The sequence below is a fragment of the Pseudoalteromonas sp. DL2-H2.2 genome (genome assembly GCF_021532535.1).
GTDB lineage: Bacteria > Pseudomonadota > Gammaproteobacteria > Enterobacterales > Alteromonadaceae > Pseudoalteromonas > Pseudoalteromonas rubra_A.
Genome location: NZ_JAKGBD010000001.1, coordinates 115,344 through 173,014, shown reverse-complemented (window position 1 = coordinate 173,014; position 57,671 = coordinate 115,344). Strand labels below are relative to the sequence as shown.

Sequence of the window (57,671 nt, the reverse complement as noted above, 5' to 3'; positions counted from 1 at the left end):
GTCTGGTTGAGCTGCCGCATTGCCGCATCCACTATCGGGTACCCCGTTTTTCCTTCGCACCATGCTTTAAACTGTGCCTCGTCCTCGCGCCAACGAACGTCATTGTACTTTTCATTGAAATTAAACCCTTTACACAACTTTGGATAGGCGCAAATTAGGTGACGGTAGAATTCGCGCCAAATCAACTCGTTGACCCAGCTAAACGCCGGTGCACTGGTCATTTGTAACAGCTCAGGAAAATGCAGCTGAATTTCAGCAAGTAATTGCTTAACCGAGACTATCCCCAACGCCAGGTACGGACTGAGCCCGGAGGTGCCCTTCACGAGCGGAAAATCACGGTTCTCTTTATACTCTGCCATTTTGTCCTGAATAAATGTCTGAACGACTTTAACCAGCGTTTCATCATCGACCGGCCATTTTTCGGAGCATGCGTCACCCTGAAGCTGCTCAGGTGCTTGCCACTGTTGCGACGAAAGGTCCAGCTCCGGCCAGCCCGGCAGATAAAAGTGTTGTTGCTCATACTGTTTAAGCCAGGCCTTTTTAAATGGCGTAAACACTTTATACATTTCGTTACTGGCCGTTGTTACACTGCCCGGTGGTGCAATTAAATCTCCGTCGAATAGTTTCAGCTGTACGCCGGCTTCCTGGCATGCGAGATCTCTGTCCTGCTCATTGACCTCGTATTCCCTATTGGCGTAAACCTGTTGCACTCCATTCTCTTGACAGAATTGGGCGAGTAGCGCTGGCACCTTAGTAAAGTCACCAGCATCTAGTACATGTAGTCGGATCCCCAGCTCGGCCAGCTTATGGCCCAACCAGACAACCCGGCGCTTCAGTAAATCCACCTGCACAGGCGCAGTATTGTGCTGTTGCCATTGTTGCTCACACAATATAAAGAGCGCATCACGTGCCCCATTTTCAACCGCTTCGATAAGCGCTTCGTTGCCATAGGCCCTTAAATCGCGGCGAAACCAGAATAACGCAGACATTAAATTGCATACCTCAGCTTAAGTTCGTTCGGATAAGGATAGAAATAGACTTGCTGCATAAGATAGTCATTTGGATGCATGATCAGATGATGGCGCAACAAGGTTAATGGCACCTGCAACGGCACCTGACCAACCCGGTAGTCGTCAATCGCCCTGCACAGTTCCTGCTTTTCGACTTTGCCCAGCACTTTTTTGAAGTAGCCCTGCAAATGCGATAGCGTGTTAGCTTGGTCTTTGCGTCTGGCTGGACGCGACAAGGCAGCCATCAGGCCACTGATATAATTCGCTCTGAGCTCCCCCAGTGGTGTTCCTTTGCCCTCAGCGAGCAACCTGCCCAGATCGCGATACGCCTGATAGTTATGACTCATCAGCAAGTACTTGTGACGAGCATGAAAACTTGTCAGCTCGTGTAACCCAGGTTGAGTGGCGACTAGCTCCTGCCAGCTTTTATAGACATAAACACGCATCACAAAATTTTCTCTCAGATGCATATCATTCAGACGGCCATTTTCTTCACACGGCAGCAAAGGGTTGCGTGCCATGATCTGCTCTGCAAATATGCCCACCCCTTCGGAGGTATTGCCGGTCTCGGCTTCGTTGTAGATTTTTACCCGCTCCATGCCACAGCTGGGACTTTTCGCACAAAAAATATAGCCTGATAACTGCTCACCATGCTCGTCTGATACTTTCTTGCCGTATTCGGCAAGATCAGGCGCGTAATCTTCATCACTGTGCGCCGGCCCAACCTTAATGACATCCTCGACCCTGACCTGACGAATGGTTTTTCTGGGAATGGGCAAGCCTATTGCCACCTCAGGACAAAAACGCACGTATTCCACGTAGTCGGCCAGTTCGTCCATACAAAAGTTGCTGCGCTTATGCCCCGAATCAAAGCGCACTTTGTCACCAGCAAGACAGGCACTGATACCTATTTTAATGGGGGAATTGAAATTAAAAGCTTGCTCTATCATTGCTCTCTCCATAACTTAAAAATGACGGATAGATTTAGCACCACTGGTACTGGCGCAAGGCAATCTTGCCACCCTGTACCTGCACCCCTTCCGAGCGTAATAATTCACTTTGCTGTCTGAACTTATCACTCTGAGGTGGAAAAGAAATTTTTCCCTGACTATTAATTACTCTGTGCCACGGCAGACTTGAGCCTGCCGGCAAGTGCTTTAATAAATAACCAACGGCTCGCGCGTGTTTAGGGGCACCGGCAAGCCCGGCAATTTGCCCATAAGTGGCGACGCTTCCCTCGGGGATTGCACCAATCAGGGTAAATACCCGTACTCTAAACTCTTCTTTAGTTTCCGTTTGCAAACTGCGCTCCTAATGCTGTGAATTGTTGCCACAAATGTCGCGCTACCGGGCCGTAATGACTCTGATGACGTCGAAAAGCGTGAATGGCCGCCGTGAACTCATGTTGACGGTCGATGATCTCAATGCGCTCCAGCTCTCCGCTTTCAAGCTCCTGACGACAGGTATTAAGACTGGTCAGTGCAAACCCGACGCCCTGTGATAAGAATAGCTTAATGGTGCTGACGTCATCCAATTTCATGACATGGAGTCCACGGGAATAGGCCAAACGTTCGCTGTCAAAGTCGAAGCCACTCTCAACCATGGCCAAACAAGGATATAAGCTCAATTCATCATAGTACATGCGCTTTGGCAACAGACCACGCTTAGCAACAACGCCCAGTTTGGTTTCTCCGATGGCGATGGACTCCAGCTCACCGGTGGCGTGAAACAAATCAAACCAGGGCCCTATCCCTAAGTCGGCGGCACCGGCGTTTACCTGCTCCAACGCGACAAAGCGCCGACCGCTGGAAATCACCAATTCAGTCGAAGGAAATTGCTTAAAGGTGCTACTAATCTGCGTGTTATACGTTTCCTGGTGGCACATAGGTTCATAGCAAATGCGAAATTTTGCCTCATTACCCTGAGAAAACTCATCCGCCAAAATTTTTAGGTGATTATGCTGTTCCAGCAGCTTCTGAGCATGCTGATGAAAGCGCTTTCCCTGCTCGGTCAGACGAATACGATAATCCTCGCGCGTCACCAGCGCAAAACCCAATTCATCAGACAGCCTTTTTAAGGCTTGCGTGACCGCCGGTTGTGACTTATATAATCGTTTTGCCGCTGCGCTCAGGCTTTGTGCATTTGCCACAGCATCGAGTACCTGAATATCTGCCAACTTCATAAATAAAATTTATTTTATACCAAAGTTTTAATAATTTTTATTTTATGCCTAAATTCATTATCCTGCACTAAATTTTAGTCTGAGGGAGTAATTTTGGTGAATAAACTCGCACTCTTTTTTCCAGCTTTGTTGTTATTGTCAGCTTGTCAGGACGCTGTGCAGCAAACCACGACAAGCCAGGTCACACGTCCAGTAAAACTGCATACCGTTGCTGATCCACAGGCCGGCCAATTACGCAGCTTTCCAGCCGAAGTCGTCGCAAACCAGGGATCTTACCTTGCCTTTCGGGTCAACGGCGAACTGATGGAGTTTCCGGTGCTGGCCGGTCAGGAAGTGAAAAAGGGTCAACTACTGGCAAAACTCGACCCGGAAGACTTCGAGCTTCAGTATCAGCAGCGCAAAGCCCAATTCGAACTGGCGGTGGCTCAGCTTAACCGGATCGAATCTTTGTATGAAAAGTCGATTACCAGTAAAGCCGAATATGATCAGGCGCTGGCAAACAAGCAAGTTGCCGAGTCTGCATTTAAAATCGCTCAGACCAATCTTGAAAACAGTGAACTCAGAGCCCCTTTCGACGGCACCATTGCCAAGGTGTTTGTGAAGAACTTTGAGAACATTGTCGCCAAACAGAATATTTTACGCCTGGAGACGCGCGACCGTATGGACGTGGTCATTCAGGTGCCGGAAAAACTGGTTGCCCGGGTAAATAAAGATCTCGACTATCATCCGACCGTGATATTTGATGGCTATACCGATAAGTCTTATCTTTTGAACATCAAAGAGTGGGATACCCAGGCCGATCCGGTTACGCTTACCTACAAAGTGGTTTTCTCTCTGCCAATTCCGCAAGACTTTAACTTGCTGGCCGGTATGACTGGCCATGTCTATGTCGACCCGAGTAAGATCACGAATCAAAGTACTTCTGCTATCATTGTGCCTAATGAAGCCGTCTTCTCAGAACAAACTCAGGAGGCTGCGGGCAACCACTATGTGTGGGTTTATAACCCGGACACTCAGTTGGTTTCAAAACGCGCGGTTCAACCGGGTCAGCTACGCCAGCAAGGCTTTGAGATCCAAAGCGGCCTTAAGCCTGGCGATATCATCGTTTCTGCCGGTGTTCATCACCTAAAAGAGGGCCTGAAGGTACGCCCATGGACTAAAGAGCGAGGCCTGTAATAATGAGTCTTGCCAAATGGTCGATTGAAAATAAAGTGATCAGTGCGATGTTCGCTCTGCTGCTGTTTTTGGCGGGCACTGTGTCGTACTTTGGACTTGGGCAACTGGAAGACCCTGAATTTACGCTCAAAAAAGCCATGGTGATCACAGTCTATCCGGGCGCTTCTCCGCAACAGGTTGAAGAGGAAGTTACCTATCCCATTGAAAACGCCATCCAGAGTCTGCCGTACGTAGATTATGTAACGTCTATTTCTTCACCCGGTCAGTCGCAGATCACCGTAGAGATGAAAAGCACCTACCGCAAAGAAGATCTAAAACAGATCTGGGATGAACTCAGACGCAAAATAAACGACCTGAAACCCAATTTGCCACCCGGCGTCTATGCGCCAAAGGTAATGGATGACTTCGCCGACGTATATGGTGTCTTATATGCCGTAACCGGTGATGGCTATTCCTATGAAGAACTTAAGGAATACGTTGATTACCTCAAACGTGAGCTGGTACTGGTCGATGGCGTCAGTAAGGTCACTATAGCCGGGGAGCAACAGGCTCAGGTCACCGTTGAAATCTCCAGTCAAAAGTTGTCGCAGCTGGGCATATCTCATAACCGCATTTTCTCGCTGCTGCAAACCCAGAACAGTGTTTCCAATGCTGGTAAAATCCGTGTCGGTGACGAATCGATCCGAATTCACCCTACTGGCGAGTTTAATCAGGTTTCTGAACTGGAAGACTTGCTGATCTCAAAGCCCGGTGCCAAAGAGCTGATCTATCTTGGCGATGTAGCCACGGTAAAGCGTGAATATGCTGAGATCCCAACACATATTACGCGTTTTAATCGTGATCAGTCTTTATTACTCGGTATCTCATTTAGCTCAGGCGTTAATGTGGTAGAAGTCGGTAAGGCGATAGACAGCCACCTGGCGTCATTGGAGTATCAGCGCCCGCTGGGCATGTCTGTTCACACGGTGTACAACCAGCCTAAGGAAGTCGAAAAGTCTGTTGACGGGTTTATTGTCAGCCTGCTCGAGGCCGTGGCTATCGTGATCATCGTACTGCTGATCTTTATGGGTGTAAAAAGCGGTATTCTTATCGGTGGTATCTTGTTGCTCACCGTGCTCGGTACCTTCATTTTTATGAAAATGTTCGCTATCGACTTGCAGCGAATTTCCCTGGGTGCGCTGATCATTGCACTGGGTATGCTGGTCGACAACGCCATTGTTGTTACTGAAGGGATCCTGATCAACCTCAAGCGCGGACAAAGCAAAGTCAAAGCTGCAGTGAATATTGTAGAACAAACCAAATGGCCCCTGTTAGGCGCGACCGTGATTGGCATTACCGCCTTTGCGCCAATTGGCCTGAGTTCGGATGCCAGTGGTGAGTTTGCCGGGTCTTTATTCTGGGTATTGCTGATCTCTTTGCTGCTCAGCTGGGTTACCGCCATTACCCTGACACCCTACTTTGCTAACATGTTGTTCAAAGAAGAGATCCAGCAAGGCAAAGAAACTGACGACCCCTATCAGGGCATTATTTTTACTGCGTACAAGGCCCTGCTCAGCCTGTGTCTGAGATTCCGCTGGGCCACCATCATCGCCATGCTGGCATTGCTGGGATGCGCATTGGTTGGGTTCAAATCTGTGAAGCAATCTTTCTTCCCTGCGTCCAATACACCGATGTTTTATGTCGACTACTGGCATTATCAGGGCGCAGACATTCGCAGCACCGCAGAGAACCTGGAGAAGCTGGAGGCCTTTTTACAAGCAGACGAGCTGGTTGAAGAGATAACCACCACTATAGGGCAAGGTGCACCGCGTTTTATGCTCACATATAGTCCGGAAAAACAGTATGCCTCTTATGGCCAGCTGATCATTCGAGTTAGCGACCGGGATGCGGTGGCCACTATGATTGCGAAAGTACGGGACTTTGCTGCGCACAACGAGCTGGATGGCAAACTCAAAGTGAAGCGCATGGAAATTGGTCCATCTACCGACGCCAAAATTGAAGCTCGCTTCTCTGGTCCAGATCCGGTCGTACTGCGACAGCTGGCAGATCAGGCCAAAAATATTCTGGCACAGGACTCGGGCGCGTTTAATATTCGCGATAACTGGCGTCAGCGCGCCAAAGTACTGGAGCCGGTTTTTAACGAGCAAAAGGCACGCCGACTTGGGATCAGCAAATCCGACCTCGACCAGTTATTACTGACCAGCGTGTCGGGTAACAAAGTGGGTTTGTATCGAGATGGCACCAAGATGCTGCCTATCGTAGCCAAAGCACCGGAAGTTGAACGACGCAGCGTTGAAAACCTGGTTGATCTGCAAATATTTAGCCCTGTGCTCAATGTGTATGTGCCACTTGGCCAGATCCTCGATGACGTTGAGGTAGTCTGGGAAGACAGCCTTATTATGCGTCGCGACCGAAAACGCACCATTACTGTGATGGCAGATCATGACGTGATCGGCAACGAAACTCCGGCCAAACTGTTTAACCGGGTACGCGCCGATATCGAAGCAATCGAGCTGCCGCAGGGCTATGAAATGCAGTGGGGTGGCGAATTTGAGTCGTCCAGTAAAGCACAAAAAGCCATTTTTGGCTCGTTACCGCTGGGCTACTTGTCGATGTTTATGATCACTGTATTGCTGTTTAACTCGGTCCGTAAGCCACTGGTTATCTGGAGTACAGTACCACTTGCCATCATTGGCGTAACCGCAGGTCTGGTCGTTTTCCAGGCAGCGTTTAGCTTTATGGCACTGCTTGGGTTATTAAGCCTATCGGGCATGTTGATTAAAAATGGAATTGTTCTTATGGATCAAATTAACCTGGAGCTGGATAGTGGCAAAGACCCCTACCAGGCAGTATTCGATTCCGGGGTAAGCCGTGTGCGACCTGTGTCTATGGCGGCCGTGACCACAATTTTGGGCATGATCCCGTTGCTGTTCGATGTATTTTTCAAATCCATGGCCGTGACAATCATGTTTGGCCTCGGTTTTGCCACCGTGCTGACACTGATAGTGCTGCCGGTGATATATTGTCTGTTCTTTAAAGTAACAGCACCCAAATAGCAAAAAGGGCCGCATTGAGCGGCCCTTTTTCGTTACAAAGTTATTTTTTCAAAGACAAGGTCCCTTTCACTCTGCCCTTAGGTTTAGCGCCCGAACGGTTTTGTGGCTTACCCCGTTGCGCAGTTTTATCAGCACCTGGTTTAGTGCCCCGCGCACGCTTGTGCTCATGTTCGCTCCTTTTTCCGGAACGTCTGTCGGTTAAATCCGCTTCTGTTTGTCGCGGCTTTGCCGTCTGGCGCTGCGGGCGTTTTCGCTGATCCACTGAAGCTTCTTCGGTTTTAGATGACCCTTCAATAGACGCATTAATCTCTGCCATTTCAGATTCACTGAGGTGACGCCACTGTCCGGGTCGTAAACCATTGAGGTTAACATTCATGATCCGCACACGCTTAAGTGTTTGTACTTCATAATCAAAGTACTCACACATACGTCGGATCTGACGATTGAGACCCTGGGTAAGGATAATAGTGAATTGCTTCGCAGCGGTTTTCTTCACAAAGCATTTTTTGGTCACAGTGCCGAGGATTGGCACGCCCGAGCGCATCCCGTTAATAAATGCATCAGTAACAGGCTTGTCGACGGTAACTACGTATTCTTTTTCGTGATTATTGCCAGCACGCAGTATCTTGTTTACGATATCGCCTTCATTGGTCAGAAATATCAGCCCTTCTGAGGGCCTGTCGAGCCGCCCAATAGGAAAGATGCGTTCGGGATACTGAATCGCACTGACGATGTTGCTCTTTATTTTTCGCTCGGTCGTACAGGTTACGCCAACCGGCTTGTTATAAGCGATATAAACGCGCTTTGGCTTGGCTTTGAGCGGCTTATTATCAACCAGGATAGTATCAGCATCGCTCACTTTGAGACCCATTTCGGCAACTTCTCCGTTGACTGAGACGCGGCCATCGCTGATCAGAGTGTCTGCTTCTCTGCGGCTACAAAATCCGGTTTCGCTGATGTATTTGTTTAATCGCTTAAGTTCATTCATAAAGGGGCACTTATCTGTTCCTGTGCATATAATCAAAGGCCCGATCCCCGGCACTCTGGCTTAAGTGCGGTGTGCTTATCTATCAGGCAAGTTACAGGGGGCGCATGGTAACAAACTTTCTGCGCCAGTAGAAATGTTTCATCGTCGCCTGTGGGGCTTAAGAGCGCCTGATTCTCGCAGCGCCAAACCTGTGGAGTTAACCTAGGGATTGTCTTTGGCTAAAAATGCTGGTGACACCAGGTATTTCGCCTGTTTGTTTTTAAGCAGGCTGAATTGACTAAAGTCCACCCCAGTCCAGTCGGTTTTGTCGGCCAGCCAGATGTAGCGATGCACATTTTGCTGACTGATAACCTCCAGCGGATACGTAATAGACTGGTGAGCCTGCCAGTAGGAATGACCGTGAAACCTGTCATACAAAGACAAAATAGCCAGGCCGCCCATAATAAAATGCCCACCAACAGACGCCTGTAACTCGCCTTGCTCTATGAGCCGGAGCGTGTCACTCAACCAGTCGAAGCCCCCTATCGCAACAAAGGCCTGCTCCTTTTCGGCTCGCTGTTTTACCGCACTGAGTGCTCCCATGGCCATAAGATCTGACGCACTCCAGATGATATTAGTATCCGGATATCGTTTTAGCAGTCGCTGGGTTTTCTCCATCGCTTGTGTTTTGGACCAGCTGGCATAAATAGACTGTTGCAGGGCAACCCCCTGACTACCAAAATACGATTGCGCCCCCTGGTTGCGCGCATCAGACTCGCTGCCATAGTGACCATTGATTGCTATCGACTGGGGTTTGGCCCCAGGATTGTTCGCGCGTAATGACTCCGTTAACGCCTGAGCCAGATCGGCACCGGCCCGAAAATTGTCAAAATAAATTTCACCCAGCCAGTTTTTGTATCTCTGTGCGGGTCTGCCAATCTCAGACTGCTCGGGGCCGCTAATGGTTTGCTCTAAGGTCAGATACTGTATCCCGTACTTTTCCAGCAGATCCAGGTGTTGCTCGGCATTGCCCGGATAAAGCATTAACACCACATAATCCGGAGTTGCGCGATATTCCAAATATTTTTGCAGCTCTGCCAGCTGGATGTAGCGACTACCGTCACCATAAATCACGTCGAGCTTAACATTGAGCTGTTTACTGGCAGCTTTGGCAATAGACTCAACTTTCTGCCAAAACGGCTCGCCTGACACAGACGGATTAACCAAAAGTACTGAAAAATCGGCCTTTGCCCAGCTCAGAGGGGCAAAACACAACAGACAGGTTAGCAAAACACACTGCAACAACTTCACGATACACAGCCTTTCGTTATGTCACACTCGGCTGAGATGCCGTACGCAACGTTTCAATATAAACTCGGCAGGGCCGGTTTTTTTAGCCCTGTTAAGCAGTATAGCTAAGATCACCTGAACCAGGGTCAAAGCCAGAAAAAACACAAAATACTCCAGACGCGTGAATAAGACACGGGCAGCAGGAAAAACAAAATGAAACACCCCGATACCAATCAAAGACTGAAGTAAATAGAGCGACAAAGAATAGCGCCCAACGATGGCCAGTATTTTGCTAACCCCGGGCAGATTGGCAGTAATAGCCTGCAACAGCATTAGATAACACAGCGCCATAGGGAGAGCCGCCAGCCAATTAATGGTTTCCAACACCTGACCTGTGGTTGTATCACGATTGAGCCACAGCAGCAGCGACACTGACGCACTCGCACACCACAGTATCCACACCCATTTTGCCGGCAGAGCGCGTTGTCCGCTGAACCAGCCTCGCTCATAGAGCTCCATACCAAATAACATCAACCCTAAGGTATTCCACAAAGTCGCGAGTGGGATCAGCAAGATCATCATGTTAAAGTGGCTGACATTTTGACTCAGCAGCTCGGCGTAATTAACCGGCATCAACGTAATCAAAGTGGCATACTCGGCGCTGGCGCGGTCAATATTCGGCTCACGAACAAGCAGGCTAAGTACCACCAGCAAGCCCACGGGTAGCAAGGTCAGTAAGGCTGCTGTCAGTAACCTGTGTTTGGCGTTGAGCCACATCAACGCCAATAACCCGGACAAGGCATAATTGAGCAGAATGTCTCCGGGCCACAGTAAATATCCGTGCAGTACACCAAACACAGCCAAAATACACAGTCGGGATTTTATCATAAAGAGCGCGTCATCGCCCTTTTGCCACTGCTGGTATTGCATTACCAGCGCAGCACCAAACACCAGGCAAAACAAGGTACGAAAACGGCCATCGGCAAACACAGTGGTCACAAGCGATAAGCCAGATTCAAGCCAATCCTGATTGACCGGGGGCACATAACCATAGGCAAAGTTGGCCATAAAAAACAGATTCGTCAGGGTCAGGCCGAGTAATGCAAAGCCCCTTACGCTGTCAATGTACGGGTTTCTAGCCATCAATATACGTGTTCACGGTACATATCAGCCCAGGTTACCGCAGAGGCGTGAAACTCAGGCAGATTGTCATCCTCCATGTTCAACAAGGCACAGGCTTCTTGCAATGCCCACCAGCTGCCACTTTCATAGGCCCTGACCACATTCAATATGTAATATAAGGTGTTAGGCTTACCCAGCAATGCATCATGGATAATCTCAGGAAACGGCAAGCGACCAACCAGTAATTCCATAGGTTTATCGAGAATGGCATCGAGCAAAGAAAACAACCCGGTCAAAAAGCTCATGCTGGCAACCCCTGGGGCAATTTGCTGCGCAATTAACTCACAAAACCGCGAGCGAACAATACTGAGGCGGGTCAGCTCCGTGGGCTTATTGGTGGCAACATGGGCTGTCATGATCAGATTAACGAACTTTAGTACGCGTTCATTACCCAGATAGACCAGCGCCTGCTTAAGGGATTCGATACGACTCTTAATAGGGAAAACACCGGAATTGATCAGCCGCAGTAGCTTGTAGGCAAGCGCGGTGTCCTGTGCAAATAATTCAGAGATCCGCCCCAGATTCATGTGTGGCTTCAACACTTCAGCATAAATTAGCATGACAATGGCGTAGTTTATTTCAATGTCCTGCTGCGAGATCATAGTTGGCTTGGCGAAAAAATACCCCTGAAAGAAGGTAAACCCCATTTTTTTCGCTTCGATGAACTCGTCTTCTGTCTCTACTTTTTCAGCCAATAACTTAAGGTTTTTGCGCTTTTTTAGCTGCTCCACCAGTGGCGCGATTGTCTCCAGCGGGCTCTCGACTAAATCAAACTTGATCAGGCGCACCAGCTTAAGAAACGGCTCCCAGTCTTTCGAGTAAGTGAAATCGTCCAGGGCCAGGCGATAATTATTATGGAACAGTGCCCTGACCCGCTCGTAATTGTCTTTTGTCGGGGGAATGGTCTCCAGCAGCTCCAGGATCACATCACTGCTGGGCAAAAACTGGGCAAGCTCCTGGTTAAGAGATTCTTCGCCGATGTTGATCAGGGCTTTTTTACCCGATGTCAGATAACGTGTACCCAGATTGAGCTGGTTATCCATAATCAGTCGCGCCGTTGCGGCATCATCAGCAATGTTGGGGAAGCAATTTTGTTTACCATCTCGAAACAGCAATTCATACGCAACCACCTGTTTCTTCCGATTAAAGATGGCCTGCCTTGCCACAAACACTTTCAAATCACTGCTCCCAGCTATCTACTGCTCAATTAATAGCACTTTTGTTTTATTAGTTTGTCTTAATGGGGAATATTTTAACCCCATTTCATTAGAAAAAACATCAAACTAAAACATTAATGTATTAGAATAGTCGATAGCTGAGCGAGCAGGCAAACACCTACCCATACAATTTTTCGATATACTGGCTGGCAATGGTATCCCAACTGAAACGCTCCGCTCCCGCATTGGCCTTAATTTCAAGATATCTTTGGGGCTCATTACGGTGAATATCGAGCGCCTGGCGTAAACTCTCCAGCAGCTGCTGCGCTTGTTCCTCCAGCGTCCTGCCAGCAAACAAAAACCCGGTGTGCTCGTGGTCAATGGTATCTTTAAGTCCACCAACCTGATGGGCCAGACAAGGTTGGCCCGCACGCATTGCCAGCATCTGACTAATACCACAAGGCTCAAACGAGCTGGGCATCAGGAACAAATCTCCGAGATCATACAAATGATCGCCCAATGCCTGTCCATACCCTTGTAAATACAAGACATTATCGTTTCTTGCCATAACCTGAGTAAACAGATACTCAAGATGCGGATCACCAGAGCCCAAAATAACCAGCACCCCGCCGTACTCATTAACTAAGGCCGCTACACTATCTAAAATGAGCTGACCATCTTTTGGCTGTCTCAGTAGCAGGGCTTTTTGATCCGTCAAACGCCCAACACTGGTCACCAGTGGACGGCGAAACGTCGATTGCTGACGCCACTGAATGACCCTTTGATGGGCAATATAATGAGCCGGCTTCAGCGCTCCCCCGTTAGACATCCAGACAAATAACGATTGCTCAGCCAAATCACAATATTCGCTTAAGGTAAGCGCTTGTGCTTCTTCATGGCCCGGATAGATGCAGCCATTGAGGATCCCTGCCAGCCTGCCTGACCTGGCAGCTGCCTGCATATCGTTTTCGAGCCCTTCACCGCCAAAAAAGCCGCTTTCATGGTCGCTACTGTGCTGTACTTCTTCGCAATAGGTGGGCGATACCAGATGTACTTTATCGACCAGGTTGATTGCTGCGCGCACTGGATTGAAGCAATGTGGGTAGATGTGGTCGCAGATCCGGCTGCCGTCATAGCTCAAAGTAGGAAACCAGGATTCCAGAGAGGAGTCATCATGTTTAAACGGTCGGATCCCCTGTAAGGCCAGATTATGTACCGTATAGACGGTTTTAATTTGCTTTAGATTCACAAACCGGGGGCTGAAGGTTTTCAGTACCGCCACCACAGCCGCATGCCAGTCGTGCAAATGCAGTATATCAACCGGCCCTATCATCTGATGTTCTAACAGCTCACTCACCGCAGCGCAAAACAGTGCAAACTTATTCGCATCTGTCGCAAACGGCTGGTCGCCATCATTACAATAAATAGCTCCACCGTGGTGCGAGAACAATGAGTGAGAGACCACATATTGTTCAACACCTGAGTCGCTGGCCACCCGCCATAAAGTTGCTGTTTCTAAGTGCTGCTTAAATGGCACCGCAATGTCTGCAACAAATTCACGGTTCAGTGCATACTGACCATAATCTGGCACAATCACAGAGCAGCGGACCTGCTGCTCTGCCAGTGCATAAGGAATGTCGCGGATCACATCCGCAACACCACCGACTTTACAACTTGGCAGACGGTCGTTTTCCGCTGCCACCATAACTACATGCATGTTTGTCCCTTTACGCCGTTTCCTGGTTTTGACCCGCCAACAGCTGCTGTTGCTTTTCTAATGCGGCTAGCATATCACGGGTCACCAGCACTATGCCGTTTTTAGAGACTCTGAAACCGTTTCTTTTATCGTTCGCCTGGTCATAGCCTATTTCCATTCCTTCAGGAATATGACAGCTACGATCAATAATCGCATTTCGGATCCGACAATGACGCTCTATCACCACACCTGGCAGCACAACTGCCCCACCAATTTCACAGTACGAATGCACGTGAACATTTGAAAATAGGAGAGATTTACGTACTCTGGAGCCTGAAATAATACACCCACCAGAGACGGTAGAGTCGACCGCCATGCCGCGCCGCTCGTCGTCGTCAAAAATGAATTTTGCTGGCGGCAATTGCTCCTGATAAGTCCAGATTGGCCAGCTCGGATCGTACAAGTCAAGCTGAGGCTGAGGCGACACCAACTCCATATTCGCTTCCCAGAATGAATCTATGGTACCAACGTCACGCCAATAAGGCTGGCCTGGATGGCTGGGATCACGAAATGGAAATGCAAATACATTATGCTCTTCAATAATAGCCGGGATGATATCATGGCCAAAGTCGCGACCAGACCCTTCGCGCTCAGCGTCTTCCTTTAACTGTTCAAATAGAAACTCAGTATTGAAGACATAGTTGCCCATTGACGCCAGGCATACCCCCGGTTTACCTGGGATTTCGCTCGGTGCTGCTGGCTTTTCATCAAAGCGACGCACCCGCTTGTTTTCATCAACGGTCATAACCCCGAAGGTATTTGCCGCATCCTCACAGGGCACTTCAATACAACATACCGTCATATCCGCACCGGTTTCGACATGCTTAGCCAACAGCGCACCGTAGTCCATTCGGTAGACATGGTCACCGGACAAGATCATGACGTACTTAGGTAACTCGTGACGAATGATATCCATATTCTGGAATACCGCATCTGCGGTACCACAGTACCACTCATCTCCATAGCGCTGAGAGGCCGGCAAAATCTCGACCGATTCTCCCAGCTCTTTCTTAAAATGACCCCAGGCGCGATTAACATGGCGGATCAAAGAGTGCGACTTGTACTGTGTTGCTATGCCAACCCGGCGAATACCCGAGTTAATACAATTTGATAACGGAAAGTCTATTATTCTGTGTTTGCCTCCAAAATATACCGCGGGCTTTGCTCTCCAGTCGGTCAGCTCATGCAGCCTGCTACCACGACCACCCGCCAGGATCAGTGCATAGGTTTCTCTGGTCAGGTTACTAATATATCGGTTTGCATAACTGGGCATTCATTATCTCCATTAAAAAGTCTATCTACGATCTACTGCATTGGGGTTAAGCGCCAAATATCGTCACAATATTGTTGAATAGTGCGATCGCTAGAAAAACTGCCACTAGCGGCCGTGTTAAGTATGCTCATACGCAACCACTGGGACTGATCCTGATAGGTTTCTGCGGCACGTTGTTGCGCTTCGAGATAACTGTCGAAGTCGTGTGCAACCAACCAGGGATCGTGAGGGCTACGAATGGCGGCAATGATGTCGTTGAAAATTCCGGGCTCAAATAAATTAAAGTGGCCACTTTCCAGCAGCGCCATGGTATTGCTTAGTGCCTGGCTGGATTGAATAATGGCATTAGGATCATAGTGCTGACGTACTTCGTCGGCTTGTTGCGCGGTGGCACCAAACAGAAAAAAGTTATCCGCCCCCACCTGCTCTCTAATCTCAATGTTAGCGCCATCCAGCGTGCCTATGGTCAGTGCCCCATTCATCATGAACTTCATATTGCCCGTGCCTGAGGCTTCTTTACCTGCCGTCGAGATTTGTTGAGACAGATCGGTTGCGGCGCAGATGGTTTCCATCGCGGTGACATTGTAGTTTGGGAAGAATGCGACTCTCAAAAGCGCTCTGGCCTGGGCATCTTTGTTGACTACGTTTGCCACGTTATTAATCAGCTTGATGACCAGCTTGGCCATAGCATAGCCGGGGGCCGCCTTGCCGCCGAACAAGACGCAGCGTGGCACCATGCCCTGGGTTTCACCACGGCGAATACGGTCGTACAATGAAATCACATGCAGGATGTTGAGCAGCTGGCGTTTGTATTCGTGGATGCGCTTGACCTGAACATCAAACATCATGCTGGGATCGAACTCCACATCACAGCGTGCCTGCACCAGTTTTGCGAGTTTTTCTTTATTACCCTGCTTGACTGCTTGCCACTGGCTCTGAAAAGCTCTGTCATCGTAATAACGCCGCAGCGCCTTGATTTCGGCATAATCCGCTTGCCAAGTCTCGCCAATTTTGCTGGTAATTAACTCCGCCAGAGAAGGGTTACAATAAGCTAGCCAGCGTCTGGGGGTAACGCCATTGGTTTTGTTGTTAAATTTGGCAGGCCAGAGCTGGTAAAAATCATGGAACAGCCCCGATTTAAGTAACTCAGTGTGCAGCGCCGCCACACCATTAACCGAAAAGCTCCCTACAATCGCCAGATAAGCCATGCGGATCTGCGGATGGTCGCCTTCTTCTATCAAAGACAGCGCACGTTGCTTTTCCATATCTCCGGGCCACATCAGTGCCACCTCCGACAAAAAGCGCGCATTAATTTCGTAGATGACTTCTAATAATCTCGGCAGCAGACGGGCAAACAAAGACACAGACCATTTTTCTAGTGCCTCAGGCAGCAAAGTATGGTTGGTGTATGCCATAGTTGAGGTCGTAATAGCCCAGGCTTGCTCCCACTCAAGCTCATGCTCATCCACCAGCAGCCTCATCAGTTCAGCGACTGCTATGCTTGGGTGCGTATCGTTGAGTTGAAAAACATGCAAGTCAGCAAAACCACTAAAGTCCGAGCCATGCTGCTCAACCCACTGATGTAGTATGTCCTGCAAGCTGGCACTGGACAGAAAATACTGCTGTCTGAGTCTTAGCTCTTTACCATTTTCACTGCTGTCATTGGGGTACAAGACCATAGTGATTTGCTCGGCCAGGTTTTTCTTCGCAACGGCTTCGGAATAACTACCGGCGTTGAACTCCTTCAAATTAAACTCGTCCGTCGCCTCTGACTTCCACAATCTGAGTGTATTCACAACGCCATTTCGATACCCTGGAATAGGCACATCATAAGGTACCGCCAGCACATCCTGCGTATTCACCCACATACGATGAGTACGACCCTGTTTGTCCTGATGCGCCTCAACCTGACCAAAAAACTTGATCACTCTGGCTTGCTCTGGTGCCGGCATTTCCCAAGGGTGTCCTTCACGTAACCAGTTATCTGGCTGCTCGACCTGAAAGCCCTGATCCAGTGACTGATTGAACATGCCGTATTCATAGCGGATCCCATAGCCAATAACAGGCAATCCGAGTGTTGCACAGCTATCCAAAAAACAGGCTGCCAGACGACCCAAACCACCATTACCCAGGCCCGCATCATGTTCAGCCTGCTCGACGTACTCAAACTCAGTGCAATACTCTTTGAGCGCTTCTCGGGTTTGCTTTTCCAGATCCAGGCTCAGTACCGCGTTGCCCAAAGCCCTGCCCATTAAGAACTCAAGGGATAAATAGGCCGCCCGTTTACATTGGTTGTCAGCCAGATACTGATTGGTTGCCCTGCACCTTGCAACTAGACGATCCCGGACCGTCAACGCCAGTGCCTGGAACAAATAATGTTTAGAATCTCCAACCTTGTCGCGCCCCAAGGTGTAGTAAAAATGCCGCATTAAATCATCAGCCAGCGTGCTTTCATCCAGTTTTGGGGCTTCCTGCCAATGCTTTACAACACACACATTTGACGTTTTCTTAGTCATTCTTAAGATCCTCATTATGAGATTGATATACCCAGGCGCTATGCGCACTCAGAGATTGGGTCTGGTGACCTTCTTCGATGGTTTCTGTGGGGGGCGCAGAGCTAAGTGTTAGCCTCCAGACAATCCCCGCTATCACAGGTAATTTCACCGCCACATCGTCACTGCCAGCATGTAAAATCACCAGCAAATTTTGCTTTCTTAGCGTGTCGGTCAACATATAGATCAGGGTTTTATTGTGGCTGTCGTGCCAGTCCCCTTCAGTCATTGGGTGTGCGTCTTTGTTAAACCAGCTGATATTGAACCGCTCATCTTGGGTGTGAATATAAAACGGGTGATGAAATATCGCGTACTGGCAGCGTATTTCCTGTAGCCGAGCAATTAAGGCGCACAAGGTACTTGCTTCGTCACTGCTCCAGCCGCCTTTTGCGCTTCGGTTTTGACTGCAACGCTCAGAGATACTTTGAGGCCAGCTCAACCAATTGATCTGATTGTCCTGACAATACGCATTATTATTGCCCTGTTGCGAGTGCGCGATTTCAGTGCCCGCGGCTAACATAGGCACCCCTTTAGACATCATTAGTGTAATCAGCGCACTTTTTTGAATTTGGTGCCTTAATGCCAGTATGTGTTGATGCTCAGTTTGACCTTCTACACCACAGTTGAATGAAATGTTTTCGCTGTGGCCATCACGATTGTCTTCACCATTGGCAAAGTTGTGTTTTTGCTCATAACTCACCCAATCAGCAAGCGTAAAGCCATCATGGCTGGTGAGAAAGTTGACCGAATTGAGTGGCCCGCGTTGATTATGTTCAAATAATTCATGAGAGCCATGAACGCGTTTCGCAAGCTCAGACAAAGTACCGGCGTCGCCACGCCAAAAGCGTCTTACCGTATCCCGGTATTTGTCATTCCACTCCCGCCAGGGCGATGGAAACCCGCCCAACTGATACCCACCAGGACCCACATCCCAGGGCTCGGCAATCAGCTTAACCTTGTTAAGCACGGGGTCTTGTGCCATCGCCTGTAAGAAACTATGCTGCGAATTAAAGCCATGCTCAGTGCGAGCCAGTATGGTTGCCAGGTCAAATCTAAAGCCATCGACGCCCATAAATTCGACCCAGTACCTCAGGCTATCCATCACCAGTTTCAGGGTATAGGGGTCGTCAATATTGAGGGTGTTGCCACAACCAGTGTCGTTTATATATTGGGCTTGCTCACCGACCATACGATAATAACCCGTATTATTGAGCCCTTTGAGCGACAAAGTGGGTCCATCGAGGCCCCCTTCCGCAGTGTGGTTGTAGACAACATCAAGGATCACCTCAATCCCGGCGCGATGAAGCTCGCGAACCATTTGCTGAAACTCGCTAATATTCCCGTCTACCAGAAAGTCTTTGTGCGGTACAAAAAAACTCAAAGAGTTATAACCCCAGTAGTTTTTCAACCCCTTGGTTGTCAGAAACTGCTCTGAAATAAAGGCATGACAAGGCAATAACTCAATGGTTGTCACACCTAAACTGGCCAGGTGTGCTATAAAGTTGCTGTGACTCAGACCCAGAAACTTGCCACGCAGGGGCTTAGGCACAAACTCACATTGTTTTGTGGCACCTCGGACGTGACACTCATAGACTAAGGTTTTTGACCAAGGTATGTCCGGTCTGGCACCTTCATATCGGGCAATATCCGTCACGCAAGATTTGGGCATATCGACGGCATTGTCACTTGAGTTGAGTGTACCTACTGGTAAATGGCAAAAATGCCGTTCACTCCAGGTAAATTCACCATGAAAATCCTTGCAATAAGGGTCTAACAGCAACTTATTATGATTGAATAACTGGCCCTTTTCGGGCGCATACCGGCCTGCGGCGCGAAATCCGTACAAAGCGCCAGCGCGCAGAGGCGAGACAAACACAGACCACAGTCCACCCTCATGGCGATACATAGTGATTTTAGCTATTTCACTATGGCCACTTTGATCGAACAGGCACAACTGCACTTCCTTTGCCCCAGGGGCATAGACAGCAAAGTTAACGCCCTGATCATGCAGTGAGCTACCCAACGGTGAAGGTTGACCCCGGTGTGACGTTAACATCAGGCGTCTGCACTCATATATTGCAAATAGATGGTACTTAATGGCCCGATGGTGATTTCAATGCTGTGCTCGAAACCATGGCTGGCGATGGCCTTGCTCTGGACCATTTGCTGTTGGTGTGCAACCGGCGTTGTACCACTACCGTACAAGTTGCTGTCGTCGGAGTTAAACACCACGCGATAAATACCACCACGGGGGACCCCAATACGATAGCAATGCAAAACCTCTGGGGTAAAATGACTAACGACCACCAGCAAGTCGTTACTGGATTTGCCGAAGCGAGCAAAACTCAGCACCGACTGCTCGCCGTTGTGACAATCAATCCACTGAAAACCACATGGTGAGTTATCGAGCTCATATAAAGCCGGTGTATCACGGTAGAGGTGATTGAGCGCCTTGATTGTCTCATAAACTCCCATATGTGGCGGCGACTCAAGCAAAGACCAGTCCAGTCCCCGGTTATGATCCCACTCTGTGCGCGGAGCCAATTCACTGCCCATAAACAGCAGCTTCTTGCCCGGGTGTGCGTACATAAAACCATAGTAAGCGCGCAGGTTAGCAAACTGTTGCCAGTCGTCACCTGGCATTTTACTCAGCAATGCGCCCTTGCCATGCACGACTTCATCGTGGCTCAGTGGCAAAATATAATTTTCTGAGTAAGCATAGGCCATAGAAAAGGTCATCTCATGATGATGATACTTTCTGTGAATGGGATCTCTTTGCATATAACTCAGGCTGTCATTCATCCAGCCCATGTTCCACTTATAGCCAAATCCCAATCCATTATGATCCACTGCCTGAGTCACCCCAGGCCAGGCTGTAGATTCCTCGGCGACCATCATAATGTGCGGATGACGACCATAGCTGCGGATATTAACTGCTCTGATGCAGTCTATCGCGCCAAGGTTTTCTCTGCCGCCAAACTGGTTGGGGATCCATTCACCATCGTTGCGCGAGTAATCCAGATACAGCATAGAGGCAACCGCATCGACCCTTAAGCCATCCAGTTTAAACACATCAAGCCAGTAGTTGGCATTGGAGAGCAGGTAACTTTTTACTTCCGGGCGTTCGTAGTTATAAATATAAGTGTTCCAGTCGGGGTGATAGCCCTGACGGCTGTCCGCATGCTCATACAGGTGCGTACCGTCAAAGCGATGCAAGCCATGGGGATCTGACGGAAAGTGACCCGGTACCCAGTCAATCAAAATGCCCAAGTCTAACTCTGCACACTGAGCTACGAAATAGCGAAAGTCCTCCAAAGAGCCAAAACGGCTGGTCGGCGCAAAAAGCCCCACAGGCTGATATCCCCACGAACCATCAAAGGGATACTCGCTGATCGGCATCAGCTGCACATGAGAAAAACCCAGCGCCTTAACATAAGGTAATAAATCATCTGCCAGCTCACGATAAGTCAGATAGCGGTTATCCTCATCATCCCGGCGCTTCCACGAGCCCAAATGCACCTCGTAAATAGCAATGGGCGCATCAATCGCATTGCGCTGACGACGCCGTGTCTGCTCGGCATCACTCAGCGGCATGCTCTGTTGAGCCGGCTGGATCACACTGGCGGTACCGGGGGCTTGCTGCATCTTAACCGCATAAGGGTCGGCACGCTCAGTCACCTCACCATCCACACCGACGATGGCGTATTTGTAGCCTTGCTCAGCCTTGAGATGTGGCACAAACAAATCCCACACACCGCTGGCGGGATGAAAACGCATAAAGTGCTGGCACGGCTGCCAATGATTAAACTCGCCAATCACAGAGACACTGCGCGCATTCGGTGCCCAGACGCAAAACTGCGTGCCTTCGCAATCCTGGTGAGTCAGCGGACGAGCCCCAAAATGCAAGTAACCATGCTCAAGCGATCCTTCATTGAACAAGTACATCGCAGACTCGTCCAGCGCACTACCAAAGTCATAGACATCGCGTGTGGTAATGACAGTATCGGAAAATTCAATCGTCAAATGGTATCCTGAGGACACCTTAGTGCTGAAATCCAGCACAAACAAAGCTGAATCACCAATTCGCTGCATGGCGCTGGTTTGGTGGTCAACATTGACTGACACTGTCAGTGCGCCGGGCATGTACACACGAATAACAGAGCCTTCTGCGCTGTTATGCAGACCAAGAAAAGAGAAGGGATCACGAAAACACCCGCTATCCAGGGCCGAAATTTGTGCTGCGAAGTCATGGGTAATAATGGGCGATTTACTTGCTGAATTCATGCCTGCTCTCTGATCCTTTTTATCTCTTTCATTAAATGACTGTTTTGCTCTAAAGTCTGCTCAGCCGGGATTGCCAGTCGACGGCGCCAGTTGGGGTACTCACGATCAGTACCGGGAATATTCACTGGTAACTGCTGTTGTTCTAGATCATCCAACTGGATTGCCAACAATTTACTCGGACTTGCGGCAAGCTTTTTAACTATGGCAGCGTAAATATTGATTGCATCTCTGAGCTGATGTGCATCATGCGTACCATCCAGCCCCAGCCAGGTTAGTAACCTGGCCTTATCCTCTTCGCGCGCTGTGATCATCTCTTTTGCTTCATGTTCACTGCACAGTTGGTAATCTTGTTTGAGACTAATGTCAGTATGGCACCACCAAGCGCTAAACGGTGCCACATCATGGTTAGCAACCATTAGTAAGGTATCTGCACGATACTGCTCGACTGACTTAAACTGGCCCAGATGATCTTTGGCAAAATACATTAAAATGTTGCCGTAGAGATTGGCATCACTCATAGCAGCAGAAACTTCCGGCGGCACTATGCCAAGATCTTCACCTATCACCATGGCCCGGTTCAGATGAGATTCGATCTTTAAAATCGCCAGTAAATGTTCAAAGGGATAATAGATGTAGCACCCGTCCTGCTTCCCCTGCGACTCAAAACACCACCATAAACGCCGTATTGCCATCACATGATCAATACGCAGCGCACCAAATGATGCCATGTTGCTGCGCACCAGTGAGCGAAAATACGCGTAGTTGTGCTGTTTGATTTTAATTGGATTCAGCGCGGGCAACCCCCAATTCTGACCGGCTTCAGCCCAAGGGTCTGGCGGTGCGCCGACGTTTGCGCCTTTGGCAAATAAGGCTTCATTGTGTGTAAACTCATCGCCTTCTTGTGCGCAGCCAACGGCCAGGTCGTTAATAAGTCCTATGGCCATCCCCTCTTGCCGGGCATGTAACTGACAAGCTCCGAGCTGACGATGTGCAAGCCACTGCATAAACCACTCACGCTCAGTGAGTTCACTGTGGCTCAGAGTTTGCTCCTTGTCGTGCTTGAACTCGCTCAGAGCTTGGCGCACAGCCGGCACAGCTTCGCATTTATCAAACAATTGCGATAACACAGCGTATTTCGCTTTCGCAACCGCACTGTAATCAATGTAGTTTTGAGCACACTCGTTTTGTGCAGAGCCAAGTGCTTCATCTATGCTCAGTTGAAAGTCTTCGCGTAATGTGTCGATTGCCCAATCTAATGCAATATATAGAGGATTAATCAGGCAACGATGTGACGGGCTGTATGGACTTGCGCGCTCCGGCTCTGATTCAAACAGTAAGTGCAAGGGATTAAGCAAAATGAAGTCGCAATGCGTGATTGCGGCGCTGGAGATCACCTGATGTAGATCGCGAAAGTCGCCCATACCTGCGTTGCGTTCGCTGCGTAATGTATAAAGCTGGAGTGATAAGCCTGTGCGCTTAACATCGTCTTGCTCTATTGCATAACAACGTTTAGGTACCGACCATAGTTCCGTCGTTTTAGTGCCAAATACCCCTTCGATTTGGGCGTTAAAATACCCAGCAGGTAGCGCTCCTACGCTGACTTTCAGGTCCAGATAAATCTGTCCATTGTAATGATAATCACCACACACTTCGGCCTGAGACAGCGCAAAGCTGGTGCTCAAAGCGAGGTCTGGTATTTGAATTACCACCGACGAATGAAGCGCGGTTTGCGGCACTTTTAACGAAAAGCACCCGGTTTCGGCCTCGGCAAGTACGACCTCATCGACAACCTCAAGCCAGGGTTTAACATCCAGTAAAAAGTTTAGCTCGGCAATATGGGATTCATCGTCTGTATCAACGCCACAGCAGCGCAATGCGTCGACCCGAGTTGCATGGTCAAAGTAGACGTGCTCACCATTATATTTGGTGTAATCAAAGCCTATGCCATGCAAGTAGAACAGCTGTTCCAGTCCCTGCATTGTTATCAGGCCTGCTTGTGAGTATCAACGACGCTGTTTTGTGTACCAAAGCCATTTGGCACATAGCCATCGGCCTGGTCGTCGTTATCCCAGTGCTCTCCATCGATTAAGTATCTAAAGTGGTATTCGTGACCCGTGGGTAAGCGGTGTTTGAGCTTAAATCGTTTGTCTTTCTTATTGAATTTCATCGTTAGAGGCTGCCAATCGTTGAACTCTGCCACCAGCTCGACTTTTATCGCTTCAGGATGAATGATTTCAAACGTGACTTCCGCTTCGTTTTTTGTTTTGAAAAAACGCTTAGTTAACATTGTGGGCTCCAAAAAACCGCTAGGTTGTTTATCCTTGCCACAGTGCCGTGCCCGTTACAGCTAGACTTACGGATGCTGTGAAACTACAAAGCATAATTGCTCATTGTCTACGTACAGTGTGTACGCTTCATTACAGTGCAATGACAGTCCAGCCTTGCACTAATGTGGTGATTTTCACTTAGAAAGCTGGCACAACTGCCTGTATATTAGTATACGGGCAATAAACGCGCCAAAACTTGTTAAAAAGTTAGGTGAGAACTATTCTCGTGTAAAGTGAATTTAATTGATACTTGATCTCAAACACAGCAAAGCGGTATTAATTATTTACAATACTCAGAGGCACTGAGCTGCGATTGATGGCACCCTGAATTAGGTGTAAAACATGTCATACTTAGGGCTTATTTATAGTATACTTACTGCTCCTGGCAGGGACGATTTTCTTTAGGTAGTTGGATACGCTCAATCATGCAAAGTGTTTTTAAAAATATAGCAACCTGTATTGTCTGTTTTGTCGTGATTAGCATAGTCGTTAGCTTGCTGTTTACAAAACAGGTGGTTGACCTGCAAACTGGTCGCACCACCATACCGCTACATACACAGCCCATCAGCGCCCAATCGGAACATATTCCCTGGTACGCTTTCTTGCTGGCGGATCAACGTTTTTTGCAGGTTAACGAAGAAACACACGTGCTGCTGCGACGCAGTCAAACTGAAGCCACCTCGGCTTCCGTTAAACAGGTCATGACTCGCGTGTTTTCTTCGCCAGTCCTGCTGTTACTGGTTATGGTCATGCTAATACTGACACTCACCAGGCTGCGTGAGTTAAGGCTACAACATACCCGCTCAAAAGCACTGACCGACATTGACAGGGACCTCAAAGATATTATTAGTGGCCTGGAAATTGATTACAAAGCATTGCCGATTGGCGGCACAGTTGCCCAGATCAGCCATGCTGTGCACGCCATCGCAAGCAATATTCAACGCATTAAGATCAACACCGACAGCCATGTCTTTCAGGATAAGCTCACGAAACTGATAGACCGTCATGCCTATATTGAGCACATCAGCAATGAGCTCGCAATGGCAGAACAACAGCAAAGCAAGTGCGGCCTGCTGTTTATTGACCTTGATGGTTTTAAGCAAGTCAACGACTCGTTCGGACATAGTTTTGGCGATGAGATATTGATCCAGGTTGCAGAGCGTTTATGTCAGGTAGTGCGACAGTATCAATTACAGGCGCTGCATGCCGTACATGGGCTTGATCAAAACCTCTCGCGACTTGGCGGAGATGAGTTTTCTATTTTTATTCCCGACCTTAAAGATACCGGGTTTTGTACCGAAGTCGCTCAGACCATACTTGGCGAGATTGAGCGCGACTTTGTGCTCGGCAATAAGTTGGTGAAGATCAGTGCCAGTATCGGTATTGCTGTCTATCCCGATAGCGCCGCCACACCCAATGCACTGCTGCAAATGTCAGACGTTGCTATGTACCGTGCTAAAACAGATGGTCGTGGGATCTTTCGCGTTTACTCCCCTGAAATGGGTAATAAAATCAGGCGCTACCATTACCTACTGGAAGAGCTGCGCCTGGCCATTGCCTCGCAAAACTTCCACTTATCATTTCAGCCCATAGTTCACGTTGAAGATTGCTCTATTGACTACTTTGAAGCACTGGCGCGCTGGCATCACCCGATTGAAGGCCTGATCCCCCCGTCTGAGTTTATTCCCATTGCGGAAGAGTCGAACCTGATCCTGGATCTTGGGGACTGGATCTTGCTGGAGTCCTGTCGACAAATGTCCGCCTGGCACAATGCAGGTATGAAGCGAGTGCGCATTTCAGTGAATGTATCCGGGATCCAGCTCAAGCACCGTGCAATTTTTGACTGGGTGATGGCTGCATTAGAAAAAACCGGTTTACCCCCTACTTCACTGATGCTGGAGATCACGGAATCTACGCTTATCACCGCCAGTGATGAAATCATTGCACAGCTTGAACGTTGTCGCTCAGCTGGGGTCACCATCGCCATTGACGATTTTGGCACCGGGTTTAGCTCGCTCAGCACCCTGGCCGATTTGCCAATCGATGTGATTAAAATCGACAAGCTATTTATTTCACAGGCTAAAGACAACCCCAAATACTATAAAATCCTTAACTCCATCAGTGAGCTGGGCGCACAGCTCGACCTCAAAATTGTTGCCGAAGGGGTTGAGCAGGTCGACCAGTTTGAGTTAGTTAAACAGATGGGGATACGGTGTGTTCAGGGGTATCTGGTAAGTCGTCCGGAAACCTCCAGCCGGGTTGGCAACAAAGTGCTAAAAAGCAATATGAATCATATCGCGTCCACCGGCACCAGCGTATGGTTACCTGAGTCGTCCAACTAAGCAACCCCCGCTCTGTTCAGCGTTTGAACTTAGTTTCTAAAATTACCGAGGATGTGGTCCGCTCCACCCCTTCCAGGTTGCCAATATCATCGAGCAGCTGACTGAGCTGCTCAAGGCTTTGCGCCTCTACTTCTGCGATCATGTCATATTCGCCACTAATCGCATACAAAGCTGAAATGTTGTTGATCTGCTTCAGTGCATTATTGGTTTGTGCGGTCAGCTTCTGCCGGACCTTGATGGAAACATGCGCTGCAACCTGAGATTCCTGATACTGCCTGCCCAGCTCCACACTATACCCCTGGATCACCCCATTTTGTTCGAGTTTTTGCAATCGACTTTGGACCGTCGTTCTGGACATATCCAGGGTTCTGGCCAATTCAGAGATGCTGGCGCGGGCATTTTTCCTCAGCTCAGAAAGTAAACGTTCGTCTTGTGAATGGATCATTGTGAAAACTTAAATCGTCATTTTGACTGTTATTTTAATCATTTTATTTATTTTTGCACTGCAAATTGACAACGCAACGCGTAATAATGACAAAAAGCGGGGAAAGCGACACCGTCTATTGCAATCAATAGCCGGTTCTGTCCCTAAGTTGTAAAGATTTTTAAGAGGAAGTCGTCATGCAAGTGAATCGCGAGTTGTTTAATGAGGTAATGGTACCAAACTACAATCCGTCTGAAGTGATCCCGGTTAAAGGCAAGGGCTCACGTGTTTGGGACCAAAAAGGCGACGAGTACATCGACTTCGCTGGCGGTATTGCCGTAAACTGTCTGGGCCATTGTCACCCTGCCCTGGTTAACGCGCTGAAAGAGCAAGGTGAGAAAATCTGGCACCTGTCTAACGTAATGACCAACGAGCCGGCCCTTCGCCTGGCAAAAAAACTCACAGATGCGACCTTTGGCGAACAAGTTTACTTTGCAAACTCAGGCGCAGAAGCAAACGAAGCAGCACTCAAGCTGGCACGCCGCTGGGCCATTGATAACTACTCAGAAGAAAAGACCCAGATCATTGCCTTCAACAAAGGCTTCCACGGTCGAACCTTTTTCACTGTGACTGTAGGTGGTCAGGCAGCTTACTCAGATGGTTTCGGTCCTAAGCCTCAGGACGTAACGCACGTTGATTACAACGACCTTGAAACCTTTGCCAAGCTTATCTCCGACAAGACTTGTGCAGTGATGATGGAACCCCTTCAGGGCGAAGGCGGTATCATTCCTCCAACAAACGAATTTATTCAGGGCGTGCGCGAGCTGTGTGACAAGCACAACGCATTATTGATCTTTGACGAAGTACAAACAGGTGTTGGTCGTACTGGCGACCTTTATGCTTACCAGGGTCTTAACGTGACTCCGGATATCCTGACGACCGCAAAGGCGCTGGGTGGTGGTTTCCCAATTGGTGCAATGCTGACAACCAAAGAGATTGCTAAACACCTTAAAATTGGTACTCATGGCTCTACTTACGGCGGTAACCCGCTGGCATGTGCTGTAGCCGAAGCTGCGTTTGATACTGTTAACGACGCGCAACTGCTAGCCGATGTAAAGCGCAAAGAGCAATTGTTCCGCGACGGACTGGCTGCCATCAACGAAAAGTACAACGTATTTAGTGAAGTACGTGGTAAAGGATTACTGCTGGGCGCCGTGTTAAACGACCAATTTAACGGTCGCGCTCGTGACTTCCTGGTAGCAAGTGGTAAACATGGCCTGATGGCCCTGGTTGCAGGTACCAATGTTGTTCGCTTCACCCCTTCTCTGGTTATTCCTGACGAAGATATCCAGGCCGGTCTGGCTCGCTTTGAGCTGGCTGTAGCAGACGTAGTTAACGGTTAATCGGCAGGGGCGCGCAAGCGCCCTGTTAAAACTATGCAAGTACTCAGACCCATTTCAGAAAAAGACTTTGCGGCGCTCAAAACCATCGCCATCGAATCGGGCCATGGGTTTACCTCATTGCCGGTAGATGATGACTTGCTGAGCAGTAAAATTGCGCGCTCAGAGCAAAGCTTTGCAAAAACCGTTGCGCAGCCAAAAGATGAAGGCTACTTATTTGTACTGGAAGACAGCGACAGCGGCGAAATTTTAGGCACCACCGCAATTGAAGCAGCGGTTGGTATGCAGACCCCTTTATATCACTATCACCTGGGCAAAACGGTACACCATTCTCGCACCCTGAATGTATACAATACGGTCGACATTCTGAGCATGTGTAACGACTACACCGGCGCATCCGAGATCTGTACATTGTTTCTCAGAGAGCCGTTCCGTAAGGGACTGGCAGGCCGCTTCCTGTCGCGTTCGCGCTTTAACTTTATGGCGTTGCACGCAGATCGCTTTAGCGACACGGTTATCGCGGAGATGCGCGGCGTGAGTGACGAAGACGGACACTCCCCTTTCTGGCAGTGGTTGCAGGAACATTTCTTCAGCATTGAGTTTCCTCAGGCAGATCACCTGGTTGGTCTGGGCGATAAGGTATTTATCAGTGAGCTGATGCCTAAATACCCAATTTACGCCAACTTACTGAGCAAAAAAGCACAAGCCGTGATAGGCCAGGTGCATGAAAAAACCAAGCCTGCGCTGCGTCTGCTGGAAAAAGAAGGCTTTGAACACCGTGGTTATGTGGACTTGTTTGATGCAGGCCCGACTGTTGAGTCGAGACTGCAAAATATCAAAACGGTCCGTGAAACCAAGCGTGGCGCTGTGCGCATCGTCAAGCCCGAAGAATTAAACCTGACCGAAGCGCAAACCTGGTCCGTCTCTAACTGTGGTTTAGCGCATTTCAGAGCCACCTTTGACACTCAGGTTAACTGGTGTGGTAATACCGCCGCTTTCAAAGTGACGGCAGACATCGCCTCGGCACTACAAGTATCAGAAGGCGATGAGATAAGCGGGTTTATCCTGTAACAAACATATTAACTCTGGTGCTTTGAGCAACAATGCTTAAGCGCCTGGTAAAAATCGAATTAAAAGTTTGCGTCGTGCTTAGTCGTAACATTTAACGCGGCTGGGCCGCCATTTTAAGGATTGTCATTATGCACAACAATGTAGATAGCTTATTTGAAAAACTATGGAATAACTACCTAGAAGTTACTCCTTCAGCTGTTAAAGTCCACGAACTACTTGGTTCTACGCAACAGGATGATGTGATCAACGATCATATTGCACTGCGCACCTTTAACCACGAAAAAATTGGCCTGGAAAAACTGGCAGCGCATTTCAAAGCGGTTGGCTATACAGAGTGCGGTGAATACCATTTTGAAGCCAAAAAACTCTATGCCAAGCACTTTGAGCACAGCGATCCGACCAAACCAAAAGTGTTCATTTCTGAGCTGATGGTAGAAAAGTGCTCACCTGAACTGCAAGCTATCGTTAACGAGCTGGTTGAGCAAATCGACGAGAGCGCCGTTACTGCGGAAAACTTCCTGTACTCAGGTACGCACTGGCAAGTCAGCCACGAAACCTACAAGCAGTTGCTGGCCGAGTCTGAATACGCTGCCTGGATGGCGGCATGGGGCTACCGTGCTAACCACTTCACAGTGAGCATCAACCACCTGGGTAACTTTGAAACCATCGAAGCGGTGAACCAGGCACTGAAAGACGCCGGATTTGAACTGAACGCCTCTGGTGGTGAAATCAAAGGTTCACCGGAGGTGCTGCTTGAGCAATCATCAACACTGGCAGACCATCAAGCTGTGGCATTCAGCGATGGCGAGTTCAGCATTCCAAGCTGTTTCTACGAGTTTGCGCTGCGCTATAACAAGCCAGATGGCGAAATCTACACAGGTTTTGTTGCAGCATCTGCCGACAAGATTTTCGAAAGTACTAACGCGCGCTAATCGCGCTATCACAGTAACTTGTCAAAGCAGCCATCCGGCTGCTTTTTTATTGCCTGATTGCATCGATTCTATGGCGAGATCAACCTTTTAAAGCAAAAACTCTGTCAGTATGGCGCAACATTGTGGTTGTTTTGAAAAGCAATGACGGTTAAGTTTTCAAATGTCACAAAACAGTCTTAACAAAACTGTCATTGTTCTGAGCTAGCGTAGAGGTATCAAGCTGGCAAAAAGCGCGACCATGACAGTGATCACTGCCAACGAGGTAGAGTTGTGAATATTGAACCTAAGCTTAGTGTATTATTAAATCGCCAGATCACGGTCAAAGCACCGCTGGAGCATCCGGCACTGGATGACAAAAAAGCCTATCGGCGAGCGCTGAAATACTGGCAAAACGAGCTGTTGCACGTGCAGCAAGCCTACTTTCACCAGGGACGCCGCGCGCTGATCATCTTTGAAGGTTGGGATGCGGCCGGCAAAGGGGGCGCTATTCGCCGCATCACTGAACGGCTGGACCCAAGGGGTTATCAGGTTTTTCCCATCAGCGCGCCAAAAGACGAAGAACAAGGCAGGCATTATCTCTATCGCTTTTACAATAAACTGCCAAAGGCCGGTACGCTGACCATCTTTGACCGCTCCTACTATGGCCGTGTGTTGGTCGAACGCGTAGAAGCGTTCGCAGCACCGAGTGAATGGCAACGGGCCTATCAGGAAATTAACGAGTTTGAACGCCTGCTTCATGATGACAATGTGAAGGTGGTGAAACTATTTCTGCATATCAGTGCTCAGGAGCAGCTGAAACGCTTTGAAGAGCGTCTTAATAATCCTTATAAGCGCTGGAAACTGACTGAAGAAGATATTCGTAACCGCAACAGACGCGACGATTATGAACAAGCCATAGACGATATGTTTGCCCGCACCGATACCCAGCAAGCTCCCTGGCATCTGGTCCTTGGGGAGCATAAATGGTATACCCGGGTAGAGATACTCAAGACCCTGGTAAAAACACTCAGCGACGGAGTAGACACAGCTCCCCCACCGGTGGACCCAAACGTGGTCAGATTGGCAAAAGAGCATTTAGGTATAAAACACAAGAGGAAGGACTAATGGAAAGAGCAGATGTACTCGGTCAATATTTTGATCATCATGACGGGACACATCCCAGCATGACCTTAGCTAAGCACAGCAAGATGGCCTCCAGCGCATTTCGCTTTTTCCGTGGCTGTGCCCCTTTGATGTATCGGGATCTGGCGCAAGAGGTTATTTCATTGCCTAAAACCCTGTTTGAGTTACCTTTAACTAACGTGCTCGGAGACTGTCATGCCAGTAACTTTGGGTTTTTAAGCGAAGAAGGCTCGCACGGCGGCACTTTGGTTTTTTCGCCGAACGACTTTGATGATGCCTGCGTCGGCCATGCAGTATGGGACCTGCTGCGTTTTTTGGTCAGCCTGCCTCTGGCCCAGCAAGAAGGTGCCTTGTTGCAAAGTAACAGTGAGGATATGAAGCTGAGGCAGAAGCCCCTGGCTGACATGGCACAGGTTCACCGGGCTCAGCACACTTTTATCGATAGCTATGTGGCCACCTGTGAGGCGTCGTTACGCGGAGAAAACAACAACCAAAGCGCCCTTACTCAGTTCGCTCAGGAGCATATTTTACATAAACGCTGGCAAAAAGGCTTACAACGTCTGGTCGGGGGCGCTGCCTTTAACCTTAAGAGTAGCCTGGCCAAAGAAGTGGATTTGAATAACACCCCGCTTCAGTTTAAGGATGATGATGAAAAATTTATTCGCTTACACGAAGATTTCAGCAATGCCTTGATTGAGTACTTCCGCCCCTATGTCGATGACGAGATAATCGACTGTGTTGAGCGCCTGGATGCCGGAACCGGGTCTAATAACCTGAAACGTTACTACCTGCTGGTTGGTCCTAAATTTTGCTCTTCTGCCGAGCTGTATCACATAGTAGAAGTCAAACAACAGCAACTGGCTGCACCATTACATTATTTCACCGACCTGAGCCCAATCAACCGCCTTAACCATGCGCACCTGACCGTTAATTGCCAGCGCAAAATGCAGCGCCGACCCGATCTGGTCTTAGATGATGCATTATGGCAAGGCACACACTGGCTGGTGCGCTCGCGTCATCATGCTCGGGTTGGCATTGACCCTGAGCATATTGTGTTAGGCAAACGCGCCGCCCAGCGCGATGGCTTATGTCAGTACGCACAAGCCTGTGCTACTGCGCTCGCCTATGCGCACATGCGTGGCGATCGCCGCTCGTTGATGTTTCAACAGGTCGTTACAGATGTTTTGCCAGCGGCCAGAGATGAACTGATTGACACAGCGAACGGTTATGCCAATCAGGTCGAACAAGACTGGGGGCTTTTCTGCTCACTCAGAAAGTAGCTGTTTAGGCACAGTTAAAACCAAAAAGTCGTAAGCCAGGCGCAAATTCCCATGAAAGTGTGTTCTGGCTTCATTCTCTAGTACGTCAAGCATGCCCTCACCATGATAACGCACACTAAAGTGGGTCAGTATGAGTGCTGGGATCTGATATTGCTGGGCAAACTGCGCAACCCGTTTAGCATCGCTGTGACCAGTATGGGTGCCAACCCGCATCAGATCCGGGTGAGTAAATGTCGCCTCGTGCACTAGCATATCTATATCGTCGCAGTATGACGACAGCAGCGAGGGTTTTTCATTGTCCCCACAAACAATCACGCTTCTGGGTCGCCAGCTGGGGAATGCATAAGTGTCGGCTGCAAGCCTTTGCCCCTGGTAAATGACATCCTGACCTTTTTGCAGCAAGTTGTAGTGCGGCCCGGTTGCTATCCCCTCATTCTGCAATTGTTTAATTCTCAGTTTACGCGGAATAAGCGCCTCTGTGATTTTGAATCCAAAGCTTGGCACCCTGTGCTTCAAAGGGATGATCTCGATATAGCAAAACCCTAAAGAAATAAACTGATCACTTTGCTCTATGGCCATCGTATGTAAGTCAAAAGGCAAGGTGACCTGAGTCAGTGCCAGGGTCGACATAACAAACTGAACCACAGCCTGTGGCGCAATCAAGTAAACAGGGTCAGTGCGGCCCGACATAGCCATTGACGCCAGCAAACCTGGCAGGCCATAACAATGGTCACCGTGTAAATGAGAAATGCAAATCACGCTCAGGTGATAGGGAGAGAGCTCTGCTTTAAGCAGTTGATGCTGAGTGGCTTCACCGCAATCCACCAGCAGCCAGGATTTGGATTTTTCGAAACTGACCCCAGTTGCCGACATATTTCGACTCAAACTGGGGCTGCCCGACGAGGTCCCTAAAAAATGTATTTGCAAAACAACTCCAAAAATACGCTATTAGCCATTGATCCTGCCACAGCTTGCGTTACAGTGGAACTAGTCCGGATGATTTGTGCCAAACGGACTGATTTACAAGCCATTTAAGGGAAATTGCACCTCTTTGCAGATTAACAGGAGCAGATAATGAAAAACGATATCGACAGTCGCCAGATCCTCGCCGTTTATGAATATATTCAGCAACACGGTGAAGCCGATGAAAATGGCAAATTGTTTGAAGGGATCCGAGCCTACTCAGATCCGGACGGTTACACTATTTACCTGGAAGGCAGCGCCTTGTTACTCAGGTTTGGCTTTCACAACACCTATCACCTGGATTATCAACACGAAAAGAATAAAGAGGACTTTATTAACAAGCTTAACTTTATCTATCAAATGGCTAATGAGGCTAAACAGTAACCAGTGTTCATAGGTACAAGTGGGTATTTTACTCATTTTGTCTCAGATTCTTTCAAAATTAACGCGTAGCTATAAAACAAATGCGCGATTGGTGGTAGAGTAACGGCATTTTTTATAATCGAGAAATTTGCTATGTCGAATGCTGTAGAGACGTCAGCTGATCAATCCAACCAGCAAAAGCAAGGCGGCCTGTTTAACCGCTTTCTAGCAACGGTTGAGTTTCTGGGCAACATGTTGCCCCACCCTATCACCCTGTTTGCCATGTTCTGTATCGCCATTGTCATTTTCAGTGGTATCGCAGACTGGATGGGGCTCAGTGCCATAGATCCGCGCCCGGAAGGTGCAAAAGGCAGAGCGCCGGACGGTGTGATCGAGGTCGTCAGCCTGATGAGTGCAGAAGGTCTGCAGCGTATCGTCACCGGTCTCGTTACTAACTTTACGGGCTTTGCGCCACTGGGGACCGTATTGGTTGCGCTATTGGGTGTGAGTGTAGCAGAACACTCAGGCATGCTTTCAGCGGCCATGCGCGGTATGGTCATGGGCGCATCTAAGCGATTAGTTACCTTTATGGTTGTGTTCGCAGCAATTCTTTCTAACACAGCTTCTGAACTCGGTTATGTTGTGTTGATCCCCCTCGCTGCCATGATTTTCCATAGCCTGGGACGCCACCCGCTTGCAGGTCTTGCCGCAGCCTTTGCCGGGGTATCTGGTGGTTACAGTGCCAACCTGTTACTGGGCACCATAGACCCGCTGCTTGCCGGTATCACTACACCTGCCGCGCAGATGATTGACCCAACCTACCAGGTTGGCCCTGAGGCAAACTGGTACTTCATGATGATCTCGGTATTCCTGATAGCCACCGTAGGTACTTGGGTAACAGAAGCCATTGTTGAGCCTCGCCTTGGCAAATACAACCCGGACGAAGCCAGCATTGACCTGTCCAGCAACAACATTGAACACCTGACAGACAAAGAAAAGTCTGGCCTGAAATGGGCTGGTGTTGCTTTACTTGTGGTATCAGCCTTACTGGCATTAACCATTGTGCCTGAAAACGGCATTCTGCGTCATCCTGAAACAGGCGCCGTCGCCGGCTCTCCTTTCCTCAAAGGCATTGTTGTATTCATCTTTGTGACATTCGCTATTCCCGGTTTTGTCTATGGACGAGTTGTCGGCACTATGCGCAACGATCGTGACGTCATCGACGCCATGAGTAAGAGCATGAGCTCTATGGGTATGTACATAGTGCTGGTGTTCTTTGCAGCTCAATTCGTAGCCTTCTTTAAGTGGACCAACCTGGGTACCATTTTGGCAATTAACGGTGCAGCGATGCTACAAGCGCTGAACCTGACAGGCCCTGAAGTCTTTGTTCTGTTTATTTTGATGTGTGCGGTTGTGAACCTGAGCCTGGGCTCATCTTCTGCGCAGTGGGCTGTCACCGCGCCTATCTTCGTGCCTATGCTGATGTTAGTTGGCTATGCACCTGAAACCATTCAGGCCGCATACCGAATTGGCGACTCAGTTACTAACCTGATCACACCTATGATGAGTTACTTTGGTTTGATATTGGCGGTGGCCACCAAGTACAAAAAAGACATGGGGATCGGTACTCTGGTCGCGACCATGCTGCCCTACAGCATGTGTTTCTTTATCGGCTGGGTGGCGCTGTTCTATATCTGGGTATTCGGATTCGGCTTGCCGGTCGGGCCAAACTCCCCGATTTATTATCAGCCCTAGTCAAATTATGCCAGCGCAAGCTGGCATTTTTTTTGGCGAATATGCAAGGTTCCATTTGTTTAATGGTTGATGCTGTCCTACAGTCCTATAGGAACCGCCGAAAAGGAGTTTAAACCTACGACATAAACTATTTAAGGCTAACCATGTATACACTGTTCTACTATCCACGAAACGCGAGTTTAGCGCCTCACTTTGTTCTTGAAGCCCTCAAGGTCCCCTACCAGCTTGAACTGGTCGACAGAAAAAAAAATGTGCAGCGGTCGGCACAATATTTACAACTCAACCCGACAGGACGGATCCCAACCTTAGTTGATGACGAGTTTGTTCTGTTCGAAAGTGCCGCTATTTGTCTTTACTTATGTGAAAAGCACCCTGATGGTCATTTAATTCCTGCAGAGCCAAAACAAAAAGCGGAATTTTACCAGTGGCTGATGTATCTGACGACCACAGTTCAGGCTGAGCTGATGATCTACTTTTACCCGGAGCGCCACACGCAAAGTGCACTCATGTATGACGATATTGTCAGAACCCAACAGTCGCGTGTGCAAGATATGCTGACCCTGCTCGACAGACATCTGGCAGATAAAACCTATATGGTTGGTGAGCAGTTCACGGTCTGTGATTGCTATTTATTTATGCTCTGTATCTGGGCCGATGAGCTTGCCAAGCCGCCGCTGCAATTTGAGCATCTGGGACGTTACTTAGGTGGTATTTCAAGGCACCCCGCGATTGAGGCGGTATGTAAAAAAGAAGGGACAGAATTAGGCATGTATCGCTGAGTATTCAGTCTGGCCTGCTAGGCCAGACTGAAGGATATTAACTACTTTTGCAATTTTAGCTGAGCGCCTTTTAATCTCTGACGAACGTTACTAATCTTAGCGCGGTTTTTAGCGCGCGCTTCACCGCTGGCCTGATTGCTCGGACGGTTAGTACGCGCCTTACGACGCTGATGAGACGGCTTCTTAGCCAGGTTTTCAATCAGGTTTTCGCGGCTGGCGACCTCATAACCGGGCAGATAATAGCGCTTTATTTTCTGGCCAATTAAAGTTTCGATATGAAGCAAAGTCTGCTCTTCTTCTCGTGCCACAAAAGAAATTGCCTGACCCGAGTTGCCCGCACGGCCGGTACGACCAATACGGTGCACGTAGTCCTCAGCAAGGTAAGGTAAATCGTAGTTGATTACGCGAGGGAGTCCGTCAATATCAATACCGCGCGCCGCCACCTCAGTGGCAACCAGCACTCTGACCTTGCCCTCTTTAAACTCACGTAATGCCCTGCGACGAGCGCCCTGGCTTTTATCACCATGGCAGACTGTAGCACTGATCCCATCAAGCTCCAGCTCTTTGACCAGCTGGTCGGCATCGTCTTTCATATTGACGAAAACCAGGACCTGCAACCAGTTTTTCTTGCCGATCAACTCAGACAGCAGCTCCTGTTTACGCTTTTGCTCAACCGGGTAAACAACGTGTCGTACGGTTTCTGCGGTGGTATTTTCTTTTGCCGCCTGAACTAATTTAGGCTCACGCAGTACTTGCTTGGCAAATTGCTTAACCGCAGTCGGGAAAGTCGCAGAAAATAGCAGTAACTGTCTGTCTTCGCTGACCATGTCGATGACCTTTTGCATATCTGCAACAAAGCCCATATCCAGCATACGGTCCGCCTCATCCAGCACCAGGTACTTTACCTGTGCCAGGCTGACAGCACCCAGGCGGATCAAATCTAACAGCCGCCCTGGTGTGGCAACCAGAATATCAACGCCCTGAGCCAGGCGCTGTGTCTGCCCTTCAACGTTAACGCCACCAAACACGGCCTGTACTGTCAGTGGAGTATACTGGCAAAACGCTTGACAGTTGTTGGTTATTTGCTCTGCAAGTTCTCTGGTTGGCGCTAGGATCAGCGCGCGCGGTGACTTCAGTGATTCTCCCTCCAGCAAACGGTGGATCACAGGCAGTGCAAACGCCGCTGTTTTACCGGTTCCGGTTTGCGCAGTTGCTAACACGTCATGGCCGCGCCTGACGACGGGGATAGCCGCCTGCTGTATCGGTGTCAGGGTATGGAAATTTAATTCATCTAGCGCCTGTAGTAAGGCATCGGGAAAACTGAAAGACTTAAAATTCATTGCAAAAACCTGCGACCAATAATGAAGGGCCGCAGATTATACGCTATTTAATTGCCCGGTGTCACCTGCATGTGGTTAATATAGCTTAACATCGGCAGGATTAATCACATCGGCAACGCCACCAACCACTGTTTCAGCATTGAGCTGATTGATCAATTCAACACCCGTTCTTTGCTGGGATTCACTCAGTGGTACGTACGGCAGACGAAACACAGGTAATGCAGCACCTGTCATGGCCAGTGCCGTGTTGATTGCAATCGGGTTGGGTTCGCAAAACAACCAATTCATTAACGGCTGCAATTGCGCATTCAGCGGCTCATTTGGGCTGTCTATCAGTGCTCGAAACAACTGCGGAACCAGGTTTGACGTGACAGAGATAACTCCGTGAGACTGATGTACGTGACGGCTGTCATGAGCCTGGTCGTCATTACCCGACCAACAGGCAATGCCTTTTTGCTCATAATAGGCTATCCGCTCGTGCCCGGCACACTCTTTCATGCCAACAAAATTGGCGTGACCGGCCAGCGGCTCGATAATTTTGGGGGTCAGATCCTGACCTGTCCGCCCAGGTACGTTATAAATAAACGCAGGGCCGATATCCAATACACGCGCGAAATGCTCCGACAAACCAGCCTCGGAAGTGCGGCCATAGTATGGATTGATCTGCAGTGCCGCATCCATACCCGAAGCAAAGCCATATTCCGTCGCCTTAACCGCTTCACGCGTATTATTACTGCCAGTGTTGCCGACGATCACCAGCTTGTCGGAAAATTGATTTACACTGTGGGCAATCAGCATCAGGTGCTCTTCCCAGTTCATTAACTGGCCTTCACCCGTCGTGCCACCGACGACAATCCCATCAGCGCCCGCTGCAATTTGTGCCTCAACAAGCGCGTCAAAACCGGCAAGGTCAATGTTGCCGTGTAAATCATAAGGTGTTTTGATAGCCGTAATTAAACTGGCTTTTTTAATCGATTCTATGTTGCGCATACAAATTTCGTTTGATCCATTGTTTGGCGCTAAGTTTTAACACAAATGAAAGTCAGATCCGAGGGGCAATTGGAAAATTTATAAAACAGCTTGCCTAAACACACGGTTTCGGTCAAAATCAAAACACTGTATATATAACCAGTTATTTTATTTATGCGTCTGACACACCATCTCAGTACACACTTTTTCAGCGCTGACGAGCTCTGTAGCGCACTTGGAGTCACATCTGATCAGCTTATGCATTGGCAGGAAATGTGTATTTTTCCTAACGCCAGTTATAGCCTGGAAAACCAGATCAAGTGCAGTTCCTACCTCGGCCTCTATGAATGCGTTGAGCATACAGATTACTACCCTAGAGGCGCTGAATTATGGGGCCAGCTACTGCTGAAGCATCAGGTGGAGCAATCATCCCATGCTTACGAGTTGTTTCAGCAAAAGTACGTTCAAGTACTCAGTAAGTGTGCGCAACAGGGCCTGATAAGCCAGGACAGTCGCTTTAATGAAGACCTACCCGAACATATACAACAAAGCTGGCAACAATTCCTGTGCAGTAAATACGGTGTGATTAGCCAAAATGGGCTAATAGAGGAAATTGTTTATATTGACCTGGGTCGCGCTCTGGTAGACGCACTAACCGAGGATCGCACTGCCAGCCATATCCCGGCTCAGCACCGAGCTGAGCTACTTAGCGCACTTAAGCTGTTAAATCGTGCGCTCAGCCACCACATGGAACACGAAAAGCCCATGTCCATGCGTTACAAATATATTGAAAGCCTGATTGCAAAGTACGACTTATCAATTCGCTGAATACGACTGTACCGAGAGGCCTTAAAACCTCTTACTGTCGGTCTTTATGACTTAATGGGCCTGCTCATAGTGGGCTCTGAAGATTTCAAACGCCTTCAATACCCTCAGCTGGTCCTGGCATAAAGCATCGTACCAGGCATCAAACTGGCTATCATCGTCTTGTTCACTCAAAGCAAGGTACTGTGCTAATAACTCGATAATATCGCCATGTGTGCAGCTCAGATTATCCAGTTGCTTTAACTGCTCTGAATGATCTTTATTTTGTAATTCAGCGATGACGCTATTATCCAATTGTTGTGTTTTGTCCATCATGACGAATTCCTGTTTCTCAATCCATAGCTAGTTATATCAGTCTATTTCGGAATATCCAGTGCTTTATATGCCGTTCGCTCAATCTATCAACAATTTGTTATAAAAAGTAACCTTTGACACAGCCATCAACATCAAATAGCTAATTTTTACCCTTTACCAGGATACAAAAAAGGCGAGCCAGTTTTCACCGGCTCGCCTTCTGATATATCAACTTATATCTATTTACGCCTTCTGCGCAGCATTGCCAACGGCAAGCTCAGCAATGCAAGCCACGAGAATGAACCTGAATCCCCGTCGTCGTCGTCGTCATCATCGCCACGCAGGTCTCTGATTGTAACATGCACTTCAGTATGGTTAGACAAGTTACCGTAGGTATCTTCGGCTTGAACGCCAAAGTAAACCTCTTCCTGGAACTCAAAATCTACCTCTTTCGCGACGATTACTTTACCCTCAGCGTCAACACTAAATAAGCTGTTACCATAGACATGGAATTTTTCCACTGGTGATACCTCGGCATCTGGATCACTGAATACCAATTGACCGACTACAGTACCGATTGGTGTATTCTCAAGCACTTCGAAGCGCTGATTTGACTCGATAACAGGAGATGCGTCGTAAATATTGACTGAGAAGCTTGCTGATACCTCAAACTCACCATCCGTCGCATGTAGCTTAATATCGCCGCTGAATACACTGCTGGCAACACCGCTCAGCACACCTTGCGAAAATCTAAGACCCGGGATCTGCGGTTCAATAGACAGTGTTAATGTTTCACTGTCGATATCAGAAACCAGATCATTAAAGTCAATCTCAACAGGCTGACCTAGCATCACTTCAAGGTTTTCAAGCTCTCCAATAACAGGCATGTCATTGACGTTTTCAACGTTAAGCTCAACTGTGACCTCTTGTCCAGACTCAGCCTTTTCAGCAGTACCAGTGAATTTGAAGACATCTTCGCCAGTAAAGTCGGGATCTGGCTTGTAGATCACCATGTCAAACTTATCCAACGCAACAACAGAACCCACTGTCAGTAACTCTTCTTCCAGCATCAGTTCGCCTGATTGAGGTAGCTCAGCAATTTCAATCGATGCAAAAGTATTTAAGAACCTGTCTGCAAACGCTGATGCAACATTTACTGAAGTGTCCTCATCCAGCGTAAATGCATAATGTTCATCTGTGGCAGTCGAAACTTTATATGCACTACGTCCATGAGTAAAAGCAAAAATCTCATTGCCATGGAAAGTAACCTTAGCGACATTGGTATTAGCCAGGCCAGAACCATCAGCGAACCAGTTTTCACCACCGTCAGTAGAAATGAATACGCCTAAATCTGTACCGATAATAACGCGCTGAGCGTTGTTTGGATCAACCGCCACAGAGGTCGCAGGTACGTTTGGAATATCTTTGTCGATAGGCAGCCAGCTCTTACCGCCGTCTGTGGTTTTCCAGACATGTGCCTGATCAAACGTCGAAACTGTCGCATAGGCAATTTGTGCATCTGTTGGGTCAAACGCGATGGCGCTGATCGTTGCACGCTCGTCTTCAGCACCAATTTTGAAACTATGCCAGGGCTGCTCAGCATCTGCTTCTCCGGCTGCGTAATTAATGTAGATGTAACCTTCTCGCGTACCCGCCGCTACGATGTTCTCATCCTGTGGAGCAATACCGATTGCATATACTGAACTATCTAATACAGGACTGCCAGCTACCCAGTTTTCGGCCTGATCAGTTGTGCGCCAAAGCTGATTACCACCTATCCAAAGAACCTGAGGGTTAGATGGTGCCATTTCGAAGCGTGTTATGAACGGGAAGCCGTCGCCGGTTATGCCATTGAAAGAATCAGCAAATGTCACACCGCCATCTGTCGACTTCTGTATAGATAGGTTGGTATATTCGGTGAACAGTACGTTTGGATTTGTTGGATCAACCGCTGTCCAACCGCCGTCACCCCCTGTGATTTCGCGCCATTCGTTAAATCCGCCATCTTCACCAAGCAAAGTACCATTATCCTGAGTACCGCCAAAGTAGGCAGTGCCATCTGGCATCACTGTACCATGATAGAATTGTGTTACTGCATAGCCATTGTTTAGCGTCTGCCAGTTTACTTTGCCTGCAGGTTCACTGCTCGCACCACATACCTGCGCGAGGTCTAGTCGCGCGTCAAGCGCATTGTCAGTTCGTTGAATACCACCATCGTTACCTACAAACATTGTCGTGTTGTTCACGCCATCATACGCTGGGTGAAAAACAATCGTATGTTGGTCTGCGTGGGCATACAGCGGGTGATCCATACTAAACCACCAAATACTGGTGGGTACGAACGTTTTGCCGCCGTCATCTGAGCGGAATGTATCGATACCGCCCGTCCAGACTACATCAGGGTTGACGGGATCAACAGCAATGATGTTGTCATACCAGCCCTGATTGTAGAACTGAGGCTCAGGGCCATAACCACATTGCGGGAACAAACCATACACTGTGTTACTCAGTAGCAGTTTACTGTAGTCGTCTGCCGAGTCACGAGTTACCGTCGCATTCCAGGTCAAGCCCTTATCTTCCGATTTGTATACAGCTTCCATACCATGGTCATTGATGTTAGCCAGCAAGGCGTACATAATGTTGTTATCAGACGGTGCTACAGCAATGGTAGAACGGCCCTGATTTGGAACAACCAGTACTGCTGCCCAGTTATCACCGCCATCCGCACTGCGGTGAATGCCGCCAGTGTCGAAGGAACCACACGCAGTAACTAAGACATCTTTGTCACCATCATCAACCAGCGTCAGATCAGTACACCCAACGGCTGCGTCTTCGGCAACAAATACGGTCTCCCAGCTTGCTCCACTGTCTTTTGAGCGCTGTACACCGCCACGCGTTGCGGCATAAAGGGTAGACGGATCATTTTCACTAAATACAATCTTGTTTGTGTAGTGGAATAGCTCATTGCCTGCGGTTGCCTCAAGCTGCTCCCACGTTGCACCACCATCGGTAGATTTAAAAATGCCGTCTCCGCGCAAAGCATCTGCATTAAAGAAACCTTCACCCGTTCCTGCGTAGATGGTATTCGGATCGTTCGGTGCGAAAGTCAAAGTAGTCACCGCCAGGTTAGTCGCCAAATCGCTCATTGGCGTCCAAGATTGACCAGCATCGGTGGTTTTCCAAACACCTCCAGCAACACCCGCGGTGTACATGATGTCATGCTCTGTTGGGTGGATGATCAACGTTCTCGTACGGCCACCGATATTACCAGGTCCCAGCTCTTCCCACTGGCCGAGCTCTCGATTGATGCCATCAACAGAGTTCACGCGAGGTCTGTAATCAAAAACGACTTTGTTGTCAGCCAGTGAGTAGCGCTGCATGGTTTTAATCTGAGCCAATGCTTTCGAGTATTTTTCGGTCGGCAGCGTTTGTGCACCTTTCGGCAGGCGCTGTGCAATATAAAACTCTTGCGCTTCTTTTGGCTTATCGTATCGCTTTGGTGACTGAGCTTTTTTCTCAGCCTTTGCAGCCAGGTAGTCTGCTTTTTGTTCGTACATGCTTGGTTGCGCATTTTGATACGCCAGATAACTGGCACCGCCCAGCGCAATTGCAACGGCCAAGCTTACAGGGTGTAAGAGTTTCATATTTATCCCTTTTTTAAAGTAGTTATATTTTTAATAAAATGTAAGTAAACAGCTTTATTGGCACAGCTCCCAACCGTTCACCGATTAAAAAACATTAACAAAGTTAAGCACAGATGCGACAAGTTACAAATTGCGTTTTTTCATCGCATACGACTTAACCTAAATGTCAATTAAAGGTACATTTAACTGTAACAATAACAGAAATTCATCAAATATGAATGAACTCTTAACGAGTCAAGACAATTAATTTAGGGTTAGCTGTACATGATCCAGTTTTTACTTTTATCCACGGTAGCGCTCCAAAGCAGCGCCATTGAAACAATTGAAGTCATTGGCGGTAAAAATTTACTGGCCTCAGAGCCATTTACAAACGTTAACATAGAACATTTAGGCAAGGACGACCTCCATGGTGCGAGCAATACGATTGCAGATTGGATTGTTCAGGTACCGGGCGTCTCATTAAACGGCCAGGGAGGCCTCTACCAGAGCTATAGCATCCGGGGCCTGAGTCGCTGGCGGGTAAGAACTGAAGTCAATGGCATTGTGTTGCTAACAGACCGGCGCGCAGGTAACTCAGCATCCTTCATCGACCCGGGCTTGTTGCAACTGGCCAGTGTGCAAAAAGGCCCAGCTGCTATGCTCTACGGTTCTGAGGCCATCGGTGGTGTCATCTCCATGAATTCGGTTCAGGGAGAGCAAAAGACGCTGGAGCTGGGTGTCGAAGACACAGGTAACGGGCGACGTATCCTCGCTATCACGGGTGAAGAAAACTACAACCTGGCATTTGCGTACAGAAAGAAAAACAGCAGCCATGCGCCCAATGGTGATGAACTCAACAATGGCTTTGAGCAGTTTTCTTCCAGCATCCGATATAACCATCAGCTGGCAGATGATATTGAACTGAATATGTCGTGGCTCCCTTCCGTTAGTAAAGAGGTGGGGAAAAACAGTGTAACCTACCCCGAAAATCAAATTGCAATGTATCCGGAAGATTTGCACAGTCTGGCACAGGTGTCTGTTAAATCAGATCAGTGGCTGGTCAATGTGTTTCACCACTATCAAAACTGGGACAGCGACGTACAGCGCATTGGCAAACGACATAATTTAACTGAATACCAATCTCATACGCTTGGCGCAAACTTGTACCATGAATTTAACTGGGATAACCTGCCGATGCGCGCTGGCCTGGACTGGACAGCCCGGCGCGGGGTTTCGATCACAGATCAGGAAACCAATCTCAAAGCCACTGCCAGCTCCACTTTCAATACCTTACTGGATGGTCAACAAGATAACTTTGCGGCGTTTATTAACGGTATCTGGGAGCAGCAAAGCTGGCGAGCTGACTTTGGCACCCGCTTTGATCACTTCACAGCCAGCAACTTTGGGGTCAGCAAATCCGACACTCATCTCAGCCATAGCCTTGGTTTGAGTAAGCAGTGGCAGGCACACAGCATGTCACTCAACTATGCTAATGCGTTCAGATTTCCAACCCTGACGGAGCTTTACTTTAATGGGGTCACGCCGCGAGGTAACACAATAGGCAACCCGCATCTTGACCCGGAAACCAGCCAGGGGCTAGAGTTGACCTATCGTGTAGACAGCCAACAAGCCCAGACCACCCTGAGCTTGTTCCACACGCGCCTGGATGATTATATCGAGCGCGTGAAACTGGCATCAGGTGACAGAACCTATCTTAACCTGGACCAGGCAAGCATTTCTGGCGCTGAAATATCAACGCAGGTTGAGGTGAGCGATGCGCTATCTTACACGCTGGGGTACACACATCAGAAAGGCGAAAGTGACACGGGTGATTACCTCTCGGATATCGCTCCGCGTAAGTTGAGTCTGTCCGGGCGCTATGCGTGGCAGTCATTTGAATTCAAAAGCGCGTTAAACTACCAACTGGCGAAGCATCAGCCGGGATCAGGTGAAACAGATCTGGACAAAAGCCTGGTAGTCGACTTTAACGTTAACTGGTTTGTAGATGAACACTGGACCTTGCGTGCGGGCGTGCTAAACCTGTTCAACCGCCTGTACAGAACGACCGCTGACGAAGATGCACCATTTCATACCGAGCGCACTATTAAATTTGATGTCAGCTGGACTATCTAAACGTCAAATACGCAGAATGCCGTTATCACACGGCATTCTCCAATTAAAGTAACACAATTAAGGTAGGCTATTTACCGAATAAAAGCTCCCAGAAACCCGGCGGTTCGTGTAATTCGTGGTACTCTTTTCTCAGCTCATCTACCTGCTTGAGTAATTGTTTGGCCTGCTGTATTTGCGCTTGCGCAACTAAGCTTTGTGCCTCGCGGATAATATCGGATACCTTGTCCAGTCCTTGCAAAGATTGTGATTTAACATCCGCTTTAAAGTGATGTTGTTTACTCTGTTGGAGTAACAATAGCATGGTATTCAGGTGCTTGTTGACCTCGTCCGGCTGTTGCGCCTCCATTGCTTGTTTATATGCATGCCCCATGTTTTTCATGGTCTGGTTCAGATCCTGGCCTTCCTGTGCGCTTACCACTTGGGCAAAACACATAGAAAAAAGAAATATTATCAAGCGTCTCATTTTTCCCCCTCTAACAAGAATGCGCTAGTATATAAGTAAACGTGCAGCAAACAAACTGTTCGACCTGTCATTGAGGAGCACAATGAAACAAATAATTACGCCCGTTGTACTGCTGCTCTTCGTCACTTTCACAGGCTTTGCACAAACCATCACGGTCACCTTTGTCAATCCGGGCAATCAACGAGATAACCCGACAGGCGCATTCTGGCATAATGTCACAAAAGTGATGGAGGCCGCCGCCCAAGATCTCGACATAGAGCTGACTACCCTGTACGCCGAGCGAAATCATATTGATATGAAGAAGCTGGCGCAGCAAGCACTCAGTTCCTCTGCCGATTACCTGATCCTGGTTGATGAAAAAGGCGTGATAACGGATGCCTTACTGACGGTCCAGGGGGAACATAAGCGCATAGCCTTTCTGCTCAACAGCCCGGACAAACTCGCACTCAAGCGCATTGCAGCAAAAGGGATAGGTGTGCTTGGCTCGGTTACGCCGGATAATTATCAGGCTGGCAGGATCCTTGCGAAATTACTGCATGAGTCCTTGCCCGAGGACAGCAGACAAACGACAGACAGGCACATCATGCTAGCGCTATTGGGTGATGTCGCCACCAACGCCGCCATTGAGCGCGAACAAGGCCTGCTAGGCTATACCAACCGCACTTATGGTGTAAACTTAGTAGAGCGGGTCAACGCACAATGGTCCGAACAAAGTGCTTATGAATTGGCCAGCGGACTGCTACAAAGATTTCCCGATACACGACTGATCTGGTGTGCCAATGATGCAATCGCACGAGGCGCAGCGCGTGCCGCAACCGACCTTAAGTTCAGAGACCAGTTACATATCGGGGGCATTAACTGGGATCAGGGTCATGAAAATGTCATCGATATTTCACTGGGCGGTCATGTGTTGTTAGGTGGCTATTTACTGACAGAGATTAGAAAATTCCATAACCGTAAGATCAGTGCTATCGGCGAGCAAAAAATTGCTATTTTTCAGCCATATTCTGAAAATTTCAGACCTTTATATCAGGCTATCCATGGCACTGGCTTGAACAAGATTGACTTTGAACAGTTCACCACTGGCGGCCAAAGTTACAGTATTAAGACACTGAATCAGCAATTAAAATTTTAATTTTTTTATCCGGCTTCTGAAAAATAAAATATCAATTAAGTTGCATTTGCAACAAAAACCAATCTATAAAACCCACCCGTTGAGTATAAATTTTGCACAGCACAATTTTCCTTATTTTTTCATTATTGACAGCGTTGACATTCCCTGTTTTAGTTATAAGGGTTAACAACATGTAATATAGGTAAACTTATGAAAACCAAAGTTCTAACAAGCGTAAAATACTCACTGCTCGCACTGGGCGTTACTGCTGCACTTGGTACAGCACAAGCCGCAGAGACGCAGCGTGTCATTGTCACAGTTAAGGATTCGGCAGTTGCCAATACGCTACCAATGCGCGTATCAGCCGCTGAGCTGGCTCAGTTTAAAGCACAGGAGCTTGCCAGTGTTGCTACTCAAGCGAATGCGCAAGCTATCGAGACCCTGCCCAGCGTCAATGCCGTTGTCATGGAGCTGACGCCTGAGCAGCTTATCGACCTGGAAGCAAGCGGCAGCATTGAGTCTATTGAGGCCGACCCTAAGCGTTATTTGCCAGAGGTGAGCAGTGAATCTGTTGTACCGTATGCAGAATCGGTCCCATACGGCATTAACATGGTGCAGGCGAACCTAGTCAGCGATGCCAGCGCGGGTAACAAAAAAGTGTGTATCATGGACACGGGTTATACACGCGGCCACCCTGACCTTCCCAGCACAGGCATCACCGGGAATGACGGTCATGGCTCGTATAACACAGGTAACTGGTATCAGGACGGTAACGGCCACGGTACACACGTAGCGGGTACCATTGCAGCGCTTGGTGGCAACGGACAAGGTGTGGTAGGCGTCAACCCATCAGGTCAGCTTGGTTTGCATATCGTGAAGGTCTTCAATGACCAGGGCAGCTGGGCATATGGCTCAGATCTGATCAAGGCGATTGAACAATGTGAAGCCGCTGGTGCAGATGTGACCAGCATGAGCTTAGGTGGCAGTGGCAGCTCAAGTGCAGAGCGCAACGCGTTTGCATCAAGCGCACAGCGCGGCATGCTACACATTGCAGCCGCGGGTAATGGCTCAAACAGCTCATTCAGCTATCCGGCATCTTATGACGCCGTGGTATCCGTGGCAGCCGTAGACAGCTCTGAGCGCGTAGCCTCTTTCTCACAATACAATAGTCAGGTAGAAATTGCCGGCCCGGGTGTAGGCGTTAACTCAACATGGAATGACAATAGCTACAAGAGCATCAGTGGTACGTCGATGGCAACGCCTCATGTATCGGGCGTAGCTGCACTGGTCTGGAGTAACTTCCCGCAATGTAGCGCCGCTCAGATCCGCTCTGCCCTGAACGCCACAGCTAAAGATAAAGGCTCAGCCGGCCGTGATAACTACTATGGTCATGGTATCGTACAGGCGAAAGCCGCTTATGATTACCTGGTTAACGCTGGGTGTAGCGACCAGCCGGTTTTAGTTGCAGACTTCAGCGCCACGCCAAATGGTCTGAGCGTTCAGTTTAGCAACAAGTCTAGCTCAGGTACTTACAGCTGGAACTTCGGTGATGGTAACACCAGTGCTCAAACCAATCCAAGCCACACTTACGCACAAGCCGGTACTTATAGTGTTACTCTGACAGTGACAGGCGCAAACAACAAAACCGCGTCAAAAAGTCTTAATGTCACGGTTACAGATGGCGGCAACGGCGGTGGTTGTAGTGGTGTAGAGGCCTGGAATGCAGGTACTTATTACAGCACTGGCGACAAAGTATCGTACAGCGGCTATGAGTATCAGGCGACCTGGTGGTCACTAGGTGCGCGCCCTGATATCTTCAGCAATGTATGGCGCAAAGGCGCACAATGTAAATAAACCAGTATCAAGACAGCGCTCAGGGATGAGGTTGTCGTATCGGGAGCAAGCTAAGTGCTTGCTCCTTTAATACAAAGAGAGAGTCCCTGCCAAAATAACAGCAATACTAAACCATTGATAACCTTTCAGAGTTTCCTTGTAAAAATAGACGCCCAGTAATGCCGCACTGGAAATACCAATGGCGCGTTTGATAGCCTCCATCACGCCCGGCTGCAACTGTTGCAAAGCGAATAACTGAAATAACACGGCCACCGCAAAGGCCAGCGCCGCACAGGCCCACAACCACTTGGAGCTCAACAGTCGTTTAACCGATAAGGTGGGTTTAAACACCATGCCGTTGATCAGCACCACAGATACCGTCAGATAAATCAAATGAAAGCTGACTTCGCTATATTGCAGGGCCTGTTTATCAAACACGATACACATACCCCAGCACAGCGCGGTTACCAACACATAGCCAGCGCCTTGTTCGCGAATTGACAGTCTGCCCCCTTGCAGGATAAACGAGCCTAAAGTAATGGCACCGAGCGCGATAACTTGCGCCTCTCCAAGCGGCTCACCTAACCACAACCAGGCAAAAGCACCAGACACCACAGGTGTAATAGACAACAAAGGCAACATCACAGCAATCTTACCCACGGCCAGACCACGAATAAAACATACGCTACCAATTGCTGCAAGCAGGCCACTGACTGTGCCCGGTACAAAGTAGCCAGCCTCTGGCAAAGGCGCTTGCAACCACCCCCAGTAAATCAAATATCCGGGTAAAACTAGCAGGCTGAACATAACAGACATCAGCGGGGCACTAAATTCCTGCGCCAGTTGTTTGCGCAAAAAATCAAAGCACGCCCAGCACAGCGCACTCAAAAGTGCACTCAGCATGACGACTCACCAAGTTGTTTCAGGCACAACTCACTTTGACGTAACATGTAGGATGTAAGTTTTTGATGATCGGGCTTCCAGCCCAGTAAGAAGCGCTGAAAGTCAGCCCAAACAAATGGCCACAGCAAACGCCAGCTCTGTTCAAGCGCCTTAATTTTTGTCTCGGGCCAGTGTGTACTGAGTGCCTTGGTCAAGAATTCAAAATATCGGTCAAGGCACGTTTGTGCATGCATCTCAAGCTGCGGATCACTATATAAACTCGTCAGTAGCAACATCACGTCACTGATGCCAATGCCTTTGCCAATATGCTGAAAATCGTAGCCCAGTGCTTCTTTGCCAGAAAAAGCAAAGTTGGCCAGTTTTGCATCACCATGAATGCAGGTCTGGAAGGCACATGTATTCAACTGATGATCTATCTCGGACGCATATTGTTTTAACTGACCAGAAGCCATACGCGCATATTCATCCGGGCGGGTGTTCAGATGCCAATAGTTCCCTTGTAAATCCATTTCTGTCAAAGCCGCTGAAACAAGACCGACAGCATGAAAGCGTGCAAGCCATTTTAGCATCAACTCAACCTGTTCTGAGTCAGCTCTACTGACATTGTGATATCCCTGAGACTCAAAGTCTGTAAACACACAAATAAACACGTCGTCCTGCTGGGCCAGCGCTTTCACCTCCGGTAAAGAGCAGGCATGGACATAGTGCCTGGCAGTTTGGCGATAAAAGTTAAGCTCCTTGCGATAAGAGCGGTATTTGCGCCGCAACGAATGCTGGCTTTGAGTGATATGACGATGTGTCAGTTGCTCTGGTACCGCGGCTACTTTGGCAACGAGCGCTTCGTTTTGATAAGTGAATTTGTAAATGTGACCACACCCACTCCAAAGCGCCTGGCTGTGTTGTGAGTCAGGCAGCAAGGCCAAGACATGGGAAATCAATGCGTCAGTTGACATAGCGCTCCCTCAAATCTCTGTGATGTTAAATAGTTATGCTTTTTAATAGTGTAACATGTCTGCCTTTGTCTACCCAGTTGTGAACAAACACACAAAACAAAAAAAGCCCCGAATCAACGGGGCTTTACAGAGACTAATTAATGATTCGTACTATTGGTTAACAACCGATTTTACTGTGCCAGACGCGGTGCTCTCGTCCAGCAAGTTCAAATCAAAGTCAAACTCGTCAACGCGGATAGCTTTTTCGCGCTTACGGTTATAATCGATCAACTGTGCGTACTCGGTCTCATTGATAACCTTGGCAATCAGCGCGTTATCCAATGTTTCGTAGAAGCGCACACCCGCTTTGATTTCGCGTTTTTTAAGTGCTTTTTTAACTTTACCCAGTAAGTCCAGACACGCAATTTTGGCTTTATAGGCCTGCTCGTTGATGTCATGTCCATCGCCTGCTTGAGGCTTAACCAGGTGTGTCAGTTGCGCTTTAAACGCGGTGTCTAGCTGTGCCGCCGTCGCCAGTTCACGTACCATGTCGTCGTTGATCTGCGGCATTGAATGGCTGAACTGCATTGTCAGCACACGCATAAATTTACGCGTACCTGGTGCCGGGAAGTTATCCAGGAACTTATGCAGCGCCTGCTCCGCTTCTACCAACGCATAGCGTGTCGCATAGTGGAAATAAGGTGCTGCGGCTTCACGGTCGGTTACGGCCACTTTTTGCTCGTAATATTTAATTGAAGCCATAGCCGCGTACAGATAGCTCATCACGTCACCCAAACGCGCAGACAACATCTCAGCTTGCTTAAGCTTTCCGCCCAAGACCAGCAAGGAGAAATCAGCATACACGGCCAGCTTAGCAGACAGGCGTTGCGCCGCCTTCTCGTACGGTTGTACTTCTGGCAGACTAGACTTACTGCTTGCGGTAAATGGTAAAACACCCAGTTTAAAGGCACGCAGGCTGTTCGCGACACTATAGCCCACTGTTTGACGCAAAATCTTGTTAAAGGTTTTGTCGGCGTCCGCTTCTTCGCTGTGAATGGCTTCAACCATAGACTGTAAGTATGGATGGCAGCGCATTACACCCTGACCAAAAATCATCAAGTTACGGGTTAGTATGTTGGCGCCTTCTACCGTAATTGCGATAGGCTGAGCAACATAACCACTGGCCAGCGTATTTTGCGGACCATTCTGGATAGCTTTACCGGCCAGAATATCCATTGCCGAGTCCAGTACGTCACGGCCAGTTTCCGTCATGTGATATTTCGCAATCGCGGTTACGACTGACGGTTTCAGACCCATGCCCAGACCTTCTGTGGTCAATACACGCATGGCTTCTTGCAGGTAGGTTTTACCAGCAATATCGGCCAGCTTTTCCTGAATACCTTCGAACTGACCTATGGCCAGGCCAAACTGTTCACGCACCGCTGCGTACTCAGATGCCGATTTTAGGGCAACCTGACTGGTGGATACGCCCAGTGCAGGTAATGAAATACCACGACCAGCGCCCAGACAGCTAACCAGCATTTGCCAGCCGCGGCCAATGTTCTGCTGGCCACCAATAATGAAATCCATTGGAATAAACACTTTTTCGCCACGAGTTGTGCCGTTATAAAAACGGATCCCCATAGGATCATGACGATTGCCCAGCTCAACACCTGGGTGCGATTTAGGGATCAGAGCACAGGTGATCCCCAATGATTCTTTACCGCCGAGTAAACCTTGCGGATCGAACACTTTAAATGCCAGGCCCAGTACGGTCGCGATAGGCGCAAGAGTGATGTAACGCTTATCCCAAGTAACTTCCAGACCCAGTACTTCTTCGCCGTTATACTGACCCTTAGTAACAATACCTTGGTCAGGAATACCACCAGCATCCGAACCTGCTTCAGGGCTGGTCAATGCAAAACATGGGATATCTGTGCCATTGGCGAGACGCGGCAAGTAGTGTGCCTGCTGCTCTTTGGTGCCGTAGTGCATCAACAATTCGCCCGGACCAAGCGAGTTTGGAACCATCACGGTCACAGCAACAGCCGAAGACTTAGTTGCGATAGTGCCCACTATGGTTGAATTTGCATAAGGGCTGAACTCTCTGCCGCCGTACTCTTTAGGAATGATCAAAGAGAAGAAACGCTCTTTTTTCAAAAATTCAAGGATATGCTCTGGCAAATGCTTTTCGTTCTGTATAACAGAATCGTCAATCATCGCCATTAGCTCTTGCACAGGACCGTCCAAAAACGCTTGCTCTTCACTGCTTAATTTGGCTTCCGGTACCGCACGCAATGCGTCGAAGTCTGGTTTCCCGCGATAGATAGAGCCTTCAAGCCATACATCACCCGCATCGAGTGCTTCTTGTTCAGTCACCGAAATGCTAGGCAATATTTTTCTTAGTTGTGTTCTTAAACTCATAATAAACTCATCCGACCAGATTGATATAGTTACATTACGGCACAAAATTTCGTTTAGATCAATTACTCTATGTTACTTTTTAACGGGTTTTTTACTGAAAGGTCTGAGTTGTTTAAAAAAATTCCAAATAATTAATAGCTTACAGGTGTTCGCTGAACTTGAAATTTTGAGTGATTTTTATACTAAAAAAGTGTCGAAGAGAAAATTTTCGCTGCCCGCCGTTACACGGGCACGGATTGGATAAACAACAGAAGCGCTAAAAATCAGCAACCTGAGCTAAACACAGTGCTTTAATCGTATCCGGGTTGAGCGCTAACTCCAGGCCCCGCCGACCGCCGCTGACATAGATGATCTCATAATTGAGTGCAGAACTGTGCAGCATCACGGGTAAGCGCTTTTTGTGTGCAAACGGGCTGATCCCACCTAACTGATAACCCGTTGCATTTTCAGCCTGCTGCTGCGTTGCAAGCTGCGCCTTTTTGCCTTTGCAACTCTTGGCAAAAGCTTTTAAATCAACCAGTTGAGTAGAAGGTGTAACGGCAACAACGAGCCGACCATCAACGCTTATCACCAAAGTTTTGAACACTTGTTGCGGCGCCAGGGCCAACGCTTCTGTCGCTTCCTGAGCAAAATCTGAGATGCCCGGGTCGTGGTCAAATTTCAGTATGTCGAAGCCTGCTTTGTGCTTATTGAGTAGTTGAATAGCGGGTGTCATGCCTTATCGTCCTGTATCTGGCTGTCTTAAAAAATTCAATGACGCGTAATAGAGAATAACTCTAATTTAGAGTAGACAAAACGCCAATTTAGACTAAAGTCTAATTACCTCTACACGCACAGTATTATTGCGCCGGGGAGTCGTTATGAGCAAGCACCTTGTTCGTATCGCAGCCGTTTGTGCGGTTAGCTACGTGGCATTATCTTTTTTGACTAATGAGTATTACTTTTGGGAAAGCAGTGTGGCCTGTACGTCCAAGTGCAAACGATTGGGCTGTAACGATGGACTTCTTTTAACAGGGCACAGTCGAACAGTGCTGGCATGTAAATGCACTGGGGATATGGATCATCTCATGCTGTTAAACTGAGAGAAAACGGCGCCGTTAAGCGCCGTTTGTTTTTCTTAAGAATAAGCTGAAAACACGTGAAACGCGTACTTACTTAGTCAGGTCATCAAAGAACTTTTTAACACCGTCAAAGAAACCCTGCGCTTTTGGACGGTTTTTGCCAGCGTCGCCGCCCATGCTCTCTTCAAGCTCTTTTAGCAATTCTTTTTGTCTGTCGTTCAGATTTACTGGTGTTTCGATCACAACTTTACAGATCAAATCACCAACCGCACCGCTGCGCACAGATTTCACGCCTTTACCGCGCATTCTGAACATTTTTCCTGTCTGGCTTTCAGAAGGCACTTTGAGGTTTGCTCTGCCATCAAGCGTCGGTACTTCAATTTCCCCGCCTAATGCGGCTGTGGTGTAGCTGATAGGCACTTCGCAGTACAGGTTATTACCATCACGGACAAAAATCGGGTGCTCTCTCACGCTCACCTGAACATACAGGTCGCCAGCTGGCGCACCGTGCATACCCGCTTCGCCCTCTCCTGACAATCTGATACGGTCACCGGTATCAACGCCAGCAGGGATTTTAACAGACAGGGTTTTGGTCTTCTCAACGCGACCCTGACCATGGCAACTATCACAGGGATCAGAGATAACCTGGCCACTGCCCTGACAGGTAGGGCAGGTTTGTTGCACCGCGAAGAAACCCTGACGCATTTGCACCTGGCCTGCACCGTGACAAGTAGAACAGGTCTTAGGCTTAGATCCAGACTTTGCACCGCTGCCATCACAAGGCTTACAGGATACCCAGGTTGGTACCTGGATCTCGACTTCTTTGCCTCGTACCGCATCTTCCAGGCTCAGATCCAGGCTGTAGCGCAAGTCTGCTCCGCGCTGTTGGCGTGACTGACGTCTGCCGCCTCCAAAAATATCACCGAATACGTCCCCGAAAATGTCACCAAAATCAGCACCGCCGCCAAATCCACCATGGCCTGCACCACCGTTTTGTTCAAAGGCAGCATGGCCGTATTGATCATACATCTGGCGTTTTTGACTATCAGTTAAGACTTCGTAGGCTTCTTTTACTTCCTTAAACTTTGCTTCCAGCTCAGCATCGCCCGCCGTTCTGTCTGGGTGATACTTCATTGCAAGGCGTTTATAGGCCTTTTTAATCTCACGTTCACCGGCGTCTTTTGATACCCCAAGAACGTCGTAATAGTCTTGTTTTGACATAGTTCTCACACATCTTACTGAGCGATCAGCCACTATGATGACCGCTGGCGAATAGGTGTTTAATTGTGCCACAGATGAGGCTTAGTGCCTCTGTTCGTCCACTTATCCGCTCTAATTTAAATACGTCAGAGCCTGCTTACCTTTGCCATTCGCTAGAACTTGAAGGATAAACAGGCCCTGTTTAGCACTCCAGGCTAGGCCTGTGTGCGCTTACAAGTCAACAATTACTTGTCGTCTTTTACTTCTTCAAACTCAGCATCTACTACATCGTCGTCAGCTTTGTTTGCTTGCTGTGCACCTGCGTCACCGCCGGCTTGTTGTTGCGCCTGCGCTTTCGCCTGAGCAATTTCCATTAGCTTCTGAGATTTTTCTGCAAGTGCCTGGGTCTTAGCATCGATTTCTTCTTTGCTTTCGCCTTTAATCGCTGTTTCCAACTCAGACAGTGCCGCTTCGATTGCTGTCTTGTCGTCAGCTGGCAGGTCGTCACCGGCTTCTTCAATTTGCTTGCGAGTAGCGTGAACCAAAGCATCAGCCTGGTTACGAGCGCCTACCAGCTCTTCGAACTTCTTGTCTTCTTCAGCATTCGCTTCTGCATCACGAACCATGTTTTCGATTTCATCGTCGCTCAGACCTGAAGACGCCTGAATCGTGATCTTCTGCTCTTTACCTGTGTCTTTGTCTTTCGCAGATACATGCAAGATGCCATCCGCGTCAACGTCAAACGTTACTTCGATTTGTGGTACGCCGCGCTGTGCAGGACGAATACCTTCCAGGTTAAACTGGCCAAGAGACTTATTGTCGCTTGAACGCTTACGCTCACCCTGTAGAACATGAATCGTTACCGCAGACTGGTTATCTTCTGCTGTTGAGAAAGTTTGCGACTTCTTAGTAGGGATAGTCGTATTTTTCTCAATAAGCGCAGTCATCACTTGACCCATAGTCTCAATACCCAGAGACAGAGGACAAACGTCTAGCAGTAGTACGTCTTTTACGTCACCAGCAAGTACACCACCTTGAACCGCAGCACCTACTGCTACCGCTTCATCAGGGTTAACGTCTTTACGAGGCTCTTTACCAAAGAACTCAGCAACTTTCTTTTGTACCAGAGGCATACGTGTTTGACCACCCACCAGGATGATGTCATTTACGTCGCTTACAGACAGATCTGCATCAGCCAGTGCACGCTTTAGCGGCTCGATAGACTGTGCTACCAGGTCTTCAACCAGTGACTCAAGTTTTGCACGCGTCAACTTCACGTTCATGTGCTTAGGACCTGTTGCGTCAGCAGTAACATAAGGCAGGTTCACCTCAGTTTGCTGTGCAGATGAAAGCTCGATTTTCGCTTTTTCAGCTGCTTCTTTCACACGCTGCATTGCTAGCGGATCGGTTTTCAGGTCAATGCCCTGATCTTTCTTGAACTCAGCAACCAGGTAGTTGATTACGCGGTTATCGAAATCTTCACCACCTAAGTGCGTGTCACCGTTAGTCGCAAGTACTTCGAATGTGTGCTCACCTTCAACTTCATCAATCTCGATGATTGAGATATCGAATGTACCACCACCCAAGTCATATACTGCAACAACGTTGTCGCCTTGTTTTTTGTCCATACCGTAGGCAAGTGCCGCAGCTGTTGGTTCGTTGATGATACGTTTTACATCAAGACCAGCAATACGACCGGCATCTTTTGTTGCCTGACGCTGTGAATCGTTGAAGTAAGCAGGAACAGTGATTACTGCTTCTGTCACTTCTTCGCCCAGGAAATCCTCGGCAGTCTTTTTCATTTTCTTCAGGACTTCAGCAGAAATCTGAGGTGCTGCACGCTTTTCGCCACGTACTTCAACCCAGGCATCACCATTGTCTGCTTTAACAATCTTAAATGGCATGATGCCGATG

43 protein-coding genes (2 of these 43 cut by a window edge) are annotated in these 57,671 nt (G+C 48.6%); 15 read left to right on the top strand and 28 right to left on the bottom strand.

From position 1 onward, the window contains the following. The 4 genes in view from phrB to L1285_RS00645 are tightly spaced (at most 34 nt apart) and all read right to left on the bottom strand, a layout consistent with a single transcriptional unit that may run on beyond the window. Positions 1-989, bottom strand: partial view of a deoxyribodipyrimidine photo-lyase gene (phrB, locus tag L1285_RS00660; protein ID WP_235410554.1) — the 5' portion only. 391 nt of this gene lie to the left of the window's left edge; only the first 989 of its 1,380 coding nucleotides appear in the window; the start codon lies at positions 987-989; its stop codon lies beyond the left edge, outside the window. Next, positions 989-1,960, bottom strand: coding sequence for a YbgA family protein (locus tag L1285_RS00655; protein ID WP_235410553.1), 972 nt, complete (start codon positions 1,958-1,960; stop codon positions 989-991). Before L1285_RS00655 ends, phrB begins: the two co-directional genes overlap by 1 nt. Positions 1,961-1,994: 34 nt before the next feature. Continuing rightward, a complete protein-coding gene (locus tag L1285_RS00650; protein WP_125718185.1) occupies positions 1,995-2,312 on the bottom strand; it encodes an MGMT family protein in 318 nt (105 codons plus the stop codon). Further along, complete coding sequence (locus L1285_RS00645; RefSeq protein WP_125718187.1) at positions 2,296-3,192, bottom strand: LysR family transcriptional regulator; 897 nt, start codon at positions 3,190-3,192, stop codon at positions 2,296-2,298. The genes L1285_RS00650 and L1285_RS00645 overlap by 17 nt, the downstream gene beginning before the upstream one ends. A gap of 90 nt (positions 3,193-3,282) precedes the next feature. Here L1285_RS00645 and L1285_RS00640 point away from each other — a divergent pair, with 90 nt between their 5' ends. Next, complete coding sequence (locus L1285_RS00640; RefSeq protein WP_442960466.1) at positions 3,283-4,368, top strand: efflux RND transporter periplasmic adaptor subunit; 1,086 nt, start codon at positions 3,283-3,285, stop codon at positions 4,366-4,368. 2 nt (positions 4,369-4,370) lie between these two features. Next, positions 4,371-7,424, top strand: coding sequence for an efflux RND transporter permease subunit (locus tag L1285_RS00635; protein ID WP_235410551.1), 3,054 nt, complete (start codon positions 4,371-4,373; stop codon positions 7,422-7,424). A 40-nt stretch (positions 7,425-7,464) separates the two neighbouring features. Here L1285_RS00635 and rluF read toward each other — a convergent pair whose 3' ends face one another. The 11 genes from rluF to L1285_RS00580 form a co-directional block, all read right to left on the bottom strand. After that, positions 7,465-8,412, bottom strand: a complete 948-nt coding sequence (rluF, locus tag L1285_RS00630) for a 23S rRNA pseudouridine(2604) synthase RluF (protein WP_235410550.1) — start codon at positions 8,410-8,412, stop codon at positions 7,465-7,467. 201 nt (positions 8,413-8,613) lie between these two features. Then, on the bottom strand, positions 8,614-9,702 hold the full coding sequence (locus L1285_RS00625) for an ABC transporter substrate-binding protein (protein ID WP_235410549.1): 1,089 nt from the start codon (positions 9,700-9,702) through the stop codon (positions 8,614-8,616). A 21-nt stretch (positions 9,703-9,723) separates the two neighbouring features. Continuing rightward, positions 9,724-10,824, bottom strand: coding sequence for a DUF418 domain-containing protein (locus L1285_RS00620; protein WP_235410548.1), 1,101 nt, complete (start codon positions 10,822-10,824; stop codon positions 9,724-9,726). Continuing rightward, entirely contained in the window at positions 10,824-12,041 is a 1,218-nt protein-coding gene (locus tag L1285_RS00615; RefSeq protein WP_235410547.1) for an EAL and HDOD domain-containing protein, read from the bottom strand. Before L1285_RS00615 ends, L1285_RS00620 begins: the two co-directional genes overlap by 1 nt. A 157-nt stretch (positions 12,042-12,198) precedes the next feature. Further along, a complete protein-coding gene (locus L1285_RS00610; protein ID WP_235410546.1) occupies positions 12,199-13,737 on the bottom strand; it encodes a glycogen synthase in 1,539 nt (512 codons plus the stop codon). A gap of 10 nt (positions 13,738-13,747) precedes the next feature. After that, a complete protein-coding gene (glgC, locus tag L1285_RS00605) occupies positions 13,748-15,049 on the bottom strand; it encodes a glucose-1-phosphate adenylyltransferase (RefSeq protein ID WP_235410545.1) in 1,302 nt (433 codons plus the stop codon). A 32-nt stretch (positions 15,050-15,081) separates the two neighbouring features. Beyond that, the gene (locus L1285_RS00600; RefSeq protein ID WP_235410544.1) at positions 15,082-17,565 is read right to left on the bottom strand and encodes a glycogen/starch/alpha-glucan phosphorylase; all 2,484 of its coding nucleotides are present in this window, start codon (positions 17,563-17,565) and stop codon (positions 15,082-15,084) included. Beyond that, positions 17,558-19,657 carry a glycogen debranching protein GlgX gene (gene glgX / locus L1285_RS00595; RefSeq protein ID WP_235410543.1) on the bottom strand — a complete coding sequence of 700 codons (2,100 nt, stop codon included), beginning with the start codon at positions 19,655-19,657 and terminating at the stop codon, positions 17,558-17,560. The genes L1285_RS00600 and glgX overlap by 8 nt, the downstream gene beginning before the upstream one ends. Beyond that, positions 19,657-21,885, bottom strand: coding sequence for a 1,4-alpha-glucan branching protein GlgB (glgB, locus tag L1285_RS00590; protein WP_235410542.1), 2,229 nt, complete (start codon positions 21,883-21,885; stop codon positions 19,657-19,659). The genes glgX and glgB overlap by 1 nt, the downstream gene beginning before the upstream one ends. Further along, a complete protein-coding gene (malQ, locus tag L1285_RS00585) occupies positions 21,882-23,864 on the bottom strand; it encodes a 4-alpha-glucanotransferase (protein ID WP_235410541.1) in 1,983 nt (660 codons plus the stop codon). The genes glgB and malQ overlap by 4 nt, the downstream gene beginning before the upstream one ends. Before the next feature lie 5 nt (positions 23,865-23,869). Then, positions 23,870-24,172 carry an isoamylase early set domain-containing protein gene (locus L1285_RS00580; protein ID WP_125718211.1) on the bottom strand — a complete coding sequence of 101 codons (303 nt, stop codon included), beginning with the start codon at positions 24,170-24,172 and terminating at the stop codon, positions 23,870-23,872. A gap of 465 nt (positions 24,173-24,637) precedes the next feature. On the opposite strand from L1285_RS00580, the gene L1285_RS00575 reads away from it, so the two are divergent. After that, entirely contained in the window at positions 24,638-26,554 is a 1,917-nt protein-coding gene (locus L1285_RS00575) for a putative bifunctional diguanylate cyclase/phosphodiesterase (RefSeq protein WP_235410540.1), read from the top strand. Between the two features lie 16 nt (positions 26,555-26,570). On the opposite strand, the gene L1285_RS00570 is transcribed toward L1285_RS00575, so the two are convergent. Continuing rightward, positions 26,571-26,999 carry an Lrp/AsnC family transcriptional regulator gene (locus tag L1285_RS00570; protein ID WP_046005267.1) on the bottom strand — a complete coding sequence of 143 codons (429 nt, stop codon included), beginning with the start codon at positions 26,997-26,999 and terminating at the stop codon, positions 26,571-26,573. A 176-nt stretch (positions 27,000-27,175) separates the two neighbouring features. Between L1285_RS00570 and L1285_RS00565 the strand changes: the two genes are divergently transcribed. From L1285_RS00565 to L1285_RS00545, 5 genes are all read left to right on the top strand, one after another. After that, positions 27,176-28,381: an aspartate aminotransferase family protein gene (locus L1285_RS00565; protein ID WP_046005268.1), complete on the top strand. Its 1,206-nt coding sequence runs from the start codon at positions 27,176-27,178 to the stop codon at positions 28,379-28,381. 33 nt (positions 28,382-28,414) lie between these two features. Continuing rightward, the gene (gene astA, locus L1285_RS00560; RefSeq protein WP_235410539.1) at positions 28,415-29,449 is read left to right on the top strand and encodes an arginine N-succinyltransferase; all 1,035 of its coding nucleotides are present in this window, start codon (positions 28,415-28,417) and stop codon (positions 29,447-29,449) included. A 128-nt stretch (positions 29,450-29,577) separates the two neighbouring features. Continuing rightward, on the top strand, positions 29,578-30,381 hold the full coding sequence (locus L1285_RS00555) for a DUF1338 domain-containing protein (protein ID WP_235410538.1): 804 nt from the start codon (positions 29,578-29,580) through the stop codon (positions 30,379-30,381). Positions 30,382-30,651: 270 nt separating this feature from the next. Further along, positions 30,652-31,485: a polyphosphate kinase 2 family protein gene (locus L1285_RS00550; RefSeq protein ID WP_235410537.1), complete on the top strand. Its 834-nt coding sequence runs from the start codon at positions 30,652-30,654 to the stop codon at positions 31,483-31,485. Continuing rightward, positions 31,485-32,783, top strand: a complete 1,299-nt coding sequence (locus L1285_RS00545; RefSeq protein ID WP_235410536.1) for a DUF2252 family protein — start codon at positions 31,485-31,487, stop codon at positions 32,781-32,783. Before L1285_RS00550 ends, L1285_RS00545 begins: the two co-directional genes overlap by 1 nt. On the opposite strand, the gene L1285_RS00540 is transcribed toward L1285_RS00545, so the two are convergent. After that, positions 32,769-33,710 carry a ribonuclease Z gene (locus tag L1285_RS00540; RefSeq protein WP_235410535.1) on the bottom strand — a complete coding sequence of 314 codons (942 nt, stop codon included), beginning with the start codon at positions 33,708-33,710 and terminating at the stop codon, positions 32,769-32,771. The genes L1285_RS00545 and L1285_RS00540 overlap by 15 nt on opposite strands. A 147-nt stretch (positions 33,711-33,857) precedes the next feature. Here L1285_RS00540 and L1285_RS00535 point away from each other — a divergent pair, with 147 nt between their 5' ends. The 3 genes from L1285_RS00535 to L1285_RS00525 all read left to right on the top strand — a co-directional run bounded on the left by L1285_RS00535 (position 33,858) and on the right by L1285_RS00525 (position 36,643). Further along, positions 33,858-34,130: a DUF3081 domain-containing protein gene (locus tag L1285_RS00535; protein ID WP_046005274.1), complete on the top strand. Its 273-nt coding sequence runs from the start codon at positions 33,858-33,860 to the stop codon at positions 34,128-34,130. A 132-nt stretch (positions 34,131-34,262) separates the two neighbouring features. Beyond that, the gene (locus L1285_RS00530) at positions 34,263-35,864 is read left to right on the top strand and encodes an AbgT family transporter (protein ID WP_046005275.1); all 1,602 of its coding nucleotides are present in this window, start codon (positions 34,263-34,265) and stop codon (positions 35,862-35,864) included. A 143-nt stretch (positions 35,865-36,007) separates the two neighbouring features. Continuing rightward, positions 36,008-36,643 (top strand): glutathione S-transferase family protein, encoded by a 636-nt coding sequence (locus L1285_RS00525; RefSeq protein ID WP_235410534.1) that lies wholly within the window; start codon positions 36,008-36,010, stop codon positions 36,641-36,643. A gap of 41 nt (positions 36,644-36,684) precedes the next feature. On the opposite strand, the gene L1285_RS00520 is transcribed toward L1285_RS00525, so the two are convergent. Both L1285_RS00520 and dapA read right to left on the bottom strand, forming a co-directional pair. Next, on the bottom strand, positions 36,685-37,983 hold the full coding sequence (locus L1285_RS00520) for a DEAD/DEAH box helicase (RefSeq protein WP_235410533.1): 1,299 nt from the start codon (positions 37,981-37,983) through the stop codon (positions 36,685-36,687). Positions 37,984-38,058: 75 nt separating this feature from the next. Next, on the bottom strand, positions 38,059-38,973 hold the full coding sequence (dapA, locus tag L1285_RS00515) for a 4-hydroxy-tetrahydrodipicolinate synthase (protein WP_235410532.1): 915 nt from the start codon (positions 38,971-38,973) through the stop codon (positions 38,059-38,061). A gap of 153 nt (positions 38,974-39,126) precedes the next feature. Between dapA and L1285_RS00510 the strand changes: the two genes are divergently transcribed. Next, on the top strand, positions 39,127-39,780 hold the full coding sequence (locus L1285_RS00510; protein ID WP_046004259.1) for a DUF6058 family natural product biosynthesis protein: 654 nt from the start codon (positions 39,127-39,129) through the stop codon (positions 39,778-39,780). Positions 39,781-39,831: 51 nt separating this feature from the next. On the opposite strand, the gene L1285_RS00505 is transcribed toward L1285_RS00510, so the two are convergent. Both L1285_RS00505 and L1285_RS00500 read right to left on the bottom strand, forming a co-directional pair. Then, positions 39,832-40,089, bottom strand: a complete 258-nt coding sequence (locus L1285_RS00505) for a hypothetical protein (RefSeq protein WP_082078863.1) — start codon at positions 40,087-40,089, stop codon at positions 39,832-39,834. A gap of 221 nt (positions 40,090-40,310) precedes the next feature. Beyond that, positions 40,311-43,715 (bottom strand): rhombosortase-dependent cadherin domain-containing protein, encoded by a 3,405-nt coding sequence (locus L1285_RS00500; protein WP_235410531.1) that lies wholly within the window; start codon positions 43,713-43,715, stop codon positions 40,311-40,313. Between the two features lie 264 nt (positions 43,716-43,979). Between L1285_RS00500 and L1285_RS00495 the strand changes: the two genes are divergently transcribed. Then, positions 43,980-45,827, top strand: a complete 1,848-nt coding sequence (locus tag L1285_RS00495; RefSeq protein WP_235410530.1) for a TonB-dependent receptor — start codon at positions 43,980-43,982, stop codon at positions 45,825-45,827. Positions 45,828-45,894: 67 nt separating this feature from the next. Here L1285_RS00495 and L1285_RS00490 read toward each other — a convergent pair whose 3' ends face one another. Then, entirely contained in the window at positions 45,895-46,290 is a 396-nt protein-coding gene (locus tag L1285_RS00490) for a cytochrome b562 (RefSeq protein WP_235410529.1), read from the bottom strand. Positions 46,291-46,372: 82 nt separating this feature from the next. On the opposite strand from L1285_RS00490, the gene L1285_RS00485 reads away from it, so the two are divergent. Next, entirely contained in the window at positions 46,373-47,425 is a 1,053-nt protein-coding gene (locus L1285_RS00485; RefSeq protein ID WP_235410528.1) for an ABC transporter substrate-binding protein, read from the top strand. 189 nt (positions 47,426-47,614) lie between these two features. After that, positions 47,615-49,258 (top strand): S8 family serine peptidase, encoded by a 1,644-nt coding sequence (locus L1285_RS00480; RefSeq protein ID WP_235410527.1) that lies wholly within the window; start codon positions 47,615-47,617, stop codon positions 49,256-49,258. A gap of 66 nt (positions 49,259-49,324) precedes the next feature. On the opposite strand, the gene L1285_RS00475 is transcribed toward L1285_RS00480, so the two are convergent. The 6 genes from L1285_RS00475 to dnaK all read right to left on the bottom strand — a co-directional run. Next, on the bottom strand, positions 49,325-50,140 hold the full coding sequence (locus tag L1285_RS00475; protein WP_235410526.1) for a DMT family transporter: 816 nt from the start codon (positions 50,138-50,140) through the stop codon (positions 49,325-49,327). Continuing rightward, the gene (locus L1285_RS00470) at positions 50,134-51,093 is read right to left on the bottom strand and encodes an ecdysteroid 22-kinase family protein (RefSeq protein ID WP_235410525.1); all 960 of its coding nucleotides are present in this window, start codon (positions 51,091-51,093) and stop codon (positions 50,134-50,136) included. Before L1285_RS00470 ends, L1285_RS00475 begins: the two co-directional genes overlap by 7 nt. A gap of 150 nt (positions 51,094-51,243) precedes the next feature. Beyond that, on the bottom strand, positions 51,244-53,496 hold the full coding sequence (locus tag L1285_RS00465) for an acyl-CoA dehydrogenase (RefSeq protein WP_235410524.1): 2,253 nt from the start codon (positions 53,494-53,496) through the stop codon (positions 51,244-51,246). 256 nt (positions 53,497-53,752) lie between these two features. After that, the gene (locus tag L1285_RS00460) at positions 53,753-54,211 is read right to left on the bottom strand and encodes an aminoacyl-tRNA deacylase (RefSeq protein ID WP_235410523.1); all 459 of its coding nucleotides are present in this window, start codon (positions 54,209-54,211) and stop codon (positions 53,753-53,755) included. A gap of 436 nt (positions 54,212-54,647) precedes the next feature. Continuing rightward, on the bottom strand, positions 54,648-55,778 hold the full coding sequence (gene dnaJ, locus L1285_RS00455) for a molecular chaperone DnaJ (protein ID WP_235410522.1): 1,131 nt from the start codon (positions 55,776-55,778) through the stop codon (positions 54,648-54,650). A gap of 224 nt (positions 55,779-56,002) precedes the next feature. Further along, positions 56,003-57,671, bottom strand: partial view of a molecular chaperone DnaK gene (gene dnaK / locus L1285_RS00450; RefSeq protein WP_138543373.1) — the 3' portion only. Its footprint extends 254 nt past the window's final position; only the last 1,669 of its 1,923 coding nucleotides appear in the window; its start codon lies off the right edge, out of view — the gene reads right to left on this strand; its stop codon occupies positions 56,003-56,005.

Excerpts from the sequence above, each read along its gene's own strand:
- L1285_RS00655 (WP_235410553.1), bottom strand. The coding sequence starts at position 1,960 with ATGATAGAGCAAGCTTTTAATTTCAATTCCCCCATTAAAATAGGTATC.
- L1285_RS00645 (WP_125718187.1), bottom strand. The coding sequence starts at position 3,192 with ATGAAGTTGGCAGATATTCAGGTACTCGATGCTGTGGCAAATGCACAA.
- L1285_RS00635 (WP_235410551.1), top strand. The coding sequence starts at position 4,371 with ATGAGTCTTGCCAAATGGTCGATTGAAAATAAAGTGATCAGTGCGATG.
- rluF (WP_235410550.1), bottom strand. The coding sequence starts at position 8,412 with ATGAATGAACTTAAGCGATTAAACAAATACATCAGCGAAACCGGATTT.
- L1285_RS00620 (WP_235410548.1), bottom strand. The coding sequence starts at position 10,824 with ATGGCTAGAAACCCGTACATTGACAGCGTAAGGGGCTTTGCATTACTC.
- L1285_RS00610 (WP_235410546.1), bottom strand. The coding sequence starts at position 13,737 with ATGCATGTAGTTATGGTGGCAGCGGAAAACGACCGTCTGCCAAGTTGT.
- glgC (WP_235410545.1), bottom strand. The coding sequence starts at position 15,049 with ATGCCCAGTTATGCAAACCGATATATTAGTAACCTGACCAGAGAAACC.
- L1285_RS00600 (WP_235410544.1), bottom strand. The coding sequence starts at position 17,565 with ATGACTAAGAAAACGTCAAATGTGTGTGTTGTAAAGCATTGGCAGGAA.
- glgX (WP_235410543.1), bottom strand. The coding sequence starts at position 19,657 with ATGTTAACGTCACACCGGGGTCAACCTTCACCGTTGGGTAGCTCACTG.
- glgB (WP_235410542.1), bottom strand. The coding sequence starts at position 21,885 with ATGAATTCAGCAAGTAAATCGCCCATTATTACCCATGACTTCGCAGCA.
- malQ (WP_235410541.1), bottom strand. The coding sequence starts at position 23,864 with ATGCAGGGACTGGAACAGCTGTTCTACTTGCATGGCATAGGCTTTGAT.
- L1285_RS00580 (WP_125718211.1), bottom strand. The coding sequence starts at position 24,172 with ATGTTAACTAAGCGTTTTTTCAAAACAAAAAACGAAGCGGAAGTCACG.
- L1285_RS00575 (WP_235410540.1), top strand. The coding sequence starts at position 24,638 with ATGCAAAGTGTTTTTAAAAATATAGCAACCTGTATTGTCTGTTTTGTC.
- L1285_RS00570 (WP_046005267.1), bottom strand. The coding sequence starts at position 26,999 with ATGATCCATTCACAAGACGAACGTTTACTTTCTGAGCTGAGGAAAAAT.
- L1285_RS00565 (WP_046005268.1), top strand. The coding sequence starts at position 27,176 with ATGCAAGTGAATCGCGAGTTGTTTAATGAGGTAATGGTACCAAACTAC.
- astA (WP_235410539.1), top strand. The coding sequence starts at position 28,415 with ATGCAAGTACTCAGACCCATTTCAGAAAAAGACTTTGCGGCGCTCAAA.
- L1285_RS00555 (WP_235410538.1), top strand. The coding sequence starts at position 29,578 with ATGCACAACAATGTAGATAGCTTATTTGAAAAACTATGGAATAACTAC.
- L1285_RS00545 (WP_235410536.1), top strand. The coding sequence starts at position 31,485 with ATGGAAAGAGCAGATGTACTCGGTCAATATTTTGATCATCATGACGGG.
- L1285_RS00535 (WP_046005274.1), top strand. The coding sequence starts at position 33,858 with ATGAAAAACGATATCGACAGTCGCCAGATCCTCGCCGTTTATGAATAT.
- L1285_RS00530 (WP_046005275.1), top strand. The coding sequence starts at position 34,263 with ATGTCGAATGCTGTAGAGACGTCAGCTGATCAATCCAACCAGCAAAAG.
- L1285_RS00525 (WP_235410534.1), top strand. The coding sequence starts at position 36,008 with ATGTATACACTGTTCTACTATCCACGAAACGCGAGTTTAGCGCCTCAC.
- L1285_RS00520 (WP_235410533.1), bottom strand. The coding sequence starts at position 37,983 with ATGAATTTTAAGTCTTTCAGTTTTCCCGATGCCTTACTACAGGCGCTA.
- dapA (WP_235410532.1), bottom strand. The coding sequence starts at position 38,973 with ATGCGCAACATAGAATCGATTAAAAAAGCCAGTTTAATTACGGCTATC.
- L1285_RS00510 (WP_046004259.1), top strand. The coding sequence starts at position 39,127 with ATGCGTCTGACACACCATCTCAGTACACACTTTTTCAGCGCTGACGAG.
- L1285_RS00505 (WP_082078863.1), bottom strand. The coding sequence starts at position 40,089 with ATGGACAAAACACAACAATTGGATAATAGCGTCATCGCTGAATTACAA.
- L1285_RS00500 (WP_235410531.1), bottom strand. The coding sequence starts at position 43,715 with ATGAAACTCTTACACCCTGTAAGCTTGGCCGTTGCAATTGCGCTGGGC.
- L1285_RS00495 (WP_235410530.1), top strand. The coding sequence starts at position 43,980 with ATGATCCAGTTTTTACTTTTATCCACGGTAGCGCTCCAAAGCAGCGCC.
- L1285_RS00490 (WP_235410529.1), bottom strand. The coding sequence starts at position 46,290 with ATGAGACGCTTGATAATATTTCTTTTTTCTATGTGTTTTGCCCAAGTG.
- L1285_RS00485 (WP_235410528.1), top strand. The coding sequence starts at position 46,373 with ATGAAACAAATAATTACGCCCGTTGTACTGCTGCTCTTCGTCACTTTC.
- L1285_RS00480 (WP_235410527.1), top strand. The coding sequence starts at position 47,615 with ATGAAAACCAAAGTTCTAACAAGCGTAAAATACTCACTGCTCGCACTG.
- L1285_RS00475 (WP_235410526.1), bottom strand. The coding sequence starts at position 50,140 with ATGCTGAGTGCACTTTTGAGTGCGCTGTGCTGGGCGTGCTTTGATTTT.
- L1285_RS00470 (WP_235410525.1), bottom strand. The coding sequence starts at position 51,093 with ATGTCAACTGACGCATTGATTTCCCATGTCTTGGCCTTGCTGCCTGAC.
- L1285_RS00465 (WP_235410524.1), bottom strand. The coding sequence starts at position 53,496 with ATGAGTTTAAGAACACAACTAAGAAAAATATTGCCTAGCATTTCGGTG.
- L1285_RS00460 (WP_235410523.1), bottom strand. The coding sequence starts at position 54,211 with ATGACACCCGCTATTCAACTACTCAATAAGCACAAAGCAGGCTTCGAC.
- dnaJ (WP_235410522.1), bottom strand. The coding sequence starts at position 55,778 with ATGTCAAAACAAGACTATTACGACGTTCTTGGGGTATCAAAAGACGCC.